Source organism: Arthrobacter sp. yr096 (genome assembly GCF_900108925.1).
Lineage (GTDB): Bacteria > Actinomycetota > Actinomycetes > Actinomycetales > Micrococcaceae > Arthrobacter.
Genome location: NZ_FNYI01000001.1, coordinates 115,344 through 161,585 on the forward strand (window position 1 = coordinate 115,344; position 46,242 = coordinate 161,585).

41 protein-coding genes and 1 pseudogene (1 of these 42 cut by a window edge) are annotated in these 46,242 nt (G+C 63.2%); 32 read left to right on the top strand and 10 right to left on the bottom strand.

Annotated features, from left to right (window positions below; genetic code table 11):
* The 10 genes from BMY91_RS00520 to BMY91_RS00565 all read left to right on the top strand — a co-directional run.
* A protein-coding gene (locus BMY91_RS00520) for a histidine phosphatase family protein (protein ID WP_090816834.1) crosses the window boundary here: on the top strand, positions 1-99 show its final stretch. It extends 567 nt beyond the left edge of the window; the window shows 99 of its 666 coding nt (coding positions 568-666); its start codon lies off the left edge, out of view; it ends in the stop codon at positions 97-99.
* 4 nt (positions 100-103) lie between these two features.
* Positions 104-709, top strand: a complete 606-nt coding sequence (locus BMY91_RS00525) for a TlpA family protein disulfide reductase (protein WP_090816837.1) — start codon at positions 104-106, stop codon at positions 707-709.
* A gap of 5 nt (positions 710-714) precedes the next feature.
* Positions 715-1,470 carry a cytochrome c biogenesis CcdA family protein gene (locus BMY91_RS00530; protein ID WP_090816839.1) on the top strand — a complete coding sequence of 252 codons (756 nt, stop codon included), beginning with the start codon at positions 715-717 and terminating at the stop codon, positions 1,468-1,470.
* Positions 1,470-3,191, top strand: coding sequence for a cytochrome c biogenesis protein ResB (locus BMY91_RS00535; protein ID WP_090816842.1), 1,722 nt, complete (start codon positions 1,470-1,472; stop codon positions 3,189-3,191). The genes BMY91_RS00530 and BMY91_RS00535 overlap by 1 nt, the downstream gene beginning before the upstream one ends.
* On the top strand, positions 3,191-4,258 hold the full coding sequence (gene ccsB / locus BMY91_RS00540; protein ID WP_090816845.1) for a c-type cytochrome biogenesis protein CcsB: 1,068 nt from the start codon (positions 3,191-3,193) through the stop codon (positions 4,256-4,258). The genes BMY91_RS00535 and ccsB overlap by 1 nt, the downstream gene beginning before the upstream one ends.
* A 174-nt stretch (positions 4,259-4,432) precedes the next feature.
* Entirely contained in the window at positions 4,433-6,445 is a 2,013-nt protein-coding gene (locus BMY91_RS00545; protein WP_090816848.1) for an Hsp70 family protein, read from the top strand.
* A 3-nt stretch (positions 6,446-6,448) separates the two neighbouring features.
* The gene (locus BMY91_RS00550; RefSeq protein WP_090816850.1) at positions 6,449-8,554 is read left to right on the top strand and encodes a LuxR C-terminal-related transcriptional regulator; all 2,106 of its coding nucleotides are present in this window, start codon (positions 6,449-6,451) and stop codon (positions 8,552-8,554) included.
* Between the two features lie 173 nt (positions 8,555-8,727).
* Positions 8,728-9,999, top strand: coding sequence for an IniB N-terminal domain-containing protein (locus BMY91_RS00555; protein WP_090816853.1), 1,272 nt, complete (start codon positions 8,728-8,730; stop codon positions 9,997-9,999).
* Positions 10,000-10,101: 102 nt separating this feature from the next.
* The gene (locus tag BMY91_RS00560) at positions 10,102-11,991 is read left to right on the top strand and encodes a dynamin family protein (protein ID WP_090816856.1); all 1,890 of its coding nucleotides are present in this window, start codon (positions 10,102-10,104) and stop codon (positions 11,989-11,991) included.
* On the top strand, positions 11,988-13,463 hold the full coding sequence (locus BMY91_RS00565) for a dynamin family protein (RefSeq protein ID WP_090816859.1): 1,476 nt from the start codon (positions 11,988-11,990) through the stop codon (positions 13,461-13,463). Before BMY91_RS00560 ends, BMY91_RS00565 begins: the two co-directional genes overlap by 4 nt.
* Here the strand turns inward: BMY91_RS00565 and BMY91_RS00570 are convergent.
* Both BMY91_RS00570 and BMY91_RS00575 read right to left on the bottom strand, forming a co-directional pair.
* Positions 13,444-14,037, bottom strand: coding sequence for a hypothetical protein (locus BMY91_RS00570; RefSeq protein WP_090816862.1), 594 nt, complete (start codon positions 14,035-14,037; stop codon positions 13,444-13,446). The genes BMY91_RS00565 and BMY91_RS00570 overlap by 20 nt on opposite strands.
* A 6-nt stretch (positions 14,038-14,043) precedes the next feature.
* On the bottom strand, positions 14,044-14,484 hold the full coding sequence (locus BMY91_RS00575) for a PLD nuclease N-terminal domain-containing protein (RefSeq protein ID WP_090816866.1): 441 nt from the start codon (positions 14,482-14,484) through the stop codon (positions 14,044-14,046).
* 84 nt (positions 14,485-14,568) lie between these two features.
* Between BMY91_RS00575 and BMY91_RS00580 the strand changes: the two genes are divergently transcribed.
* On the top strand, positions 14,569-14,880 hold the full coding sequence (locus BMY91_RS00580) for a DUF4229 domain-containing protein (protein WP_090816869.1): 312 nt from the start codon (positions 14,569-14,571) through the stop codon (positions 14,878-14,880).
* 77 nt (positions 14,881-14,957) lie between these two features.
* On the opposite strand, the gene BMY91_RS00585 is transcribed toward BMY91_RS00580, so the two are convergent.
* The 4 genes from BMY91_RS00585 to BMY91_RS00600 form a co-directional block, all read right to left on the bottom strand.
* The gene (locus tag BMY91_RS00585) at positions 14,958-15,839 is read right to left on the bottom strand and encodes a 1,4-dihydroxy-2-naphthoate polyprenyltransferase (protein WP_090816872.1); all 882 of its coding nucleotides are present in this window, start codon (positions 15,837-15,839) and stop codon (positions 14,958-14,960) included.
* A gap of 61 nt (positions 15,840-15,900) precedes the next feature.
* A complete protein-coding gene (locus BMY91_RS00590; protein ID WP_090816875.1) occupies positions 15,901-17,040 on the bottom strand; it encodes an AMP-binding protein in 1,140 nt (379 codons plus the stop codon).
* A gap of 9 nt (positions 17,041-17,049) precedes the next feature.
* Positions 17,050-18,000: a 1,4-dihydroxy-2-naphthoyl-CoA synthase gene (locus BMY91_RS00595; RefSeq protein WP_090816878.1), complete on the bottom strand. Its 951-nt coding sequence runs from the start codon at positions 17,998-18,000 to the stop codon at positions 17,050-17,052.
* A gap of 21 nt (positions 18,001-18,021) precedes the next feature.
* On the bottom strand, positions 18,022-18,459 hold the full coding sequence (locus tag BMY91_RS00600; protein ID WP_090816881.1) for a VOC family protein: 438 nt from the start codon (positions 18,457-18,459) through the stop codon (positions 18,022-18,024).
* Positions 18,460-18,725: 266 nt separating this feature from the next.
* Between BMY91_RS00600 and BMY91_RS00605 the strand changes: the two genes are divergently transcribed.
* The 4 genes from BMY91_RS00605 to BMY91_RS00620 are packed head-to-tail and all read left to right on the top strand — an operon-like array spanning position 18,726 to position 23,622.
* Positions 18,726-20,000 carry an ABC transporter substrate-binding protein gene (locus BMY91_RS00605; RefSeq protein WP_090816884.1) on the top strand — a complete coding sequence of 425 codons (1,275 nt, stop codon included), beginning with the start codon at positions 18,726-18,728 and terminating at the stop codon, positions 19,998-20,000.
* Between the two features lie 3 nt (positions 20,001-20,003).
* Complete coding sequence (locus BMY91_RS00610) at positions 20,004-20,948, top strand: carbohydrate ABC transporter permease (protein WP_256212500.1); 945 nt, start codon at positions 20,004-20,006, stop codon at positions 20,946-20,948.
* 3 nt (positions 20,949-20,951) lie between these two features.
* Positions 20,952-21,848, top strand: a complete 897-nt coding sequence (locus BMY91_RS00615; RefSeq protein WP_256212501.1) for a carbohydrate ABC transporter permease — start codon at positions 20,952-20,954, stop codon at positions 21,846-21,848.
* Between the two features lie 7 nt (positions 21,849-21,855).
* Positions 21,856-23,622 (top strand): hypothetical protein, encoded by a 1,767-nt coding sequence (locus BMY91_RS00620; protein WP_256212502.1) that lies wholly within the window; start codon positions 21,856-21,858, stop codon positions 23,620-23,622.
* On the opposite strand, the gene BMY91_RS00625 is transcribed toward BMY91_RS00620, so the two are convergent.
* Positions 23,619-24,347 (bottom strand): CPBP family intramembrane glutamic endopeptidase, encoded by a 729-nt coding sequence (locus BMY91_RS00625; protein WP_090816890.1) that lies wholly within the window; start codon positions 24,345-24,347, stop codon positions 23,619-23,621. The genes BMY91_RS00620 and BMY91_RS00625 overlap by 4 nt on opposite strands.
* 51 nt (positions 24,348-24,398) lie before the next feature.
* On the opposite strand from BMY91_RS00625, the gene BMY91_RS00630 reads away from it, so the two are divergent.
* Genes BMY91_RS00630 through BMY91_RS00640 form a run of 3 tightly spaced genes read left to right on the top strand, consistent with a single transcriptional unit; the run spans position 24,399 to position 26,941 of the window.
* Positions 24,399-25,343: a metal ABC transporter substrate-binding protein gene (locus BMY91_RS00630; protein WP_090816893.1), complete on the top strand. Its 945-nt coding sequence runs from the start codon at positions 24,399-24,401 to the stop codon at positions 25,341-25,343.
* The gene (locus BMY91_RS00635; protein WP_090816896.1) at positions 25,340-26,074 is read left to right on the top strand and encodes a metal ABC transporter ATP-binding protein; all 735 of its coding nucleotides are present in this window, start codon (positions 25,340-25,342) and stop codon (positions 26,072-26,074) included. The genes BMY91_RS00630 and BMY91_RS00635 overlap by 4 nt, the downstream gene beginning before the upstream one ends.
* A gap of 3 nt (positions 26,075-26,077) precedes the next feature.
* The gene (locus tag BMY91_RS00640) at positions 26,078-26,941 is read left to right on the top strand and encodes a metal ABC transporter permease (protein WP_090816899.1); all 864 of its coding nucleotides are present in this window, start codon (positions 26,078-26,080) and stop codon (positions 26,939-26,941) included.
* 19 nt (positions 26,942-26,960) lie between these two features.
* Here the strand turns inward: BMY91_RS00640 and BMY91_RS00645 are convergent, their stop codons facing one another.
* Complete coding sequence (locus tag BMY91_RS00645; protein WP_090816901.1) at positions 26,961-27,830, bottom strand: DUF4097 family beta strand repeat-containing protein; 870 nt, start codon at positions 27,828-27,830, stop codon at positions 26,961-26,963.
* Positions 27,830-28,336 (bottom strand): histidine kinase, encoded by a 507-nt coding sequence (locus BMY91_RS00650; protein ID WP_090816905.1) that lies wholly within the window; start codon positions 28,334-28,336, stop codon positions 27,830-27,832. The genes BMY91_RS00645 and BMY91_RS00650 overlap by 1 nt, the downstream gene beginning before the upstream one ends.
* A gap of 201 nt (positions 28,337-28,537) precedes the next feature.
* Here BMY91_RS00650 and BMY91_RS00655 point away from each other — a divergent pair, with 201 nt between their 5' ends.
* The 4 genes and pseudogenes from BMY91_RS00655 to BMY91_RS00670 all read left to right on the top strand — a co-directional run bounded on the left by BMY91_RS00655 (position 28,538) and on the right by BMY91_RS00670 (position 33,243).
* Complete coding sequence (locus BMY91_RS00655; RefSeq protein ID WP_090816908.1) at positions 28,538-30,187, top strand: ABC-F family ATP-binding cassette domain-containing protein; 1,650 nt, start codon at positions 28,538-28,540, stop codon at positions 30,185-30,187.
* Between the two features lie 140 nt (positions 30,188-30,327).
* Entirely contained in the window at positions 30,328-30,675 is a 348-nt protein-coding gene (locus BMY91_RS00660; protein WP_090816911.1) for a molybdopterin oxidoreductase, read from the top strand.
* A pseudogene (locus BMY91_RS00665) lies at positions 30,675-31,556 on the top strand (NAD(P)/FAD-dependent oxidoreductase); the annotation flags it as partial. The gene BMY91_RS00660 and the pseudogene BMY91_RS00665, both read left to right, overlap by 1 nt.
* Before the next feature lie 223 nt (positions 31,557-31,779).
* Positions 31,780-33,243: an amino acid permease gene (locus tag BMY91_RS00670; protein WP_090816917.1), complete on the top strand. Its 1,464-nt coding sequence runs from the start codon at positions 31,780-31,782 to the stop codon at positions 33,241-33,243.
* 140 nt (positions 33,244-33,383) lie between these two features.
* On the opposite strand, the gene BMY91_RS00675 is transcribed toward BMY91_RS00670, so the two are convergent.
* Positions 33,384-34,319, bottom strand: a complete 936-nt coding sequence (locus BMY91_RS00675; protein ID WP_090816920.1) for a hypothetical protein — start codon at positions 34,317-34,319, stop codon at positions 33,384-33,386.
* 159 nt (positions 34,320-34,478) lie between these two features.
* Here BMY91_RS00675 and BMY91_RS00680 point away from each other — a divergent pair, with 159 nt between their 5' ends.
* The 10 genes from BMY91_RS00680 (at position 34,479) to paaZ (ending at position 45,703) form a co-directional block, all read left to right on the top strand.
* Positions 34,479-34,937 carry an SRPBCC family protein gene (locus BMY91_RS00680; protein ID WP_090816923.1) on the top strand — a complete coding sequence of 153 codons (459 nt, stop codon included), beginning with the start codon at positions 34,479-34,481 and terminating at the stop codon, positions 34,935-34,937.
* Entirely contained in the window at positions 34,937-35,593 is a 657-nt protein-coding gene (locus BMY91_RS00685; RefSeq protein WP_090816926.1) for a pentapeptide repeat-containing protein, read from the top strand. Before BMY91_RS00680 ends, BMY91_RS00685 begins: the two co-directional genes overlap by 1 nt.
* Before the next feature lie 141 nt (positions 35,594-35,734).
* Positions 35,735-36,961 (top strand): thiolase family protein, encoded by a 1,227-nt coding sequence (locus BMY91_RS00690; protein WP_090816929.1) that lies wholly within the window; start codon positions 35,735-35,737, stop codon positions 36,959-36,961.
* Positions 36,961-37,764, top strand: a complete 804-nt coding sequence (locus BMY91_RS00695; RefSeq protein WP_090816933.1) for an enoyl-CoA hydratase/isomerase family protein — start codon at positions 36,961-36,963, stop codon at positions 37,762-37,764. The genes BMY91_RS00690 and BMY91_RS00695 overlap by 1 nt, the downstream gene beginning before the upstream one ends.
* Positions 37,761-38,624 (top strand): 3-hydroxyacyl-CoA dehydrogenase family protein, encoded by an 864-nt coding sequence (locus BMY91_RS00700; RefSeq protein WP_090816936.1) that lies wholly within the window; start codon positions 37,761-37,763, stop codon positions 38,622-38,624. Before BMY91_RS00695 ends, BMY91_RS00700 begins: the two co-directional genes overlap by 4 nt.
* Positions 38,625-38,650: 26 nt before the next feature.
* Positions 38,651-39,253 (top strand): GNAT family N-acetyltransferase, encoded by a 603-nt coding sequence (locus BMY91_RS00705; RefSeq protein WP_090816939.1) that lies wholly within the window; start codon positions 38,651-38,653, stop codon positions 39,251-39,253.
* A gap of 81 nt (positions 39,254-39,334) precedes the next feature.
* Entirely contained in the window at positions 39,335-40,063 is a 729-nt protein-coding gene (locus BMY91_RS00710; protein WP_090816942.1) for a tyrosine-protein phosphatase, read from the top strand.
* Positions 40,060-41,076: a glycosyltransferase family 2 protein gene (locus tag BMY91_RS00715; protein WP_256212504.1), complete on the top strand. Its 1,017-nt coding sequence runs from the start codon at positions 40,060-40,062 to the stop codon at positions 41,074-41,076. Before BMY91_RS00710 ends, BMY91_RS00715 begins: the two co-directional genes overlap by 4 nt.
* A 124-nt stretch (positions 41,077-41,200) precedes the next feature.
* Complete coding sequence (locus BMY91_RS00720; RefSeq protein ID WP_090816947.1) at positions 41,201-43,405, top strand: peptidase associated/transthyretin-like domain-containing protein; 2,205 nt, start codon at positions 41,201-41,203, stop codon at positions 43,403-43,405.
* 198 nt (positions 43,406-43,603) lie between these two features.
* Positions 43,604-45,703, top strand: coding sequence for a phenylacetic acid degradation bifunctional protein PaaZ (gene paaZ / locus BMY91_RS00725; RefSeq protein ID WP_090816951.1), 2,100 nt, complete (start codon positions 43,604-43,606; stop codon positions 45,701-45,703).
* Positions 45,704-46,242: the final 539 nt, after the last annotated feature.

The window sequence follows — 46,242 nt, forward strand, 5'->3', positions numbered from 1 at the left end:
TCCCTGACGCTCGACGACGACGGCAAGATCGTGCGCGTCGAATACACCGAGCCCGCTGCCGTGCTTCTTCCCGGCGCGGCGAGCACCCCGGGAGCGTAGAAGCATGGACAACAATCTTTCGCGCCGTGGCATGCTCACCGCAGGTGGCGTCCTCCTCGCGGGACTGACCATGGGCCTGTCGGCGTGCGCACAGGAAGACTCGCTGGCCAAGCAAGCCAAGGCCGGTGACAACAAGAACTACGTGGCAGGCGATGGTTCGGTGACGGAATTCGCCAAGGCGGACCGTGCAGCCCCCGTGGCGCTCAAGGGGACGCTCTTTACCGGACAGGCCATCAAGCCCGAGGACCTCAAAGGTAAAGTCACTGTCCTGAACTTCTGGTTCGCTGCCTGTGCTCCTTGCCGCATCGAGGCACCCCAGCTTGAGGCCTTGCACCAGGACTTCAAGGACCAGGGCGTGCAGTTCTTTGGCGTCAACCTCCGCGACGAACAAGCCACCGCAGAGGCCTTCGACAAGACCTTCAACATCACCTACCCGAGCTTCAATGACAAGGACGGCGCAGTGCTGCTGTCCGTGTCCGGCATCGTGCCCCCGGGTGCAGTGCCCACCACCCTGGTCCTGGACAAGGAAGGCAAGGTTGCCTCCCGCGTGCTTGGCGAGATTGAAAAGAGCACCCTGAAAGCCCTTATTACTTCAGCAGTGGCCGAGTAGCACCGATGAACAGTCCCTTTGCCGAGACGATCCTCAACGGATCGCTGTTGCTGGCTGTGCCGGTGGCATTGTTGGCCGGGCTGGTCTCGTTCCTTTCGCCGTGCGTGCTGCCCTTGGTCCCTGGGTACCTGGGCTACGTGACGGGACTGACCGGCGTCGACCTCCAGAAGCAGCGGCGGGGCCGCATGCTGGCCGGCATCGGACTGTTCGTCCTGGGATTCTCGGTGATTTTTGTTCTCTTGGGCGGCGCCTTCGGGCAGCTCGGAACGTTGCTGACGGGCCCGCAAAATGCATGGATCACGCAGTTGCTTGGCGTCCTGGTCATCGTCATGGGCGTGGTGTTCATGGGCGGTTTCGGCTGGCTCCAGCGGGACGCGAAGATCCATGCCAAGCCGCCGGCAGGGCTCTGGGGCGCACCGTTGCTGGGACTGACGTTCGGCCTGGGCTGGGCACCCTGCATTGGCCCGACATACTCCGCGGTACAGTTGCTGAGCTTGTCCGGCGGTTCGTCGGCAGCCAAGGGCGCGCTCCTGGCGTTCGTTTACAGCCTTGGGCTGGGTATTCCTTTCCTCCTGATTGCTCTGGCCGTCCGCCGGGGCATGGGGGTGATGTCCTTCTTCCGCAAGCATCGGCTGGCCATCCAGCGGATCGGCGGAGGCATCCTGATTTTGCTCGGCATCCTGATGGCCACCGGTGTGTGGGGAACCTGGGTGACCGAGTTGCAGTACTGGTTCCAAAACGATGTGAAGTTGCCAATCTGATGAGCGAGTCCGTGAAAGCCAAGAAGAAGTCACCAGCCGCTGAGAGCACCTCCGCAGAAGGCACAACAGGCGAAGGAAAACTCAAGCAGGCCAAGTCCGAGGCAGCCCTGCCCGCACTTGGTTTCAAAGGCATGCTCCGGTGGGCCTGGACACAGCTGACCAGCATGCGCACCGCCTTGTTCCTGCTGCTCCTGCTTGCAGTGGGCGCAGTTCCAGGTTCGCTGTTCCCGCAACGGCCCGCCAACCCCTCCGTGGTCACGCAGTACATTAAGGACAACCCGTCCTATGGCCAACTGCTGGATGCCCTGCAGCTTTACGATGTGTACTCTTCGGCCTGGTTCTCGGCCATCTACATCCTGCTGTTCATCTCCCTGATCGGCTGCGTGACACCTCGCGCAATCGCCCATTACAAGGCCATGAAGTCACAGCCTCCGCGCACCCCCAAGCGGTTGTCGCGCCTGCCTGAGTACGGCACGTTGGCCCTGCCCGCCGACGCCGGGATCCCGGCGTCGAAGGCCATCAACGATGCCGCCGGGCTGCTCAAGAAGCGCGGCTACCGCGTTGACGTCAGAGACGTCGACGGCGCGCTGCCGTCCTTGGGTGCCGAGCGCGGCTTCCTGAAGGAGGTGGGCAACCTGGTGTTCCACACCTCCCTGATCGGTGTGCTGGTATCCGTGGCCATCGGAGGCCTGTACGGGTACAGCGGGCAGCGGATCCTCGTGGAAGGCGAAACCTTCGTCAACACCCTGGTGGGCTACGACCAATTCACACCCGGCACCAACTTCCAGAGCAGCTCGCTCCAGCCGTACTCCATGCAGCTGGACAAGTTCAAGGCCACGTTCGACCGCGAATCGCCGGGCAAAGCCGGCCAGCCCATCGACTACACCGCCGAGGTCACCACCAAGGAAAACCCGGATGCGCCGGGCAAGAAGGAAGTCCTCAAGGTCAACGACCCCGTTTCCCTTGGCGGCACCAGTCTCTACCTCACCGGCAACGGATACGCACCCATGGTGACGGTCCGCGATGGTGACGGCAACGTGGCCTTCCAAGGCCCCGTCACGGCCAAGGTCCAGGGCGATAACTACTACTCATCCGTGGTGATCAAGGTTCCGGACGCCAAGCCCGAACAGTTGGGCTTTGTAGGGTTCTTCCTTCCTACAGCGTTCGTTACTGAGACCGGCACCTCGTTCAGCGCTTCCCCGGAACTCTTCAACCCCCAACTGAGCCTGAATTCCTTCTACGGAGACCTCGGCCTGGACAAGGGCGTGCCCCAGAACGTGTTCGAACTGGACATCAAGGACTTGAAACCGCTTAATGCCCGCGACCTCGCGGCAGGCGGCATCACTTTGACGCCCGGGGCTACGGTGGACCTGCCCGAAGGCAAGGGCAGCATCACCTTTGACGGCGTCAAGAAGTACATCGGCGTGGACATCCACCACAACCCCGGCCAGCTGTACGCCTTGATCTTCGGCTTCCTGGCCGTTGCCGGTCTGGTCATGTCCCTCTACATCAACCGCCGCCGCGTCTGGGTCCGCACCGGAACGCACGCGGATGGCCGCACGATGGTGGAGTACGGCCTGCTGGCACGCGGTGAAGACCACCGTCTGGCCGGCGAAGCAGCAGCCCTCCGCGAGATCTTTGCCCGGGAATGGAACGTCCCGGAGACGCCGGACACTGGCACAACAAAAGCAGTCTCTTCCTCAACCTCGAAGGACCAGTAATGCCCGTCATCAACGAAACCCTGGGCCAGTACAGCGAGCTGTTCATGCTGTTGGCCGCCGGCACGTACACCGTGGCCTTCATCGCGTTTGCCTGGGATCTGGCGAAGAGCAGCAAGATGCTCCGGGCTGTGGACCTCAAGGCCGCTGCCAGCTCCGCCAACGAAAAAGTAGCGGTTGCCGCGGGTCGCGTCAGCGAGGGCTTGGGCGCCCCCGACGCCGGCGGGCCAGCCGGCCGAGCCGAGCGTCCGACGTCGGGCCTCACCGTTGAGGGGGGCACCGCCGCGGGCGACATGAAGTACGGTGGCGTCCGCCGCGCACCTGCCCGCGTTGCGGTGGCACTGACCGTCCTGGGCGTGCTGATCCACGGAGCGGGCGTGGTGACCCGTGCCTTCGGCGCAGGCCGCGTGCCGTGGGGCAACATGTACGAGTTCCTCACCACCGGCGCGTTTGTTGCCGTGGCGGTGTTCCTGATTGTCCTCATCCGCCGCGACCTGCGGTTCCTGGGCACGTTCGTAATCGGCCTGGCCATCATCATGCTCGTGGCGGCCTCGGCTGCTTTCTGGACCCCGGTTGGCCACCTTGTACCGGCGCTGCAGAGCTACTGGCTGATCATCCACGTCTCCATCGCGGTGCTCTCTTCTGCCCTGTTCACGCTGACCTTCGCCATGTCCATACTGCAGCTGCTGCAGTCCTACCGGCAGAAGAACCTTGCAGCGAACCGCGCCGACAATCTTGGGTTTATGCGTCTTGTCCCCAATGCGCTGAGCCTGGAAAACCTCTCCTACCGGATCAACGCCATCGCGTTTATCGGCTGGACGTTCACCCTCATGTTCGGTGCAATCTGGGCAGAAAAGGCGTGGGGACGGTTCTGGGGCTGGGACCCCAAGGAAGTCTGGACGTTCGTGATCTGGGTGGTCTACGCAGGCTACCTGCACGCCCGTGCCACCCGCGGTTGGACCGGAACCCGAGCAGCATGGTTGTCGATTGTGGGCTACGCCTGCGTCATCATCAACTTCACGCTGGTGAACACCGTTTTCAACGGCCTTCACTCATACTCGGGTCTCTAAGCTCCACACCGGCCTGAGCAGGGGCGTTACACCAGCGCTCCGGCTCAGGCCTCGATGACCGTTTTCCGGTGAAGCAACCGAGCCTTTCACCCGCCTACAGCAAGTGCTAACTTGTTCAGAACCCGCTTGTGATGCAGCCCGCCAGCGACGCGTCGTGTTCTTTTCGAGGTAACCATGAGCTATGTTCTCGCCATTGACGTCGGGACAAGTTTTACCGCAGCAGCCCTGGTTAAGCCTGACCAGAGTCCAACCCCCACACCCGAAATCCTCCCGCTGGGACTGCACGGCAGCGCCGTGCCCTCCGTGCTTTTCTACGCACATGATGGCCGGATCCTCGTAGGTGAGGCGGCCGAGCGACGCGGTTTGGACAATCCCCAGCGGATGGTCCGCGAATTCAAGCGCCGCATCGGCGACTCCGTCCCGTTGGCCGTAGGGGAGGAATGGCTGGCGGCGGAGGACATCTACGCCACCATGGCCCGGTGGGTGGTGGACAGGGCCGAGGAACGCGAGGGAAGTTCGCCGTCGTCCATCATCATGACGCACCCCGCCGCCTGGGGGCAGCATCGGACCTCTTTGACCCTCGCCGCGCTGAACGTGGCCGGCCTACGGGATGTCACCCTGATCAGTGAACCCGAGGCGGCCGCCCTGCATTATGCCTCCCAGACACGGGTGGAGAACGGCAGCATCATCGCGGTGTACGACCTCGGCGGTGGCACGTTCGACACCGCCGTCCTCCGCAAGGCCGGTGCGGGAAACTTCGAACTGCTGGGCCGTCCTGACGGGATTGAAACCCTGGGCGGAGCCGATTTCGACGCCGCCGTGCTGCGTCACGTCATGGGTCACGTCACTGCTTCCGCGGACGTGGATTCGAGCACGCCGGACACCTTGGCAGCCCTTTCGCGTTTACGGCGGGAATGCCGGGAGGCCAAGGAAGCGCTCTCCATGGACAGCGAGGCCAGCGTTGCCGTGGCGTTGCCGGGCACTCAGCAGTCCATCCGCCTGGTTCGCTCCGAGTTTGAAGCGATGATCGAAGCACCTATCCGGGACACAGTGGATGCGCTGGTGCGAAGCCTGCGGAGCATCCACGTTGACGCGCAGGATTTGAGCGCTGTCCTGCTGATTGGTGGATCCTCGCGGATTCCTCTGGTGGCGGAGATGATTTCCGTGGAACTGGGCCGGCCGATCGCCGTGGACGCCGATCCCAAGTCTTCCATCTGCCTGGGGGCGGCAGTGGCCGGGTTGCCGTCCACGGGAGCCGCCGGGGTGGATGCGGCAGAGGCCGGCGCAGCGTCGGTGACCGCAGCATCGGCTACCGCAGCGGTGGCTACCGCAGCGTTGGAGCGGCCGCACCTCGTGAGGAACGCGCCCACCTTGACCGCTCCGAAAGCTGCGTCTGCCAAAGCTGGCAAGCATGCTCCCAGGCCCCGCGTGCGGATGGCCGCGGCCGCGGCCGTAGCTGCAACCGCGTTGACGATCGTGACGGCGACGGCGGCTCAGAGTCCCGACGGGGCTGGCCTGCTGGCAACGATGTTCGGCAATCAGGCCGCCGACGTCATGCGTGACGCCGGTGCGCAAGGTGCGGGGGCCCAAGCCGCCGCGTCGCAGGCCAACGGTGCTGATGCCGCGACTACCGGGAATGCCTCGGCGGGACTCGAAGCGGGTGCAGGCACCGGGGTCACCAGGGCCGGGAAGAGCCCGGCCCGGCCAGGAACTGCCACCGCAGGAAAGGGCAGTACAGGCACGGGATCGGGGACAGCGGCGGGCGCGGTGGCGGGACCGGTCACCACTCCGGGTGCTGCCACCGGCAGTGCCACTACCCCCGCGGTGCCTGGGACGGCCACCACTCCCGGCACCCCCGCCACAACGCCCACCACGCCGGTTCCGATTCCGACGGGCGGCGCGGCCAGCGGGCCTACCCCTCCGCCCGTGACCCCTCCGCCCACCACACCGCCAGTGACCGAACCAACAGTGCCTCCCACCACCCCGGCGGATCCGGTCACACCGCCGCCATCGCCCGAACCGACTGTTCCGCAGCCCGAGCCCACGGTCACTCAGGACCCCGTGCCACCGTCGCCAGATCCAACGCTCTCCCAGGCACCCACACCACCACCCGTCACGCTGGATCCCACGCCCCTGCCAACGGAATCCAGTCCTGCTCCGGATCCAGCGCTGCTCCTGGCGGTGTAGTCCATGACGGGACACGACCATAAGCCCGGGCACCACCCGCCCGGTGCGGACGATCACCCGCTCGATGAAGCTCCCGCCGCTATGGAGCCGGGACTACCCATAGTTCCGGAACTACCCATAGTCCCGGAACTACCCATAGCCCCGGAACCGACAACGGATTCCTTGGCCGTCCGTGAACTGCTGCTGGCCCTCTCCGTAGGTTTCACCCTTCCTGGGCCGCTGCCTGACGGCGTCGAAGGCCATGACGGGCTGGATCAGGTCATCGCGGCCGCCAAGGAGGCCGGCTTGCTGCACTCCGATGGCTCGGTGGTGGGGACAGCCCAGTACGCCTTGCTGCAAGGCACCCCCACAGGCCGCCTTCGCGCACTGCAGAGGGAGCTGGTGGACAAAGTCCTGGCGGACGGCCGGGCTCTGGGCGACCTGGCCCGGGACCTCGCCAAGAGCGGGCTGCAGGATTCACGGGTTGCTGCGGAGCTGGAGCGTTCAGCAGAGAAAGCGGTGGACACAGATCCGCAGCTTGCCATGGACCTGTTCGCTGAAGCCCTCCTTGCGGGCGGCCAGGAACTCACGTACGCGGCCCGGCGGGCCCAGGCCGCAGCGGCAACAGGAGACCTTGACGCCGCGGGCAGGATCGTGGACAGGCTCCTGGCGTTGCCCGAGCCGCCTGACCTTCGCTTGGGTGTGGACGTGGCCGCGGCAGTGTGGGCCCAGCGGGGGATGCTCTCCCGCAGCGCGGATACCTACACGTGGCTGGGCGCGGACAGAATGGCGGGCTCGGCCCCACTGGCGGCAGTGGCGCTGATCGGTTCCGGCAACGCTGCGGAGGCGGAGCAACTCCTTGCCGGCAGCCGGCCTGCCGGTTCGCCCACCCTCCTGGCTGTGGCGTTGTCGCTCACCCAGGAAGGACTTCGAAGAACCCTGGGTCCGGACCCACAACTGGCTCTGCCGGAGCTCATCAGGGCGTCGGACATGATGAACGCTGCAGGGGGCGCACTTCCCTTGGCTGAGACTCCCGGCGCGTTGGCTGCCTTGTGCGCGCTCCACAGTGGGGAGCCCGCCGTGGCTGCCCATGTGCTTCATGCCGCGTTGACTGCGGGACAGGGCGGAGATGTTGCCGGGCCCAGGCTGTTCTTGCTTCAGGCGTGGTCCTTGATGCAACAGGACAACGCTGATGAGGCCCGGTTGGCCATCAATGAGGCCGTCAAGGCCAACCACTGGCCGCTGGCACCACGGGATGAGTTCTTGTTGGCGGCATTGGAGGTGGGCCTGGCCAGGCGCGGAAGCGAAGTACACCAGCTGGTGCTGGCATGGGAACGGGCCCGGGAAGCCATGATGCACGTGTCAGTTGACCTCTACAGCCTCCTGCCGTGGGGTGAACTGATGATCGCTGCGGCCCGGCTTAGGGAAACACGACGTGTGTCGCACTACGTGGCCGGTGCGTGGGATCTGCTGGCCGGATTGGGGAATCCGCCTCTGTGGTCCGTACCCCTGCACTGGGCTGCTGTTCAGGCCGCCTTGCTGAGCGAAAGCCCGGCAGAGCTGGCCCCGCATGCCGCAGCGCTGGTGCGGGCTTCCGGACACAGTCATCTGGCATCGGTTCTCGCCGCGGGTGGCAAGGCATGGGTGTCGGTTCTGGCCAGCCGCTTTGAAGCGTCCGACGTCGAAGCAGCGGCCCGTGGGTTGGCCGCCGTCGGCATGCCGTGGGAGGGCGCGCGCTTGGCGGGCCACGCCGCAGCGCACGCGGAGGAACGTCGCGACATGGTGAAGCTGCTGGCGTGCGCCAGGGACATCCATCCGCAAGGCTCCCCGCCAGGCGGAGTGCCCGGGCGGGGCGATGACGGGCGCGGGGAAGCACGCCCCCAGAGTCTTTCAGATAACGCCATCGCGGTGACCACGGCCCCAACCGGGCTGAGCGCCAGGGAACGGGAAGTGGGAAGGCTGCTCCTGGCGGGCAAAACCTACCGCGAGATCGGAGAAGCCATCTACATTTCCCCCCGGACGGCGGAGCACCATGTGGCCCGGATGCGCAGGCGCCTGGGCGCCGAAAGCCGCTCTGAGCTGATGGTCCGCCTCCGCGTGGCCTTGGGGGAGGGGTACCCTCCTCCCTGAGGTGAAGCACCCCCACCCCCTAACGAAAAACCCCGTGATCCCCTAACGATGAGGCCCCGGCAGGGGGACTACCCCCGATGCCCCGTCCCACTCCCCGGCCCTACGTTGAAGGGGAGCCCGGCAAAGGCGCCGGGCCAATTACCACCCACCACAGAGTTTGAGGGAGCACTGAAATGCCAACACTCGCACAACAGCTCGTGCAGTTCCTGATGAGCCTGTTCAACGATCCTGATGCCGCCGAAGAATTCGTACGCGATCCCGAAGCGGCCCTCGCCGCAGCCGGCCTCCGGGACGTTTCCTCGGCAGACGTCGACGCTGTTCGTCCGGTGGTCCTGGACTACGCGCCCATCAACGCACGTTCGTCGTTCGACCGCGAATACAACACCGGCGGAAACCAAGCCTCAACGGGTGGCGGCGGCGCAACCGGCGGCCACCCGGCTCCCTCCCACGGTGGGGGCAACGGCAACACCGGCGGCTGGGATGACGACGACGATCACGGCCACGGGGGAGGCGGCGGTGGCGGTGGTGGCGGCTGGGATGATGACGACGATCACGGCCACGGCGGTGGCGGTGGCGGTGACTGGGATGACGACGACGATCACGGCCACGGCGGTGGCGGTGGCGGTGGTGGCGACTGGGATGACCATGCACACGCCGTTCAGCAGTTGGTCCATGTGGTGAACAACTACTCCTACACCACCAACATCGACGACCGCGACACGATCACTGACCAATCCGTCAATCAGAACATCTGGGCCGATGGCGACGTCACCCAGCTCTTCAACCAGGACGCAGTGGTTGCTTCCGGCGATGGTGCCATTGCAGCCGGCGACGATGTGAAGGACTCCGGCAACACCACCACCACCAATGATCACTCGACGGATAACTCGGTGAACATCAGCGAGTCCGGTGACGGCGACGTTGAGGTGGGCAACACGGACATCGAGGTCAAGGATTCGTTCAACGACAATTCGGATCACTCCGTCACCAAGGACTCCTACAACACCGACGACTCCTACAACACGGATGTTGACGTTGACGTGGACATCGAGGACTCCTTCAACGAGGACAACTCCACGCACACGGACAACTCGGACAACTCGGTCAATATCTCCGATTCGTTCAACGACAACTCTGTGGATAACTCGGACAATTCGGATAACTCCGTGACGGATAACTCCGATAACTCGGACAACTCCGTGGACATTGCTGACTCGTTCAATGACAACTCCACCGATGTTGAGGTGGGCGATGTGGATGTTGAACTCACCAATATCCAGGACAGCATCGTGGTGGCCGACAACGAGCTGGATGTGGATTACACCAACATCGAGGACAACGAACTCGAATTCAACGACATCGACGACTCGATCGTGGTTGCCGACAACGACGTGGATGTGGACCTCGACGGCGGCCCGGCAGGCCCGCCGCCACCACCGATGTAGAAATACCAAACATATGGTCCCCAGCAGTGCCCGGCAGGTGTTCAACAACCTGCCGGGCACTTCGTGGACTTCCAACCCGAGGGGCAGAGCAAAGGACAGTCCGTGGCTGAAACAGCACGCATGACCACCCTGGTAGAGCAGGCAATCGCCTTGGTGGGGGATCGCAATGACCTGAGACGGCGGCTGGAAAATACCCTCAACCGCCTGGGCGATCCCAGTGTCCGGGTCATTGTGGTGGGGGAGTTCAAACAAGGCAAAAGCCAACTCATCAACGCCTTGGTGAACGCCCCCGTCTGCCCTGTTGATGACGACATCGCCACCACAGTGCCGACGGTGGTCCGGCAGGGGGATCCGGCGTCGGCCGTTGTCCTGGTTCCCACCCAGGAAGGAAGCCGTGCCGATGCCAGCCTGGAAGGCGAGGCGGCCGGGCCCGAAAGCGGCCTGGAACGGCAGGCAGTGAGCCTCAATGACCTGGCGGACTACGTCTCGGAGAAAGGCAATCCCGGAAATGCGAAGAACATCGTGGCGGCCGAGGTCTCACTGCCGCGGAAGCTCCTGGCAGGTGGGTTGACCATCGTGGATTCACCGGGTGTTGGCGGCCTGGGATCCACTCACACACTGACCACCCTGACCGCGCTGCCTTCAGCGCATGCCATGGTGTTTGTCTCCGATGCCTCCCAGGAATACACCGAACCGGAAATGCGGTTCCTTGGCCAGGCAATGCGCGTCAGCCCCAACGTCGCCTGCGTGCTGTCCAAGACGGATCTCTATCCAACGTGGCGGCAGATCGCGGATTTGGACAAAGGGCATCTGTCAGGCGTGGCACCGGACATTCCCTTGTTCCCGGTCTCCTCCGAACTGCGACTTCAGGCAGCACGGCTCCAGGACACTGAGCTGAACGAAGAATCCGGGTTTCCCGCGCTCATCGCCCACCTGCGGAATCACATCGTGGGAGGTGCCGCCCGAATCCAACGGCGCTCTGTAGGGCACGACGTCCTGTCCGTGACGGAGCACCTGGGATTGGCCCTTCATTCCGAGCTGGGGGCTTTGGAGAATCCAGAGGGAACGCCCCGGATGATCGCCGGCTTGAAGGCGGCGAAGGAAGACGCTGATGCGTTGCGCAAACGTTCCGCGCGGTGGCAGATCACCCTCAATGATGGCATTGGCGATCTCATTGCGGATATGGAATACGACCTCAAGGACAGGCTCCGGAGGATTCAGCGCGAGGCCGAAACAGCAATAGACCATGGCGATCCTGGGCCGGCCTGGGACCAATTCACCCAATGGCTTGAGCAAAGCACGGCCGCCGCCGTTTCTGAGACGTTCGTGTGGACCAGTGAACGCGCCCAATGGCTGGCCGGGCAAGTTGCGGAGCATTTCTCCGAGGAGGAAGTGGCCCTGCCTGCGCTGAAGGTGGCTGATACCGGAGGCGTCCTTGATCCCGTTGCCGACCTCCAAGCCCTGGAAGACGGCCGTTTGGGTCCACTGCAAAAGGTACTTATTGGCATGCGTGGGTCCTACGGTGGGGTCCTCATGTTCGGCCTCCTGACCGGCATTTTCGGCATGGCCCTCATTAACCCGTTGTCCGTGGGCGCAGGGCTCCTCCTGGGCAGGAAGGCCTACCGTGAGGAACAGGAAGCCCGCCTCAAGCGGCGCCAGGCCGAGGCGAAGGTCCTTGTCCGCAAGCAAGTGGACGATGTGGTGTTCCAGGTGGGGAAGCAGCTCAAGGACCGGTTGAGGCTGGTCCAGCGTGCCACCCGGGACCACTTCACGGAGATTGCCGAGGAACACCACCGTTCCCTCACGGAATCCGTGGCGGCCGCCCAGAAAGCTGCAGCCACCTATGCCGTGGAACGGGACCTGAGGATCAAGGAGATCAGGAACCAGCTCAAGGCCGTGGAAGCTCTGGGTAAAGCCGCGCAGCAGCTCCAGGAAGACGTGCCCACTCAACTGATCTCGCCCACAACGGCGTCGGCGGTGCCCACGGGATGATAGACACGGGCATCGCGGGAGCCGCGGAGCTCCTGCGACAGGCAAGAGAGGTCTTCCACGGTGACGTGGCGGCGCTCGCAGTGGTGGACGACCTGGACAACAGACTGGCCGGGCCGCTCCGTGTAGCTGTGGCGGGCATGGTTAAGGCCGGGAAGTCGACGCTCCTGAACGCGATCATCGGCGAGGAGATTGCACCTACCGACGCCGGGGAGTGCACACGGATTGTCACGTGGTACCGCTACGGTCACACACCACGCATCACGCTGTACCCCTTTCTGGGCGGGCCTACGTCGCTGCCGGTGACCCGCGAGGATGGCCGTTTGGTGTTCTCATTGGGGGAATTCCAAGCAGAGAACGTGGATCGGCTGGTGGTGGACTGGCCATCTGCCGGACTGCGCAATCTCACGCTGATTGACACCCCGGGCATAGCCTCGCTGTCGCAGGACGTCTCCGGGCGGGCCACCGCTTTCCTGCTTCCCGAGGATGCCCCGATGGCAGCGGATGCCGTTATCTACCTCATGCGGCACCTGCATGCTTCCGATGTCAGGTTCCTGGAATCCTTCAAGGACACCGCCGCAGGCCAATCCGGTTCCGTCAATGCCTTGGCCGTCCTGTCCAGGGCCGACGAGATCGGCGCCGGCAGGATCGATTCGCTCATCTCTGCGGCCGTCATCGCCGAAAGATACAGCCAGGACCAGAATCTTAGGCCTCTGGCGTTGGGCGTCGTCCCGGTGGCAGGGTTGCTGGCACAAAGCTCGCGGACCATGCGGCAGGCCGACTTCGACGCGATGAATATGTTGGCACAGATGGACAGGAACCAGCGTGAGCGGATGATGTTATCAGCGGACCGCTTTGTGCGCACTGCCGGGCCCGCCGGACTGGATCAGGCCACCAAGGAATCCCTCGTCAACAGGTTTGGCCTGTTCGGGATCAGGCTCGGTGTTGCCTTGATCCGGGGTGGAACCAGCAATCCCACCGAGTTGGCCCACGAACTCGCCCGGCGCAGCGGTCTGGGCGTACTCCTCGATACCATCAGCCGCTTGTTCCAAACGCGGGCTGACGCGCTCAAGGCGCGTGCCGCCGTCGTTGGCTTGGAGTCATTGCTGCGCGAGTCATCCAAAGAGCGCGTGGAACCGCTGAAAGGTGCTTTGGAACGGCTCCAAAGCAGTGCCCACGAGTTCCGGGAGTTGAAGCTCCTTGCAGCGCTGAGGACGGGCGGCGTAGGACTGGCTGGCGAGCAAGAGGCAGAAGCCGAACGCCTGGTGGGCGGACGTGGCAGTACACCGGCGCTGCGGCTCGGGCTGGATCCCGAGGCCGGCCCGGACCAGATCAGCCAGGCCGCCCGGAGCTGTTTGAACCGGTGGCGGTTGATCGCGGAAAATCCCCTGACAGAACCGGCGGCACTGGACGCCTGCCGCATTGTCATGCGCAGCTGCGAAGGGATGCTGGCCGCTATACCCGCCGTTCGCTGAGTAACCAGGTGGTGGTGGATGGCAGGAACAACAGGATCAGCCCTGCCGCGGCCAGGATGAATTGGGCAGCCAACAGCACAATGGCCATGGCGCCGTCCGCCCCCGGGGCCACCACAAAGTCTGCGGTAATGACGGTCACCACCGCGTGGAGGAGGACCACGGGTGCCAGCGCCCATCGCGCCCAGGTGCGTCGTTTGAAAAGTACTGCCAGCAGGACAGCTTCCATGACCACCACCAGCGCAAGCATCGTGAGGCTTCCGAGGAATACGACGGCGGTGGCGCCGTCCACTGCCTGGGCGTCGCCATCGGGGACCATGCCCCCGATCACGCCTTTCAGGCGTTCAAAGTGGGAGTCGCGGCCCAGGAATCCGGTCACCACGACGGCGATCCCTGCCACGAAGCTCGCCACCCACAAGGAGCGCGAGAGCCTTGCGGGACCGGGTGGCTTCACAACGGCGGTGATGGGCGGCGGGACGGACAGGGAGATTCCCGGCCGGGGTGGTGGTGCTGATGGCCCGTTGGCTGATGGTGTGGGGGAGGGCGATCGCCGTGAACCATCAGCTTGCTGGGCCATGAGTGCCTACTTCAGTTCGTCGGTGTCATGGGGGTCCGGCTCGCTGCGTTTGGCATCGCCGGCTTGGAAACCTTTGTTCTTGGCATCGCCGGTGCCCTCTGACGGCTTGCCACCGAGCTCGCGCTCCTTGGCTTCGAGGTCAGCCTTGAGCTTCTTCAGCCGCTCGTCTTCGGCCTGGTTGCGGCGGCGGGTTTCCAGATTGCGGAGGAACTCGGGGTCGTCGTCCGGCGCCGTGGGATGGCGGCGGACAGGCTGTGCCGAGGGTTTGCCGTAGGGCCTGCCGAAAATGAACCAGAGGATTGCTCCCAGCAGCGGAAGCACGATCATGACGATGATCCAGGCGGGTTTGGAAATGCCGCGTGTTTGGTGGCTGTCCGTGCGGATAACATCCACCAGGGCATAGACGAAGACAACAAGGACGACGACGACGCCTACAACGCGGAGCATGCACCAAGTCTAGTCGCCGGAAGCCCTTGACTGGACGCTGGATCCTTGCCGTGATCAGAGTGCAACCATCACGGCTAAACTTGGATGGTGGCTTTCCTGAAGTATTCCCTCATCCGTCTGGCGCTTTTTGTGCCGTTGTTCATCGTGTTCGCTCTTTTGCAGGTGGGTCTGCTGCCGGCGGCTGTGTTCGCTGGGCTCATGGCTTTCGCCATCAGCTACCTGTTCTTCCAGAAACAGCGCGATGCCGCCACGGCCAGCATGCGCGAACGTTTCTCGGGGCGTGCCAAGCCCATCCGGACCGCAGGCGAGGTGGAAGACGCCGCAGCGGAGGACGGCCTGGTAGAGAAAAACCCGGGCATCGCCGTCAACAACGACAAACGCCCCGGCACCCTTTAAGACGTTTTTGTACAGCTAACGCCCCCAAGAAGCCTTCCTGGGGGCGTTAGCTGTACAAACACGCGGACGAAAAGAACCTAGAAGCCCTGGCTCAGGACCAGGCCCAGTGAGAACAACAGGCTGTATCCGAGGTTGATCAGGCCGGTCTGTTTGAGCACGGGGATGAGGCTCTTGCGCTTCTTGCCGTTGACCATGAGCCAGGCAGGCATGAGGCACGCGGGGATCAGCAGCAGCACGATCAGCATCCACGGTTTGGTGGGAGCCAGGACGATCACCAGCAGAATGGCGACGGCCAGCATCAGCACGTAGCTTTCGCGGGCATGGCGGTCTCCGAGCCGAACGGCCAAGGTCCGTTTGCCGGCAGCCGTATCCGTGGGGATGTCCCTGACGTTGTTGGCCATCAGGAGGGCACAGGCAATCAAGCCTGTGCCGATCGCACCGATCACCGCGGCGAGGCTGACCTGCCCGGCCTGCGTATACGTGGTGCCCAGCGTGGCCACCAGACCGAAGAACACGAACACGAAGACGTCGCCGAGGCCCATGTAGCCGTAGGGGTTCTTGCCCCCGGTGTAGCCCCAGGCTGCCAGGACACAGCCGATGCCCACCAGGATCAGCCACCAGGCCTGCGTCATGATGACCAGAATCAGGCCACACACCATTGCTGCTCCGAACAGGGCGAACGCAGCCCACTTAACTTGCTCCGGCTTCGCGGCGCCGGAACCGACCAGGCGCAGGGGACCCACCCGGTCTTCATCGGTGCCGCGGATTCCGTCGGAGTAGTCGTTGGCGTAGTTCACGCCGATTTGGAGCAGCAAGGCAACCAGTGCAGCCAGGATCGCGTTCGGCAGCCGGAAAGCCTGGAGTTCGTACGCTGCTGCCGAACCGATCAGGACGGGCGCGATCGCCGCGGGCAGTGTGCGGAGCCGGGCTCCTTGAATCCATTGTGCAGCTGTCGCCACGTGTAGTACCTCGTGTATTTCGCGGTTGATCTTAAGCCAGGTGTGCGGGGGAAGAACGTGTCTATTGTCCCTGATGCAGCTCGGAAAGCCGGTCAATCATGGCCATCCGGTCCGGTTTTCCGTTGGGGAGCATGAGCAATTCCTTGTCCGCCAGCACGGTCTTGGGTGCCAGTTTGCCGAGCGCGGCCTCGCGGCGGGACGTGAAACCTTTGATTCCGTCAGGGCTGGGGTCCTTCACTGCCACGTACGCCGCAACGGCTTGTCCCCATTCGCGCGACGGGACGCCGGCAACGAAGGCCGCGGTGACGTCGTCGAGTTCTTCGAGCTTGCTTTGGATGTACGCGGCGGAGGCTTTGACGCCGCCGGTAATGATGACGTCGTCGGCACGGCCCAGCACGGTGAGTTTGCCGTCGTCGGACAGTTCGCCGAGGTCGCCTGTGATGTACCAGCGGACGCCGTCTTCCTCGAAGAACGCTGCCTTTGAGGCGCGGGCGGCGTCCAGGTAGCCCGCCGCCACGGTATCGCCACCCAGAAGAACGCGGCCTTCCAACTCGCCTTCGCCGATGCGGACCTCGACGCCGTCAAGGGGCTCACCGTCGTAGACACACCCGCCGCAGGTCTCAGCTGAGCCGTAGGTGGTGACCACAGTGAGGCCTTCGGCGTGTGCGGTGGCCAGCAAATCCGGGGACGCCGGGGCGCCACCCAGGAGGATGGCGTTGAAGCGACGGAGCACGGCGAGGGTTTCCGGCGCGGGGGAGTCCAGGAGCCGTTGCAATTGCGTGGGCACCAGGGACGTGAAACGGATCTTGTCCGTCAATTCCTCAGCGGCAGCGGTGAAGGCCTCGGGGGTGAAGCCGTTCGCTTGGTCCATTACCCACGGACGCGTGCCGGCGTAGAGCGAGCGGACCAGGACCTGAACGCCGGCCACGTACTGCAGCGGGAGCGCCAGCAGCCACTGGCCTTCGCCGCGCAGCGCCATGGCCGTGGACACGGAGGATGCTGCGAGGGCGTCAACAGTGAGGACGGTCGCCTTGGGTGTCCCCGTGGATCCAGAGGTGCGGACCACCACGGCTGCCTCGTCCACGTGGGTCTCCACCGGAACCGCGCGCGGCACGCCGTCTTCATCCACGACGATTTCGACGGCGGGGCCCTCACCGTGGAGGGCAGCCATCAAGGCCTTCAGTATGGGATCGATGTCCACAGGTGAGTCCTAGAAGTAGTAGGGGAAGTTTGACCAGTCGGGGTCGCGCTTCTGGAGGAACGCTTCCTTGCCTTCAACGGCTTCGTCGGTCATGTAGGCCAGGCGGGTGGCTTCGCCGGCGAACACCTGCTGGCCGGCCAAGCCGTCGTCGGCCAGGTTGAAGGCGAACTTGAGCATGCGGATGGCCTGCGGGGATTGACGGGCGATGTCCGCCGCGTATTCCAAAGCGACTTCTTCCAGGCGCTCGTGATCCACGGCCTCGTTGACGGCACCCATCGTGACCATGTCTTCAGCGGAGTATTCGCGGGCCAGGAAGAAGATTTCGCGCGCGGCTTTTTGTCCGATCTGGCGGGCCAGCAGCGCAGAGCCGTATCCGGCGTCGAAACTTCCCACCGTGGCGTCTGTCTGCTTGAACTTGCCGTGCTGACGCGAGGCAATGGTGAGGTCGCTGACCACGTGCAGCGAGTGGCCGCCGCCCGCCGCCCAACCATTGACGACGGCGATGACCACCTTGGGCATGGTCCGCATGAGCCGCTGGACTTCAAGGATGTGGAGCCTGCCGGCACGGGCGGGATCGATGCTCTCCGGGGTTTCCCCCTCTGCATAGCGGTAGCCGTCCCGTCCACGGATCCGTTGGTCGCCGCCGGAGCAGAATGAGTGGCCGCCGTCCTTTTCGGACGGTCCGTTGCCCGTGAGGAGAACTGTGGCGACGTCCGGTGTCATGCGGGCGTGGTCCATGGCCCGGTAGAGCTCGTCAACGGTGCCCGGGCGGAACGCATTGCGCACCTCGGGGCGGTTGAAGGCGATACGGACCGTGGGAAGGTCCTTGACTGTGCCGTCCGCCGAGCGTTCAACCTGCCGGTGGTAGGTCATGTCCTTGAAGTCGTCGAAGCCGGATACAGTGCGCCAGCGCGAGGGGTCAAAGACGTCGGAAACCTTGGCGGGGAGATGGTTGTTCACAGTCCGAGTCTAGTAATGGCCTTAGCTGATGCAGAACTCGTTGCCCTCGGGGTCGGCCATGGTGTGCCATTCGTGCGGTCCTTGGTTGGCTGTCCAGAGGTGTTTGGCGCCGCGGGCTTCCAGTTCCTTACGCACCACGTCCTTGTCCCTGCCGTCCAGTCTCACGTCCCAGTGAACCCGGTTCTTGACGCTCTTTTGATGCGGGTCTGTCTGGAACAGAACGCGCCGGCCCGTCTTGGGATCGGTGTCTTCGGCGGGAACGATCGCGCAGCCTTCGGCCCACACGAGCTTGCCGTTGTGGGTGATGGTCTGGTCTTCGGTGGCGAACCCTTGCTCGATCATGGAGCGGATGAATGCCTCGTCCTGGGGTTCTACGTTCCACTCGAGGGTCTGGGCCCACCAATCGGCCAGCACATGGGGCTTTTGGCAGTCGACGACTACCTGGATGTTGAGTGTCATGCCCCCAAGCTATTCCCCGCACTGGGGACTGGGTAGGGCTTCGCGGTCAGTTCCGGTCCTGGTTGGGGCGGCTGGCCGCTGTAGGGGAGTGAACTTCTCCAACGTTGGAAAATGTGCGCACATTATCTTGACATATTGTCATGACATAGATCACAGTTGGTGCAGGAAAGGCTTTTCCTAGCAGGCAGTGCGGCCTCCGGAACCGCGCCCTGCTTCCTTAGCCTGGCCGCCATGGCCGGCAAGCCCCGTGAGAAAAGGACAGAGCATTGTCAGAGCAGACACGCATCTCCAGCATCAGCCGCCGGCAGTTCGGATTGACGGCCTTTGGCCTCTCAGCCCTTGCCGTTGGTCTTTCTGCCTGTGGGGGCGGGGGTGCCTCCACTGATGGAGGAGCCAAGACCCTCCAGTTGGTACTTTCCGGGGATACCAACCAGGGCGGAGCCTTCGCCGCCGCCGCCGCGAAATACAAGGAAGCCACAGGAATCACCATTGAGGTGGTGGATGTACCCACCGCGGACATCACCACCAAGCTAAAAAACGCAGCCACTGCCAACGACCTCCCGGCGCTGGCCCGGGTGACAGGCCTGGACCCTATCTGGGTCAACCAACTCCAGGACCTCAGCGATATCGCGAAGGCGAGGAACATCGATGAAAAGTTCCTGCAGACGGCACCGGATGGAACACTCCCGGCCATCCCGTCGGACCTCACCGCCGTAGGCCTGTTTGTGAACAAGAGCCTCTTCGACAAAGCCGGGGTGGCCTATCCCACCGCCATCGAAAACAGCTGGACCTGGGACGAATTCGTGGTAGCCGTGAACCAGGTCCGCGAGAAGGCCGGAGCCAAGTACGGAGTGGTGATGGACCGTTCCGGCCACCGCCTCCGCGCCATGATGTACCAGTTCGGCAGTGACGCCTTCGCCAAGAACGGGGATAAGTACGCGTGGGACGACCAAGCCGTGGAGACCCTTGAGTACTTTCAGAAAATCAATGACGACGCCACCATGCCCAAGTCCGTGTGGCTTAGCGGCGAGGACGGCAATGCCATGTTCAAGAGCGGGCAGGTGGCTGCCTACTACTCGGGCAGTTGGCAGGTTGCGGACTTCAACAAGAACATCAAGGACTTTGAATGGTTGTCCGTGCCGCTCCCCAGGAAGGTAGTCAACGCCACCAATCTCGGTGGCGGCTTCATGGTGGCGTTCAAGGACACTGGGGCCGATGAGGAAGCCAAAAAGTTCATCGACTGGTTCTATGACGACGCGAACTACATCGAATTCGCACAAATCGGCGGCTACTTGCCGGTCAAGGAAAGCCTCACAGTGGAGTACCCCTTCCAGCAGGCCTCCTTCGAGCTCTACCAGCAGCAGATCGCCGGAAACGAGGCCAAGGGTGACAACGCCATCAAGCGCGTCGTGGCCGAAGCCTACGCTGAGACCCCCTTCTCCGGTGATCCGTTGAGGGAGGAAACGGTGAAGATGCTGGGCGGCAGCCAGGATGCCAAGACCACGGTGGAGAACATCGTGAAGCTTTACAACGGAGCCTAGGCCATGGCCAATTCGACCCTGAGCCCGGCGCTGAAGCCGGAAATGCCTGGCTCACCTGTGGTGCGGAGCAAGTCCCGGCAGCGGCGGCGCAACCGCTATGTGATTGCTCCCCTGATCCTCATCGGCGTCAACGTGGTGCTGTTCCTGGTGTTCTTCGTCTGGCCCGGTGCCCTTGGACTGATCTATTCGTTCACGGACTACCGCGGCGTTGGCAAGCTGAACTTCATTGGCTTGGCCAACTTTCAGAAACTGTTTGCGGACAGCACGTTCTATGCGGCGCTGACCCGGACATTCCTGTACACCGTACTGTCAGTGCCCTTGGTGTACGTGTCTTCCCTCGGCATTGCCTCACTGTTGGTGAGCAAAGCCACCAGGGGGAGGACCGCAGCCAAGGTGATCATCTTCCTCCCCTGGCTGATCTCTCCAATCGTGGTGGGTGTCATCTGGAAGTGGATGTTCGGCCAGGACTTCGGCTTCGTCAATTTCGTGATCTCCACGGTGGGCGGGAGCCCTGTTCCTTGGTCCAGCAATGGCAACCTCGCACTGATGGTGGTCATTTTCGCCTCGGCCTGGGGCGGAACGGCCTTTAACATGCGGCTGTTCATTGCTGCCTTGAAGAACATACCGGAGGCTCTTCTGGAGGCGGCCGAACTGGACGGAGCCAACGCGTGGCAACGGTTCCGCCACATCATCCTGCCCGGCATCGCGCCGACGTCGTTCATGGTGATCCTGCTGTCCACCATCCACGCCATGAAGGAGTTCGCCATGATCCAGGCGCTCACCAATGGTGGTCCGGGAACCGAGAACACCTTGATCGTCCAGTACATCTACAAGACCGGCTTTGAGCAATCCAAGGTGGGCTACGCCAGTGCGGCCTCCATGGTGCTGATGGTGGTCTTGTTGGCCATCGCGCTCATCCAGCTGCGCTTCAACAAGAAGAAGGGCTGAACCATGGCAACAGCTACCAAGATGCCCCCCACTGCTGCCCCGCGTGGAAGTGCCCCGCGGGGAAACCGCAGAGCCCGGGCCAACCCGAAGAAGATGTCCGCTCCGCTGACGGCCGTGTTGTGGGTCATTGTGGCCATCTATGCCCTCCCGCTGCTGTGGTTCCTCCTCAGCTCGTTCAAGCCGGGCAGTGAGCTTTTCAGTTATCCGCTGTCCATGCTTCCCCGTGAATGGACGTTCCAGGGGTTTGTGGATGCGTGGGAACGCGTTGATTTCGCCAGATACTTCCTGAACACTGCCACGGTTGCCCTGGTCACCACTGTGCTGACGGTGTTCTTCAGCGCCTGCACCGGCTACGCGCTGGCCAAGTACAACAACAAGGGCACACGGCTGTTTTTCGTGTGCATCCTGGCCACCACCATGCTGCCTACCGAAGTGATCCTTAATCCCACCTTCTCGGTGATCCGGGATCTGGGCCTCTACAACTCCCTGGCGGGCATCATTGTGCCGTCGGTGCTGACAGCCACCGGGGTCTTCATGTTCCGCCAGTTCTTCCTCACTGTTCCGGATGACCTGCTGCACTCTGCCCGGATCGATGGCGCGAGCGAGCTTGCCATTTTCTTCCGCATCATGCTGCCGCTGTCCAAGCCGATCCTGTTTACGTTGGCCATCTTTTCTTTCCAGTGGCGGTGGAACGACTACATCTGGCCGTTGATCGTGTTGAACGATCCCAAGTGGTACACCCTGCAGGTGGCGCTCCGGAGCATTGTGGGTGCGGAGAACATCGATTGGCCCGTTCTGCTGGGAGCATCGGTCATCTCCATCCTGCCCTTGGTGCTGGTCTTTGCGGTGTTCCAGAAATACGTACTCAACGCTGATGTCAGCGCCGGACTGAAGGACTAGTGCTCCGATGAATCATCACCTGGTGATGGAAGATGCCCCTGCTTTTATCAGCGGGTTGGTGGACGCCGCGGACCGCTCCATCGACACCCTGGTGGACGCGCCCGACGGCGGGGCGGCGGCTTTGGCGCATCGTCCCGCCATGGGCAGGTTGCTGGCCATGGCCACTGTCTACACCCAGCCCGACTCCCGCCACTACCTTTCGGCGGGGCTTCCCGGGCTGATGATGGGGTGTGTCGCACGGCTTGAGTACCTGCAAGGACCCACTGGCCTGTTCGACGGCACCAACCTGAGCTCCCCGCCGGACTCGGCCTTCACCATCAACGATGCGTGCATGGCCCTGGAGATCATGGATGCGCCCGCTGGACTTTCTGCCGGCGGCGGGCTGGCCGAGATCGCCACCCGGCTGCGCGCCGTCGTCGGACGTATTACCGACGCCCTGCTCACAGGGGGAGTGCACACGCCCAACCACCGTTGGGAGCTGTGCGCCGCGCTGGCCCGGATCCATTCACTGCACCAGTCCGAAGGTGTGCCCCGCCCGGAGCTCCTGCAGCGCATAGACCAGTGGCTTGCTGAAGGAATCGACCAACTGCCGGACGGCATGTACTCCGAGCGGAGTCCCCTCTATGCCACTGCGGTGACCAACCCGTCCTTGGTGGCCATTGCCGACTACGCCAACAGGCCTGACCTCCTGGAGCACGTCCGGGCCAACCTGGCCGCCTTCCTGCCATGGTTCAGCAGTGATGGCGTCACGGAGTCCTTGTTCTCGCGGCGCCAGGACCAGTGGTTCCGTTTCAACGGCGAGGCCTTTCAGCTGTTGTACCGCAGGCTCGCCAGCCAGGATGGTAACGGGGACTTTGCTGCAGCTGCGGCCTGGCTCCGGCAGTTTCCGTTGTTGGAACCGGCCAAGGCGTTGGCGAGGACCCGTCTGGACCCTTGGCTCCACCTCCAGCTGCCTGAGCGGGAATCGGCGTTGGGCGGCGGAGAGCTCCCGGCGGCAATGACCCCCGGCCATGCTGTCCTCTCAAGCTGCGGGATCCACCGTTTCCGCGAGGCCCGCAGTGTGGCTACCATCTTTGGCGGCTGCGACGACGTAGCCTCCGGTGTTGGGTCGGGACTCGCCAGCAATCCCACCTTCCTCCGGTTCGCCCACGGCGACGCGGTGTTGACGGATGTACGGCTCTCCAGGAGCTTTTTTGACCTTGGCCCATTCCGCAGCCAAGGGGTCAGCCTCAGCGATACCGGCGTTCGCCTGACCGAGGACGTTTCGGCAAATTTCTACCTGCCCCTTCCTGTTGATAAGCACCGGGAGGACGGCCTCTACGCGCTGGGTCATGAGGGCAGGTTCAGCGCGGGCATGGACTTCGGGAACCGGCCTGCCGTGGAGCACCGCCTGGGCACATCCATTACGGTGATCCCGCAGATGGCTGAAGGCACGGTGGAACTTGAGCTGGGCTTTGAGGGTGCACACACATCGTTCGCCATCGAGTTGACGTTCAGGCCGGGTGGTTTGCTGTCCGGGGTGGAGGAGGAGACCCGCGGCCAGCCAGGCGCCTACCAGTTGACGACAGGGACAGGGGAGTACCGGGTGGGAGAGGACGTGATCGAGTTTGGTCCCGGCATCGCGGCCGACGCGGACAACCCTCCGGCTTACAACCCTGGGGAGGCGTATCGCTACCTGGCGGGCACCAATGCAACGGACGGCGTGAAGGTTTACATCACCGGGAGGACGTCGGGGAGCGTCCGCTTGGCGATAAGGGGGAGGAGTGTGTCCTAGCTGGGCAACAGTTCGGGCGGAATGGCGTAGATGAGCACCACCGCCATGAGGTTCTTGGTGGCATGGACAAAGTAGGAGAACATCAGGTTCTTTCCGGTCCAGACGTAGACCGCAACCAGCACCACGGCCATGCCCAGATAGGGTGCCAAGGCAGATAACGCCAGGCCCTCCCGGCCCACCACATGGATGGAGGCGAAGACCAGCACGGAGATGGCGCAGCACACCCAGATGTTCAGATACCGTGACAACTTGCCGATCAACAGGTGCCGGAAGAGGTATTCCTCAACGAACGGTCCAAGGATCACCAGCAGCGGCACCATCAGCCATGCCGGTACCTGCTGCAGCAGGCCCTGAATGCCCACTTGGTTCTGCGAACTCTGGGCGGTGCCGAACGCCGCCACCAGAATGGCCGTCAAAATCAGCATGACCACGATGGCAAGGGGAACCATGCCCAGCGTGAACCACGGGCGGGTGCCCAGGATCCTGAGGTCGCGGCCGGCCACGTGCCAAGCAGACGCCACCGCGAATATTCCGACGCCGGCATAGAAGATCGCGTTGACGGCGTAGGACGCCGTGGCGGGGTCGGCAAACAACTGCAGCATCAGCCGTTCCACCCCTTCGCCGTCAAGGGTGAAGTATGCAGTGAAGCCAAGATAGGCGGCCACGGCAATGGCATCGAGGGCAGAGAACCTGTACAGAGTTGCCTTGGTGGAAAGAGTGCCCATGTGACCAGCCTAGCTTTGCTGGAAGACCCTCGCTTGGCTACACTTTTCGGTATGCCTAACTTTTTGTTTCGGTGCGCCAAAGACGTCCGCCGTTTCGCCGCCGCAGCTGCCGTCCTGGCTCTCGTGCTGGGGGTATCTGCCTGCGGCGGCAATTCCACCGCAGGTGGGGATGACAGACCAGTGGTGCTCACAACATTCACGGTGTTGGCCGATGTGGCCGGCAACGTGGCCGGGGACAAGCTCCGCGTGGAATCCATCACCAAGGCCGGTGCGGAAATCCACGGTTACGAGCCAACGCCGGGAGATATCCGCAAAGCCGCCCAGGCCGACCTCATCCTGGACAACGGACTCAATCTTGAGGCCTGGTTTGCTCAGTTCGTGGAAGACCTGGACGTACCCCACGCAGTGGTGAGCGATGGAGTGGACGTCATGCCCATCGCCGAGGATTCCTACCAAGGGAAGCCGAATCCGCACGCGTGGATGTCGCCCAAGAATGTCCAGATTTACGCCAACAACATGGCCAAAGCCTTCGCCAAGCTGGCACCGGCCCACGCCGCGGAGTTCGAGGCCAACGCGAAGGCCTACAACGCGCAACTTCAAAGCGTTCAGGACGAAATGGTGTCCAAGTTGTCCGTCCTCTCGGAGAATCAAAGGGCGCTGGTCACCTGCGAAGGGGCGTTCTCCTACCTGGCCCGCGATGCCGGTCTCAAAGAGGTCTACATCTGGGCTGTCAACGCGGAGCAACAGGCCACGCCGCAGCAGATCACACGGGCCATCGGGTTCGTGAAGGACAACCAGGTTCCAGCCGTGTTCTGTGAATCCACTGTTTCGGATGCGCCCATGCAGCAAGTAGTGGGCGCCACGGACGCCACGTTCGGTGGGACGCTGTACGTCGACTCGCTGTCCGAGGCAGATGGTCCCGTTCCCACCTACCTGGACCTGATACGCCACGACGCGAAAGTCATCACCACGGCACTCACGGGAGGAAAGCCATGAGCACTCCGGCCATCTCTGTTGAGAATGTCACTGTCCACTACGGTGAGGTCCTCGCCCTGGACTCGGCCTCCCTGACGTTGGAACACTCGCGCATCTGCGGTTTGGTGGGCATGAACGGCTCGGGAAAGTCCACGCTTTTCAAAGCAATCATGGGCATGGTGAAGCCCGACTCCGGACGCGTGCTCATCAACGGGGAACCGCCCATGAAGATGCGCAAGGAGGCCGGCATTGGCTACGTCCCCCAAAGTGAGGACGTGGACTGGGCCTTCCCGTTGTCCGTCCGCGATGTGGTGATGATGGGCCGTTACGGGCACCTTGGATTCACGCGCCGGCCCCGCAAAGCCGACCGGGACGCCGTCGGGCATGCCTTGGAACGCGTGGAACTCAGCGAGTTCGCCGACCGGCAGATCGGTCAGTTGTCCGGCGGACAGAAGAAACGCGCCTTCGTGGCCCGGGGCATCGCCCAAGGGGCCACCATGATGCTGCTGGATGAACCCTTCGCGGGCGTAGATAAACGTTCAGAGGCCACCATCACCAGGCTCCTCCGCGAACTGGCTGAGGACGGCGCCACCATCCTGATCTCCACCCATGACCTCCATGCGCTTCCGCAACTCTGCGACGAAGCCGTGCTCCTGATGCGGAAAGTGCTCATGCACGGGAGCCCGGAGGTGGTGCTCCAGCCGGAAAACCTTGCCATGGCCTTCGGCCTCGACGTCATGAACAGGGGCTAGGCCATGGAATTTCTCCTGGAACCGCTCACCTACGACTTCATGGTCCGCGCGCTGGCAACCACCGCCATCGCCGCAGTCGTTTGTGCCGTCCTGAGTTGCTGGCTGGTCCTGATCGGGTGGTCCCTGATGGGTGACGCCGTCTCCCACGCGGTGCTGCCCGGCGTCGTCCTCGCCTACATCGTCGGTGCGCCGTTCGCCCTGGGTGCCCTGGTGTTCGCCCTCATTGCGGTGACGTTGATCGGCGTGGTCCGCAATACCAGCCGGGTGAAGGAGGACGCTGCGATCGGGATTGTGTTCACCTCGCTGTTTGCGCTGGGCCTGGTGCTGATTTCCGTGACTCCCAGCCAGACCGACCTGAACCACATCATCTTCGGAAACCTGCTGGGCGTCAGCGTGCCGGACCTCATCCAGGTGGTGGTCCTTGGGGTGGTGGCCTTCGCGATCCTGATCCTCAAACGCCGGGATCTCACGCTCTACGCTTTCGACCCCACGCATGCCCACGCGATCGGACTCTCGCCACGCAGACTTGGCGCATTGCTCCTTGGCCTGCTGGCCCTGACCTCGGTGGTGGCACTGCAGACAGTGGGCGTGGTGCTGGTGGTCGCCATGCTGATCATCCCCGGCGCAACGGCCTACCTGCTGACGGACCGCTTCTCCCGGATGCTGGTCATCGCGCCGGTGATCTCAGTGGTGTGTTCCGTGGCCGGTATCTACCTGAGCTACTACCTGGACACAGCCTCGGGCGCCATGGTGGTCCTCACCCAGGGCGTGGTGTTCGCCGCCGTGTATCTTTTCAGCCCCCGCCAGGGGCTGATCGGAACGCGTCTGGCGAAAGCCCGCCGGAAGCGGCTGCTGGCCTCGGCCTGAGCGAGGGTTCTCCAGCTCATCACCGGTGATCGGCCACCGCGGGGGCGCGCGTCACTGTGATGTCGCCGTAGGCATTGCGGGCGCGGATCTCCACCTGGTCCGTAGACCCGCCCGGCCCCTGGGTGGCGTCCAGAGCGTTGTGGACCCGTCCATATTTGGTGTTGAGGTCAAGCCAGGCCGCGGTGCCTTCCCGCACGCCGATGGACAAGGTGCCCGCCGCAGTCTGGACGGTGAGGGTGCCTGCAGAAACGTCGCCCACCGTGATGTCACCGTTGGATGCCTTGATGGTGGTGGATGTCCCTGCCCGTTCCAGGGTCACGTCGCCATTGGCGGCGCTGATGCTGAGCTCGCCGGCGGCAGCCGTGATGTAAGTGCTGCCATTGCCGTTCTTGATCGTGGCAACACCGTCGATTTCCCGGATGCGGATCTTGCCGGAGCCGGTTTTGATCCTGGACCGTCCTGAGGTGCGTTCCACCGTGACGTCCCCCATCCCTGTGTGGGCACGGAGCTCGAAGCAATGGTCGATGTGGATGTGGCCCAAGTCGGTCTTCACGTCAGCGGTGCTGAATTCGCCTTCGCAACGGAGATCGCCCATGCCCGACTTCAACTCCAGGCTGCAGCCCACGGGAACTTCCACGGTGACCTCCACGGCGCCACCATCACTGAACCACGTGTGGCGGATGGCGGGATGAAGCCGGACCTGCAAGCGGCCATCCGAGTAATCCACCGTGGTTTGCTCTGCCATCTTGGCGTCCAAGGCACGTTTTGCTTTCCGTGGCCGGACGGTCACTTCGGTGTCCTCGCGGTCGCGGGCCACCACCCAGATGTCGGCGCGGACTGAAACATCAACCACGACGGCGATGGGTTGCGGAGTCTGAAAGGTTGCCATTAGCGTGCCCATCCTGTGAAATTTTGTTCGCCGGGTTCGCGGCGCTCTTTCCGTTGGTTCGGCCGGCCGTTCAGGGCATCAGCGACAGCCCGGATCAGCCACGAATTCACGGACAGCCCCGCTTTGCCGGCTGCCTCTTCGACGTGTTGCTTGAGGTGATCCGGGAGCCGGAGCGTGGTACGGGAAGTGCTGGTCCCATCAAAATCCTCGACGGCCAAGGCTGGCTGCCGTGGTTCCAAGATGGCCTCGAAGTCGTTGACTGTGGGCGGATTGCTCACCACGAATTCCGGGTCGCGGCCGCGGAGCCTCACCTCCACGGAACCGGGGGCGAGCTCCAGCGTGATTTCACGTGCGGCGTCGGACAGGGCTTCCAGGAGGACCAATCTCACCGTTGATTCAAGGGTCGCGGTAAGCCGCTCACTGAGTGCGCGGGCTTCCGGACCCCCGGCTTCTGCGGCGGTGTCCAGTTGGCGTTGGACTGCGGTGACGTACTGGTTGAGCTGCATGACACCATTGTGACGCCATTTTGGTGTCATGCCAAGGGCTTGTTGCCGGGAATGGTGCCATCCGTGGCGTCTCGGCTTGACGGGTCCGCTTTCGCCGGGCAGGCTGGAGCGATGAAGTCTTGAGCGCAGCCCCACTTTCGGCTGCATCCCCAGTACCCCCATGGCTTTCTGCCACCCACTGCGGACTTGCGAGGATTCCTCTTGACTGACCACCTTCACCTTTCCGGCGTTTCCCACGGCTACGGGGACCGCAAACTTCTGCACAGCGTTGACCTGGTCATACACCACGGCGAACACGTCGCCATCGTGGGGGAGAACGGCGCAGGTAAATCCACGCTGCTCCGTCTGATGGCCGGGGTAGAGACGCCCGACGACGGCACGGCGGGTTTGTCAGGCAACCCCGGCTACCGCGTGGGCTACCTCGCCCAAACCCACGGACTTGCTGAGTCACTGACCGTGGGTGATGCCATTGATGCTTCCCTCAATGCCCTGCGCTCCTTGGAAGACCGGATCGCCCAACTTGAACGAGACCTGGCTGACGCCGACTCCGAGGACCTGGAACTCTACGGAAGCCTGCAGACGGAGTACCAGCTCCGCGAGGGCTACGCTGCCGAATCCCGGGTGGAAGCAGCGCTGGACAAGCTGGGGCTGGGAGGCCTGGACCGGCGTCGAACGCTTGGCTCTTTGTCCGGCGGCGAACAGGAGCGGGTAGCGCTCGCCTGCCTCCTGGCCGATCCGGCGGAGGCGTTGCTTCTGGACGAGCCCACCAACCACTTGGACGCGAACGGCACCGCTTGGCTGGAGTCGAGGTTGGCCGCACATCGCGGGACGGTGGTGGTGGTCTCGCACGACCGCGTCCTGCTGCGGAAAGTAGCCACCACCATCATTGAAGTGGATGCCGACCGACGGTCTGTGAACCGGTATGGGAACGGCTACGAGGGCTACCTCCGCGAGAAAGCCGCAGAACGCGCCCGCTGGATCCAGCAGTACGAGGGGTGGCTCGATGCCATGGCCGCCGAACGCCTCCAGGCCGCTACGGTGGCAGACGGCATGGGCTACGGCCGGAAGCGCGACAACGACAAGATGGCCTTCGGCTTCAAGGCCGGGACGTGGCAGAGTGCTGCGGCCAGCAAAGTCCGGAATGCCCAGGAACGGCTCCGGAGGCTCGAAGAAAACCCTGTGGACCGGCCACCCGTTCCACTGAAGTTGGCAGCACCGTTGGGAGCAGTGGCCGTTGCCGCGAACCAACCTGCACTGGAAGCCAATGGCATCAGCGTGGCCGGGCGGCTCCAGCCCACGGACTTCAGGGTGGAGGCCGGGCAGAAGGTCCTCATCACCGGCCCCAATGGTGCCGGGAAGTCCACACTGCTCTCGGTGTTGACGGGCAACCTGGAACCCGAACAGGGGTCCGTTAACGTCCACGGCAAGGTGGGTTACCTGCAGCAGGAACTGGAAGTGCCAGCCAGGCCAGGCCTGCGATTGCTGCCGGCGTTCGCTGCGGGCCTGGGCGGCAACATCGACGAACATGCTGAAGGGCTACTGCGGCTGGGCCTTTTCCGACCCGCGGAGTTCCACGTGCCGGTTGGTGGATTGTCCGCCGGGCAGCAACGCAGGCTGGCACTGGCCCGCCTGCTTCTGGGCGGGTACCGCACCATGATCGTGGACGAACCCACAAACCATCTGGCACCCGTACTGGTGGAACAACTGGAGGCCGCGCTCGCGTCGTTTGCCGGCACCCTCGTGATCGTCAGCCATGACCGCGCATTGGGCGACTGGTTCGATCACTGCGCCCGCCCAGCGCCCGTTGGCACCTGGGTGCGTTACGGCATGCAGGGCGGCAGCTTGCTGTAGGCCCTGCTGCTGGTCTCCTACGAGGTGAGCAGCCGGCAAGGCGACCGTAACAGCGTGGACTGCACCCGGAAACACAGCGGCGAGCATCCTGAAACAACGGAAGAGCACCATGGAAGGACGCTGGCCGAAAGGATGTGTCCGTGATTTCCCAGAACCTCTTCCTCCAGGGCATTTACCACTTTGAAGGCACCGGGTTGGAGAAGCCGGTACCCATCCACAGCGAGCTCTCCCACTTTGTCCCTGACGGCGTGGTCAATCAGACCCTGTACTTCCGCGGCGGCAATTCCAGTGCCGAACTGATCACCGTTGTCCTCATGCGCGACCGCATCCCGATGCGCTATTTCCCCATAGGTGCGAAAGGTGACGTGCATGTGCCCCTGCGGGTGGTTGAAGACATCGACGGCGGTTCGGTCATTGAGCTCTTTGTCGTGGCGCCCGCCGGAGTCCGGGGAACCGTGGTGGTGGACCTCGGCATGGTGGAGTTCTAATGGCCAGGCAGCTGGTGGTCATCGGCAATGGAATGGCCGGGGCCCGCGCTGTGGAGGAGATCCTGGCCAGGGGTGGTGGGGATCTTTTTGAGATCACCATGATCGGGGAGGAACCCCACGGGAACTACAACCGGGCCATGCTTGGCCACGTCCTGTCCGGCCAGGCGGACGACGCCGACATCTTCCTCAACGCGTTGCCGTGGTACCGGGAGAACAACATCACCCTCTATTCCGGGGTCCGGGTTGACCGCATCGACAAATTCAGCAGGCATGTTTTCGCCGCGGATGGTCGGGTGGTGCCCTACGACATCCTCATCATTGCCACTGGCAGCCGCCCGTTCCTGCCCCACATCAGCGGGCTCTACTCGCCCAGCGGAAGTGTGCGGCAAGGGGTCTTCACCTTTGGGTGCCTGGAGGATGCCCGCAAGATCATCCGGTTCGCCCGCCAGGAGAACCATCGGCGGGCCGTGGTGATGGGGGACGGGTTGCCCGGGCTCGAAGCGGCCCGGGGACTGCAGGCCCGCGGCCTGGACGTTGCCATGGTCCACCCGGCAAGCCGGGCCACCGCTGTGCTGGGTTCCGCCCGGGTCACCGGGGTGAGCCTCCGCGACCAACCCGACCTCGACTGCGACATGGTGATCATCACCGCAGGCAGCAGGCCCAACGTTGCTCCCGCCGTCGTCAGCGGACTGGCAGTAGAGCGGGGAATAGTGGTGGATGATCACCTGCGGGTGCTGGACGAAGACGATATTTACGCCGTGGGGGAGTGTGCCCAGCACCGCGGCGAGGTATATGGGCAGGTGGCGCCATTGTGGGAGCAGGCTGCTGTCCTGGCAGATCACGTGACGGGTTTTGACACGTTGTCGCAGTACCTGGGTTCGCCTGTCCCGGGGTCGGCGCCGGGGCTTCTTGTTGCCTGCGTCACGGGCATTGGGGTTAATCCCGTAAGATAGACGGGTTGCGCGAACCTTCGGTGTTCTGCGTTCTTTGTCACACTTCGGGATCCTCAAACGAGGAAAAGCTCGAATTTTGTGTGCCAAAGCCGCCTGCGTTCCGGCATGGGCGTGACCCCAACAGCAATACCCCAACCCACAAGGAACAGCTGTGCCGCAAAGTACTCCCACAGATCTCCAGAGCTCCAAAGCCTCATCCGCAGCCGCGGGCTCAACCCTCAGCGCTGAGGGATACCAGAAGACCCTGAGCCGCCGCCACGTCACCATGATCGCCATGGGTGGCGCAATCGGCGTCGGCCTGTTTATGGGTGCCGGTGGCCGTCTGGCCTCCACCGGCCCGGCCCTGATCTTCTCCTACGCCATTGCCGGCGTCATCGCTTACCTGCTGATGCGCGCCCTCGGCGAACTCATCATGTACCGCCAGACCTCCGGCTCCTTCGTGAGCTACGCCGGTGAAATGTTCGGCAAGAAGGGCGCCTTCCTGTCCGGATGGATGTACTTCATCAACTGGGCCATGACGGGCATCGCCGAACTGATCGCGATCGGCCTGTACTTCCAGTTCTTCTTCCCCAATGTGCCCATTGAACTGTCCGCCATTGCCGCATTGGTGCTGCTGGTGGCCGTGAATCTGTTCAGCGTCAAGGCGTTCGGCGAATTCGAATTCTGGGCCTCCTGCCTTAAGGTCGCAGCAATCGTGATCTTCCTGGCCGTGGGTACTTTCATGGTTGTCACCAACGCCAAGGTAGGCGACGGAAACGCGTCTGTGGCCAACCTCTTCCACGAAGACGGCGGCATGTTCCCCAAGGGCGGCCTGGTGATGATCCTGGTCCTCAATGCCGTGATCTTCGCCTACAACGCCATCGAACTCGTCGGCATCACCGCTGGCGAGATGGAAAACCCGGAACGTGAAGTTCCCAAGGCGATCCGCGCCGTCGTTATCCGTATTGTGGTTTTCTACGTTGGTTCGGTGACGCTGCTCGCGATGCTGCTGCCGTCCGACCAGTACGTGGCAGGCACCTCGCCGTTCGTCACCGTGTTCGGGCAGATGGGCCTCGGCTGGATGGGTGACGTCATGAACATGATCGTCATCACCGCCGCGCTGTCCTCCTGCAACTCGGGCCTTTACTCGATCGGCCGCATCTTCCGCACCATGGCCAACAACGGCCACGCTCCGCAGTGGCTCACCAAGATGTCCACCCGCCACGTCCCGTACGCGGCAATCCTGGCCATCGGCGGCGTGTACCTCGTCGGAATCCTCCTCAACATCTGGCTGGGTGGCTCGCACGCGTTCGACCTCGCACTGAACACCGCCTCCATCGGCGTGATCTTCACGTGGGGTTCCATCTTTGCCAGCCAGATCGCCTTGCGGAAGAAGCGTGGCAAGGTTTCCAGCCTGCCCATGCCTGGTTCTCCGTGGACCAGCTGGTTGGGCCTGGTTGCCCTGCTGGCGATCACCGTGCTGATCGGTTTCGACTCCATGACGGACAAGGAAACCGGCGAGGTCTTCCTGCTGGGCCTCTGGACCCTGGCCACCATTCCGTTCTTCGCCTTGATCCTGTGGCTGGGATGGCAGAAGGTCAAGAACAACGAACCCAAGAGCGAGCTGTTCAGCTAACTCGCCCTGGGCGCGGGTCCACAGCGTAAACGCTCGACGGCGGGTGCCTCCTTTGCGGGGCGCCCGCCGTTTTGTGTTTAGCGCCCAACTGGCTGGCATTAGTGGTTGTTTTGAGGGCTCAGAACAACCACTAATGCCAGCTACTTGGGTGTCCAGCCTTGGCCAGTAAGCGCGTTGCGGACCTTGGACACGGCTGGGCGGGCGTCGTTCTTCATGTGGCGCTTTGATATGCGGACAAGTATCCATCTGGCGCGACTGAAATCCTCTTCCCGGTCAATGTCCCGGACAATTTGGGCAGGATCTGAGTGGCCCTCGCCTTCGTATTCGATCGCGACCCGGAACTCGGGACAGGAGAGATCGGGTTGACGCACGACGCCGGAACCCAGTTGGGTGGGCCTGTTCAATTCCGTTTGTGGCAGCCCAGCCCGCTCAAGTGCCAGCCGAAGCCGCGTTTCGGGCGCGGAATCGGCTCCGATGCGGGCCTGCTCCAGTGCCAGGCGAGCCTTCCGGATTCCGGGCGTTCCTTTGTGCCGGTGAAGCATGGTTTCAAGATCTTCGCGCGTGCAATAGGGGTCGCTGCGCCCCTCGAACTCAGGCCTTGGCGCCCGCAGAAGGTGATCAGCCAGCACGGTGATCTCGTCAATGCTCATCTTGCGGGCGCAATCGAGCCAGGTCCGGGGCCTGCTGGTGATGAGCAATCCGTCGTGATGGGTAATTTCGTCCTCAAAGAATTGGCCGGCGTGGCCTACCACGCCTTTCCTTCGCGGGATTGCCATGGTGTCGGGCCGGGAAATGTGGATGACAGGTTCATGGCTGCCCGGCAGGAAACCAGGGAACTCCCAGAGCACGAATGCCGTAGCGTGGGAGGCCGCGGAAAACGGCGTAATGACGGTGTAAGGCCGGACGGTCAACGACAGTTCCATCACTTGGTCGGCGGCGGGGCTCCGTATGCCTCTGCTTGGTGAGTCAAGCCCGTGGTGCCTCCACCGCTGACGGGAGACGCCGGCGTCGAGCGCTTCCTGCCAGGTGAAAGGCGCCGTCTCAAGGTGATCAGGCAACTCCTTGGGGATACGCATTTCCCCATGCTGGCAAATCCTTGATGCGGGCGAGTGGTTATCCACAGGCCACACATCCCCGTGCCCAACTTACTAGCATTAGTGGTTGTTTTGAGGGCTCAGAACAACCACTAATGCGAGTCAGTTGGGAGTGTCAGGGGTCAGGTCTAGGCTCGATGTATGGAACACACCACCACCCTGACGCAGCACGTCAATGCCAGCCCGGAGAAGGTCTGGGCCGTCCTTTCGGACATTCCAGGTTCGGCCGGCACGCTGTCCGGCATCAACGCAATTCAAATGCTCAGCGAGGGCCCGTACGGTGAAGGCACCCGCTGGAAGGAAACCCGCACCATGATGGGCAGGCAGGAAACGGTCGAAATGTGGGTGTCCCACACCGACCCGCCCCGAAGCACCACCATCAAGGCGCTCCAAGGCGGCGCGGACTACACCACGCGCTTCAACCTGTCCGAGCGCGACGGCGGGACGGACCTCACCATGACGTTCGGCGCGGAGGTCATCAAGCCCACCGTTGTCAGCAAGGTCTCCATGGCCTTGTTCGGGAAAATTGGTATGAGCATGACCCGGAAAGCCCTGGCCAAGGACTTGTCCGAGATCGCGGCGAAAGCGGAATCGCTCTGATGGCGGCAGCGAAGGTTGCAGCGCCCAAGATTTCGCCGGTGCGTTTGGATGAACTGCGCGACGACGACGCTCCGGACTTCCAGCGTGGCGAACGGTATGACGGTGTCAGGTTCACCAAGGTCTCCGCTGATGGGGAAGAGCTGAGTGGCTCGGATTTCATCGAGTGTGAGTTCAACGGGGTCTCCTTCAATGAGGCCCAGTTGCGCGGAGCAACGTTCCGTGAGTGCGTCCTTGCCGAGCCGTACGCTCCGGTGTTTACCGCGGCCCGGAGTTCCTGGCAGGACGTGGAGATCAGCAACCCGCGGTGGGGGTCGGCCGAACTTTATGAGGGCAATTGGCGGTCGGTCCGAATCGACGGCGGCAAGCTGGATTACGTGAACCTGCGGGGGTCCAAGCTCATGGATGTTCAGATCTCCGACTGCATCATCAACGAGCTCGATCTTGGAAACTGCGCGGGGACGCGGGTGGCCCTGAAAAACTGCACCATCGGGACCTTGGACGTCACCGGAGCCAAGTTGAAGGACGTGGATTTGCGGACATCTGAGTTCCGCGGAATCAACGGTTTGGCCGGTCTGGCGGGCGTGGTCATCGATGACTATCAGCTGAGCCTCATGGCGCCGCTGTTGGCCGGTCATTTGGGGATCCGGGTGGTTTGATGGTGGGGCGGGCCGGGGCAGGCTGTCCTTCACTGAGGGCTTCATCTGTTGACCGGCCCGCTGTGCCGTGTAATCTTTATAGAACGAACGGTCGGTATATTATTCCGGACCGGCCCCTTTCACTTCGCGAAGGATGTTCTCATGGTCGAGGCTTTTCTTGTTGGCGGCGCACGCACGCCTGTAGGTCGCTACGGTGGGGCACTGTCCTCCGTCCGCCCGGACGATCTTGCAGCACTGGTGGTCAGGGAAGCCGTGGCCCGTGCCGGCGTCGATCCTGACGCCATCGACGAGGTTATCCTCGGCAACGCCAACGGCGCAGGCGAGGAAAACCGGAACGTGGCCCGCATGGCAACCATCCTGGCCGGACTTCCCCTCCACATCCCCGGCATCACCGTGAACCGCCTCTGCGCCTCGGGCCTGAGCGCCATCATCATGGCAAGCCAGATGATTAAGTCCGGGGCTGCGGACATTGTGGTGGCCGGCGGTGTCGAGTCCATGAGCCGTGCTCCGTGGGTCCAGGAAAAGCCGGCCACAGCCTTCGCCAAGCCGGGCCAGATTTTCGATACCTCCATTGGCTGGCGCTTCGCCAACCCGCTCTTCACCAAGGGCGAGCTCTCCCGCGACGGCAAGATGACCTATTCCATGCCGGAAACGGCCGAGGAAGTTGGCCGGGTGGACAACATCTCCCGCGAGGACGCCGACGCCTTTGCGGTCCGTTCGCACGAACGCGCGCTGGCGGCCATCGCCGGGGGTCGCTTCAAGGATGAGATCGTTCCGGTCACCGTGAAGACCCGTAAGTCGGAGACCGTGGTGGACACTGATGAAGGTCCCCGGTTGGGTACCACCATGGACGTGCTGGCTGCGCTTCGGCCCGTGGTGCAGGGTGGCTCCGTGGTGACGGCCGGCAACTCTTCCACCCTGAATGACGGCGCATCCGCAATCATCGTCGCGTCCGAGGCCGCCATCAAGAAGTTCGGCCTGACGCCCCGCGCACGCATCGTGGACGGCGCATCGGCCGGCTGCGAACCGGAAATCATGGGAATCGGCCCGGTTCCGGCCACGCAGAAGATCCTGGCACGCACGGGCCTCACTGTGGACCAGCTCGGCGCTGTGGAACTGAACGAAGCGTTCGCCACGCAGTCGCTGGCGAGCATGCGCCGCCTTGGCCTGGATCCCGACATTGTGAACAACGACGGCGGCGCCATCAGTCTGGGGCACCCGCTTGGTTCCAGCGGATCACGCATCGCCATCACGCTGCTGGGCCGGATGGAGCGCGAACTCGCTTCCGCCACCGGACCGAAGCTTGGTTTGGCAACCATGTGCATCGGCGTCGGCCAAGGCACCGCGATGCTGCTGGAAGGCGTGTAATGGCCCTGGATCCGAAAGACTTCACCACGCTCCTCATCGAGGAACGCGACGACCGCCTGACGGTTCTCTTGAACCGTCCCGAGGTCCGCAACGCGATCGACCAACAGATGGTGGATGAGCTCCACCTCGTGTGCGCTGAGCTGGAGCGGAACCCCAAGGTGCTGATCATTGCCGGCACCGATGGCGTCTTCGCCTCGGGCGCCGATATTGGGCAGCTGCGCGAACGCCGCCGCGATGATGCACTGCAGGGGATCAACTCCACGATCTTTGTCCGCATCGCCAAGCTGCCCATGCCCGTCATCGCGGCCCTGGATGGTTACTGCCTGGGCGGCGGGGCTGAACTTGCCTATGCAGCCGACTTCCGAATCGGCACGCCGAGTGTCCGCATTGGTAACCCGGAAACCGGTCTGGGAATCCTGGCCGCGGCTGGTGCCAGCTGGCGGCTCAAAGAGTTGATCGGGGAGCCGAAGGCCAAAGAAATCCTCCTGGCCGGCGCCGTACTCCGCGCCGAAGAAGCCCTGCGCATCAGCCTCATCACCGAGATCCACGAGGCCCCGGAACTCATGGACGCAGCGCACAAGCTCGCTGACCGGATCGCTCGCCAGGACCCCTTGGCCGTACGCATCACCAAATCCGTCTTCCATGCCCCGGCTGAAGCCCACCCGCTGATCGACACACTCGCCCAGGGAATCCTGTTTGAGTCCCAGGCCAAGTTCGATCGCATGCAGGCATTCCTCGATAAGAAATCGGCCAAGGCTTCTCCGGATACGGCCGCTACCACGCAAGACAGGACCCAGAAATGACAGCAGTTCCCGCCATCCCGCACGTCGTTGGAGTCTTGGGTGGTGGCCGGATGGGTGCGGGCATCGCACACGCGTTCCTCACCAAGGGATCCACGGTCATCGTGGTGGAACGCGATCACGAGGCAGCTGCCGGAGCCCAAGGCCGCGTGGCTGAAGCCGTAGCCAAGTCCGCCGCCCGTGGCACCCTGAGCGAAACCCCGGATGAAGCCATGGCCCGCTTCAGCACCTCAACGGACTACGAGTCGTTCATCCACTGCGGACTGGTGGTGGAGGCAGTGCCCGAGGACTTCGACCTCAAAGTCACGGCACTGAAAGCTGTGGAGGAACACTTGTCCGCTGACGCTTTCCTGGCCTCCAACACGTCTTCCCTGTCAGTGACCGGCCTCGCCAACGAACTTCGCCGTCCCGCCAACTTCGTGGGACTTCACTTCTTCAACCCTGTGCCCGCTTCCACCCTCATTGAAGTGGTGCTGGCCAAGGAGACGTCTCCCGAACTCGCTGAAGCGGCGAAAAGCTGGACCGAGGCACTCGGCAAGACCGCCGTCGTCGTTAATGACGCACCCGGCTTTGCGTCCTCAAGACTTGGCGTCGCCATTGCCCTTGAGGCCATGCGTATGGTGGAGGAAGGTGTGGCTTCCGCGGAGGACATCGATGCCGCCATGGTCCTTGGCTACAAGCACCCCACTGGCCCGCTGAAGACCACCGACATTGTGGGCCTGGATGTCCGGCTCGGCATCGCTGAATACCTGCACTCCACGCTGGGCGACAGGTTCGCACCGCCGCAGATCCTCCGGGACAAAGTGGCCCGCGGTGAACTCGGGCGCAAGACGGGCAAGGGCTTCTTCGACTGGACCGACTAAACCACGCGGGCGGTTAGGCTATCCGGGTGACTTCAATCGAACCCATCACCCTGACCGGACAATTCGTGACGCTGGAGCCGTTGAGCCAGGAACACCATGACGGGCTGGTGGATGCGGCCCGCGACGGCGATCTCTGGAAGCTTTGGTACACGTCCGTTCCTACCCCGGACGGTATGGCCGCCGAGATTGAGCGGCGCCTGGGTCTGCAAGCTGAAGGATCCATGCTGCCGTTTGCCACCCGCTCCAATGCAACCGGCAAGCTCATCGGCATGACCACCTACATGAACATCGACGCCGTAACGCCGCGCGTGGAAATCGGCTCAACCTGGAACGCTGCATCAGCCCACGGGACGGGGACCAACCCGGATTCCAAGCTGCTGCTCCTGCAGCACGCCTTCGAAACGCTGGGCTGCCCGGCCGTGGAGTTTCGCACTCACTGGTTGAACCAGCAATCCCGCGACGCCATTGCGCGGCTTGGCGCCAAGCAGGACGGCGTGCTGCGCAACCACTCCCGCAGTGCCGACGGTGCTCTCCGGGACACAGTGGTGTTCTCCATCCTGGAGCACGAGTGGCCCGCGGTGCGCAACGGGCTGGAGTTCCGGTTGGCCAAATACCGCGCCAAGGGCTGAGCTTTCGACACTCAGCGCAGGTCCAAGTCCCTGGACGCAACCCCTCGGCCAGCCCACCGTCCATGTGCTTAGCTGGCTCCTATGGATGGGACAACCAGCGTCCACTGGGACGGGGCCGTGAACGCCTGGCGGATCGCCGGGGATGTGTACCGGATGGGCCGGCACGAGTGGGTCACCGAGGCCGGTTGGCGGCAAATGTACGACGACGGCGTCCGCACCGTGATTGATCTCCGCGCCTCGGGCGAGCGTCATCTACGCGATACCGATCCCGAGGTGCCGGAGAATGTGAAGGCGCGGATCGACGTCGTACATTGCCCCACGGAGGATCCGGACCATAGCCGCTTCAGCGAGCTATTCGGACCCTACCTGAAGGAGCCGTCGCAGTACCGGGACTACTTGGACCTTTTCGGCGAAAAGGTCGCGGCGGTGTTCAAGGCCATTGCAGCGTCACCGGGAAAAGTAGTGGTTCATTGCTCAGCGGGCAGGGATCGCAGCGGCGTCATCGCATTGATACTGCAGAAGTTGGCGGGCATCGACGATGACCAGATCGTGCACGGCTACGAGCTGGCCGCCCGCGGGATCAACGAGCGGCATCGTACCCACGGTGCGCCACACGCCCATGATCCGTACCTTGCCGAGGACGACCTCGAGGCGATGCTGGCGCAACGGCGGACAGGCCTGCGGGAGCTCCTTGCTTCGTTCGACGCGAGCGGTTTCCTGGCAGTCAATGGCGTCTCGGCACATCAGATCGAGGCGGTTCGGGCGAAGCTCACGTCCGGTGACTCCCGCGCTGCTACCATGCAGGATTGATCACACTTCCCGAACGGAATGGACCTGCCATGAATGCCGGTGCCCGCGTCACCATCGTGACCCGAACCAAGAACCGCCCGATTTTCCTGGCCCGCGCCCTGGACGATATTTTCGGCCAGACCTTCCAGGATTTCGAGTTGGTGATTGTGAACGACGGCGGCGACCCGGCCGACGTCGATCACCTCACCTCCCAGCGTCCGGAATCCGAACGGGAGCGCATCACCACTCTCCACCACGCCGAATCCGTGGGCATGGAGGCAGCGTCCAACGCAGGCATCAAAGCCGGCTCAGGCGACTTCATTGTCATCCACGATGACGATGACTTTTGGGCACCGAACTTCCTGGAGAACACGGTGGCTTACCTGGACGATCCTGCGCATGGCGCCGAGAGCGGTGTCATGGTTCGCACGGAGATCGTCATCGAAGAGCTGGTGGGGGACAGGATTGAGCCGATCCGCCGGGAAATCTTCTGGGCGGACATGCGCCAGATAACGCTTGCGGACATGCTCAGGATCAACCGGGCTGTCCCCATTTCCTTCCTGTACCGCCGCAGCCTTCACGACGCCGTGGGCTACTACAACGAGGACCTGCCCGTGGTGGGCGACTGGGAGTTCCACCTGCGGGTCCTCAGCCACTCACGCGTGGGTTTCCTGGACGGTGATCCGTTGGCTTTCTGGTCGCAGCGGCCCGAATCCGAGGGGCATGACGGCAACAGCATTTTCGCGAAGGCCGCAGAGCACGCACGCTACGACGCCTTGGTACGCGATGACCACCTCCGCGATGGAGTCGCCCAGGGCGGTCTGGGCGCGATGCTGTACGTGTCCCGTGTCCTTGCTGAGCAGGAGGAGCTGATCCGGGCCCAGCAGCGCCGCCTCGACGAATCCGCGGCGAAGCTTGACCAGGTGCTGGAGCGCCTGGACGCCCTCAACGCCACCGTCATTGCGAGGACCAGCGTGGGGGAATTCCTCAAGAAGCCCTTGCTGTTGGCGAAGAAGCTGGGTGGCAAGGGCTAGTACGGCCCGAAGCCTTCTCTCACTTCACATATCTGCGGCGTTTCGACTAACCCGTTTGGTGCACTAGGATCGCGACGGGTCGCCAACTCTGCGACCCCTTCATTCGCATGAAACTGGGGGACCCATGAAGGGTATTGCTCGCGGCCGTTTTCGGCTCGCTCTCGCTCTGTTAGGAGCACTTGTCCTGGGCGCACTGCCCGCCGGGTTCGCATCCCCGGCGTTTGCAGCGGCAACGGGAAGTATTTCAGGAACGGTCACTGTTCCCGCGGGCGTGGATGTGACCAGGATTGACATCGCCACCCTGGAGGGACCAAGCCAGGAAGACGTTCGGCCGGATGCGGACGGAAAGTTCACCTTTCCGGCACTGGTCGCCGGGCAGTACAAACTGCAATTTTCAGAGGCTGGACACCCGATTCAGACGCTCTCCACCTTCTATGGGGGCTCTACCAGGGAGCACGCGACAGTGGTTGTTGTGGCCGAGGGCGCGGCTGTCACTGGCATCAACCAGACCATGCGTATGGGAGGTGCCATTGCCGGTAAGGTGACCGTTCCCTCCGGAGTCGATCCGACAGCGGTTACCGTGATAGCCGAGGGCCCCGGTGGCACGAGTTCGGACACTGTCACCGCCGACGGATCCTACGTGGTGAAAGGGCTTGAAACGGGTGGGTACAAAGTTGCCTTCTTCTACGGAGGAACATCGTCGCCGGTCCTGAACTCGTACTACCCGAATGCTTCCAGAGAGACGGCAACTTTGGTTGCTGTCACCGAAGGATCCACTGTTAGCGGCATCAATGAGACGCTGAAACCAGCAGCAACGATCTCCGGAAAAATCTCGGTTCCGGCTGGAGCTGCCGCCTATAACGGCCAGGTCATGGTGGAGGCCGGGCCGGACTTCACTAAGAATGACTTCGCTGGCTCAGCCTTCCTCAGCTCGGACAACGCGGGAAACTTCACTATTGGTGGCCTCAAAGCAGGAACGTACAAGCTCCATTACCGCGCTTATGACGACACCTGGGCCACCATGTGGCACAAAGGTGTCGCCGACCCCGCCAACTCGCCATGGATCACCGTGACCGACGGACAGAAGCTCACCGGAATCCAAGACTCTGCAGTGGCAGCTGCCAGTATCGCTGGTTCCATCGCTGGTGCCCCGGCGCCGGGGCAAGTACAGAATGGCCCCGGTATGAGCATCACCGCGGTGACTGCAAACGGAACCGTGGCTTCTTCCACGGTCATGGAGACGTCGCAAACGACCTACGCGCTGAAGAACCTGCTCCCCGGATCCTACAAAATCCAGTTCAACCGGACCCTCGGATTCGTATCCGCGTATGAGGCCCAGTCGTACAGGGATCTTCCCGAGTCCAGTGGCACCGCTAATGCGACACCCGTGACGGTTGCTGCCGGACAGGGTGTCTCCAACATCAATGCAACGGTTCGCTTGGGCGGAACACTCACAGGCAAGGTGCTGGGCTCCAACGGATCTCCGTTGTTCGACACCCGGGTCAACGTCTACACGAAGGACGGGTTCCTTGTGACGCGCCGTGCGTACACCGCGCCTGACGGCACGTTCAAGGTCACTGGTCTGACCACGGGGTTGTACTTTGTCTCGGCTGAGCCTGCGGGCCAGTCCGGACCGATTTTCTCCGGGAATGTTCTTACTGAGGCTAATGCCAGGTCGGTTGCTGCCGCCGTGGGTCAGAATTCGGATATTGGGACGTTGAGCTACGCCACGGCGACGCAGGGTGCCCGGGGTTTTGATGATGTTCCGTTGGGGGCGCAGTTCCAGGATGAGATCCAGTGGTTGGCGGATAAAGGCATTTCCACGGGGTGGGAGGCCAATGGGTCCCGGACGTATCAGCCGTTGTCTCCGGTGAACCGTGATGCGATGGCGGCGTTTATGTATCGGTTGGCTGGGAAACCTGATTTCACGGCTCCTGCCGTGTCTCCGTTCAAGGATCTGCCTGTGGGTACGCAGTTCTACAAGGAGATCACCTGGCTTGCGGACAAGGGGATTTCCACGGGGTGGGTTGAGGCTGATAAATCCAAGACGTACCGTCCGTTGCAGCCGGTGAACCGTGATGCGATGGCTGCTTTTATGTATCGCTTGGCGGGGGAGCCTGAGTTCACGGCGCCGAAGGTTTCGCCGTTTGTTGATGTTCCGGTGGGTGCGCAGTTCTACAAGGAGATCACGTGGCTTGCTGCGCAGGGGATTTCCACGGGCTGGGCGGAGACGGGCAACGCTAAGTCGTTCCGTCCGTTGCAGCCGGTGAACCGTGACGCGATGGCTGCGTTCATGTTCCGCTACAACACCAAGTTCGGCGCCAACTAGGCTCGGCGTCCAACAAGGGAAACGAAGGGTCGGCTCTTTGCCAAAGGGGCCGGCCCTTCGGCGTTCCGGGAAATTACTGCTGTACTCCTCCGGGCATTCATGTACCCTGTATATATTACCGAACGGCCGGTCAGTAATGTTGGCGCCAGTCAGCAGTGACCGTGCCGATTTCACGTGCCTTGGAAGGACCCGTCGACGATGACCACTACCGCAGTCGCCCCGGAAACCACAGCCGTTGCAACCGTCCCCAGCTACGTTCAGGATGCCTGGTGGACCCCGGCGCCTGACGCCAAGAAGGTCCCGGTCCGCGATGCCAGCACCGGAGAAGTCCTGGCCAACGTGAGCACCGACGGACTGGACCTTGCCGCCGTCGTGAATTACGCACGCACCACAGGCCAGGCTGAACTTGGGAAACTGACGTTCCACCAGCGTGCCCTCAAGCTCAAGGAGCTTGCCCAGTACCTCAACGGCCGGCGCGGGGAGCTGTACGAGTCCTCTTCGCAGAGCGGTGCCACCAAGATCGATAACATGATCGACATCGACGGCGGCATCGGCGTGCTCTTCACGTTCGGCTCCAAAGGGCGCCGCGAACTGCCCAATTCGCAGGTTGTTGTGGACGGCCCCATGGAAGTCCTGTCCAAGGACGGCTCCTTCGCCGGCGAGCACATTTACACCCGTATTCCCGGCGTCGCAGTGCAGATCAACGCCTTCAACTTTCCTGTGTGGGGCATGTTGGAGAAGTTCGCTCCTGCGTTCCTGGCCGGTGTTCCCACCATCGTGAAGCCGGCGACGCCCACGGGCTACGTCGCCGCTGCGGCAGTGAAAGCGATCGTTGAGTCCGGCATCCTGCCGGCCGGCTCCATTCAGCTCATTTCCGGCTCCGCGCGCACCATCCTGGACGAACTCGACTACCGCGACCTCGTATCCTTCACGGGCTCGGCGTCCACCGCCAACTCGTTGAAGAGCCACAGCAACGTAGTTCAGGGCGGCGTCCGTTTCACGTCCGAGACCGACTCCCTGAACGCCGCCATCCTTGGCCCCGACGCTGTGCCCGGTACGCCGGAGTTCGAGGCCTTCGTCAAGGCCGTCGTCACCGAGATGACCGTTAAAGCGGGCCAAAAGTGCACTGCCATCCGCCGGATCATCGTCCCGCAGGCGCTGACCGCCGAGGTCGCGGCCGCTGTTGGTGCCCGCATCAACGAGCGCGTGGTGGTGGGCGACCCCCGTGCGGAGGGCGTCACCATGGGCGCCTTGGCCTCACTGGAGCAACTCGCGGACGTTCGTGCCGCCGTTCAGTCAATGCTCGACGCCGGTGGTGAGCTCGCGTACGGATCTCTCGACGCGCCGTCGGTCACCTCCGTCGGCGGCGCCGTCGGTGTGGTGGAGGACGGCGCCTTCATGTCCCCGGTCCTCCTGAGCTGGGCCGACGCCGAAACCGAAGAAGTCCACTCGCTGGAAGCATTCGGACCTGTGTCTTCGGTGATCGGCTACTCGGATCTCGCCGACGCCATCCGTTTGGCGGCGCGCGGTTCCGGTTCCCTGGTGGCTTCCGTGTGCACCAACGATCCTGCCGTGGCCCGCGAACTCGTCACCGGAATCGCCGCACACCACGGCCGCGTCCACATGCTCAACCGGGAGGACGCCCGCTCGTCCACCGGTCACGGCTCACCCGTTCCGCACTTGGTTCATGGTGGTCCCGGCCGCGCTGGTGGCGGCGAGGAACTGGGCGGCATCCGCTCAGTACTGCACCACATGCAGCGCACGGCCATCCAGGGCTCCCCGAATATGCTCACTGCTGTTACCGGTCAGTGGCACACCGGAGCCGATCGCAACTTCACGGTGGAGACCGAGGGGGAGCACCCCTTCCGGAAGCACCTCTCCACTCTCCGCATCGGCGACGCCGTCCGGTCTGAACTCCGTGAGGTCAGGCTCGAGGACATCACTGCCTTCGCCAACTCCACGGGCGACACCTTTTACGCGCATACCAACCAGGAGGCCGCCGAAGCCAACCCGTTCTTCCCCGGCATCGTGGCCCACGGCTACCTGCTGCTGAGCTGGGCGGCGGGCCTGTTCGTGGAGCCTGCGCCGGGCCCCGTCCTGGCCAACTACGGACTGGAGAGCCTGCGCTTCATCACGCCTGTTGCAGCCGGCGATTCCATCCGGGTGACACTGACGGCCAAGAAGATCACGCCTCGCGAAACCGACGAATACGGTGAAGTTGCCTGGGATGCCGTCCTGACCAACCAGAACGACGAAATCGTCGCCACTTACGACGTCCTGACGCTCGTGGAAAAGTAGCCCTCTCTCACCGATCGTTGTGTTTGGGCGGATGCTCTCTCACCGATGGTGGTGTCTGGGTGGATGCTCTCTCACCGATCGTGGTGTTTGGGTGGATGCTCTCTCACCGATCGTTGTGTTTGTGAGCGGATGCTCTCTCACCGATGGTGGTGTTTGAGCGGATGCTCTCTCACCGAACGACGAACGCTTCCCCACATCGTCTTGTGGGGAAGCGTTTTGCGTTCCAGGCGCTGCAGCCTCAGGCGGGGATCGACGTCGACAGTCGACTAGCGCTCCGGCGTCATCTGCCCTTTTGGTGAAAGAAGGCTCCGTGGGAAAAAGAGGTCAGGCTGGGAACGCTCTCTCACCAATCGACGAACGCTTCCCCACATCGACTTGTGGGTAAGCGTTTTGCGTTCCAGACCGCTGCGGCCTCAGGTGGGGCCCGTTAGGTGAGAGAGGGTTCGCCGATGGGGCCCGGTGGGTGAGAGAGGGTTCGCCGGTGGGGCCCGGTGGGTGAGAGAGGGTTCGCCGGTGGGGCCCGGTGGGTGAGAGAGGGT

Excerpts from the sequence above, each read along its gene's own strand:
- BMY91_RS00525 (WP_090816837.1), top strand. The coding sequence starts at position 104 with ATGGACAACAATCTTTCGCGCCGTGGCATGCTCACCGCAGGTGGCGTC.
- BMY91_RS00530 (WP_090816839.1), top strand. The coding sequence starts at position 715 with ATGAACAGTCCCTTTGCCGAGACGATCCTCAACGGATCGCTGTTGCTG.
- BMY91_RS00535 (WP_090816842.1), top strand. The coding sequence starts at position 1,470 with ATGAGCGAGTCCGTGAAAGCCAAGAAGAAGTCACCAGCCGCTGAGAGC.
- ccsB (WP_090816845.1), top strand. The coding sequence starts at position 3,191 with ATGCCCGTCATCAACGAAACCCTGGGCCAGTACAGCGAGCTGTTCATG.
- BMY91_RS00545 (WP_090816848.1), top strand. The coding sequence starts at position 4,433 with ATGAGCTATGTTCTCGCCATTGACGTCGGGACAAGTTTTACCGCAGCA.
- BMY91_RS00550 (WP_090816850.1), top strand. The coding sequence starts at position 6,449 with ATGACGGGACACGACCATAAGCCCGGGCACCACCCGCCCGGTGCGGAC.
- BMY91_RS00555 (WP_090816853.1), top strand. The coding sequence starts at position 8,728 with ATGCCAACACTCGCACAACAGCTCGTGCAGTTCCTGATGAGCCTGTTC.
- BMY91_RS00565 (WP_090816859.1), top strand. The coding sequence starts at position 11,988 with ATGATAGACACGGGCATCGCGGGAGCCGCGGAGCTCCTGCGACAGGCA.
- BMY91_RS00570 (WP_090816862.1), bottom strand. The coding sequence starts at position 14,037 with ATGGCCCAGCAAGCTGATGGTTCACGGCGATCGCCCTCCCCCACACCA.
- BMY91_RS00575 (WP_090816866.1), bottom strand. The coding sequence starts at position 14,484 with ATGCTCCGCGTTGTAGGCGTCGTCGTCGTCCTTGTTGTCTTCGTCTAT.
- BMY91_RS00580 (WP_090816869.1), top strand. The coding sequence starts at position 14,569 with ATGGTGGCTTTCCTGAAGTATTCCCTCATCCGTCTGGCGCTTTTTGTG.
- BMY91_RS00600 (WP_090816881.1), bottom strand. The coding sequence starts at position 18,459 with ATGACACTCAACATCCAGGTAGTCGTCGACTGCCAAAAGCCCCATGTG.
- BMY91_RS00610 (WP_256212500.1), top strand. The coding sequence starts at position 20,004 with ATGGCCAATTCGACCCTGAGCCCGGCGCTGAAGCCGGAAATGCCTGGC.
- BMY91_RS00615 (WP_256212501.1), top strand. The coding sequence starts at position 20,952 with ATGGCAACAGCTACCAAGATGCCCCCCACTGCTGCCCCGCGTGGAAGT.
- BMY91_RS00620 (WP_256212502.1), top strand. The coding sequence starts at position 21,856 with ATGAATCATCACCTGGTGATGGAAGATGCCCCTGCTTTTATCAGCGGG.
- BMY91_RS00625 (WP_090816890.1), bottom strand. The coding sequence starts at position 24,347 with ATGGGCACTCTTTCCACCAAGGCAACTCTGTACAGGTTCTCTGCCCTC.
- BMY91_RS00630 (WP_090816893.1), top strand. The coding sequence starts at position 24,399 with ATGCCTAACTTTTTGTTTCGGTGCGCCAAAGACGTCCGCCGTTTCGCC.
- BMY91_RS00635 (WP_090816896.1), top strand. The coding sequence starts at position 25,340 with ATGAGCACTCCGGCCATCTCTGTTGAGAATGTCACTGTCCACTACGGT.
- BMY91_RS00640 (WP_090816899.1), top strand. The coding sequence starts at position 26,078 with ATGGAATTTCTCCTGGAACCGCTCACCTACGACTTCATGGTCCGCGCG.
- BMY91_RS00645 (WP_090816901.1), bottom strand. The coding sequence starts at position 27,830 with ATGGCAACCTTTCAGACTCCGCAACCCATCGCCGTCGTGGTTGATGTT.
- BMY91_RS00650 (WP_090816905.1), bottom strand. The coding sequence starts at position 28,336 with ATGCAGCTCAACCAGTACGTCACCGCAGTCCAACGCCAACTGGACACC.
- BMY91_RS00675 (WP_090816920.1), bottom strand. The coding sequence starts at position 34,319 with ATGCGTATCCCCAAGGAGTTGCCTGATCACCTTGAGACGGCGCCTTTC.
- BMY91_RS00680 (WP_090816923.1), top strand. The coding sequence starts at position 34,479 with ATGGAACACACCACCACCCTGACGCAGCACGTCAATGCCAGCCCGGAG.
- BMY91_RS00685 (WP_090816926.1), top strand. The coding sequence starts at position 34,937 with ATGGCGGCAGCGAAGGTTGCAGCGCCCAAGATTTCGCCGGTGCGTTTG.
- BMY91_RS00690 (WP_090816929.1), top strand. The coding sequence starts at position 35,735 with ATGGTCGAGGCTTTTCTTGTTGGCGGCGCACGCACGCCTGTAGGTCGC.
- BMY91_RS00695 (WP_090816933.1), top strand. The coding sequence starts at position 36,961 with ATGGCCCTGGATCCGAAAGACTTCACCACGCTCCTCATCGAGGAACGC.
- BMY91_RS00700 (WP_090816936.1), top strand. The coding sequence starts at position 37,761 with ATGACAGCAGTTCCCGCCATCCCGCACGTCGTTGGAGTCTTGGGTGGT.
- BMY91_RS00710 (WP_090816942.1), top strand. The coding sequence starts at position 39,335 with ATGGATGGGACAACCAGCGTCCACTGGGACGGGGCCGTGAACGCCTGG.
- BMY91_RS00720 (WP_090816947.1), top strand. The coding sequence starts at position 41,201 with ATGAAGGGTATTGCTCGCGGCCGTTTTCGGCTCGCTCTCGCTCTGTTA.
- paaZ (WP_090816951.1), top strand. The coding sequence starts at position 43,604 with ATGACCACTACCGCAGTCGCCCCGGAAACCACAGCCGTTGCAACCGTC.